This window comes from Bacillus cereus group sp. MYBK245-2 (assembly GCF_051916145.1).
GTDB lineage: Bacteria > Bacillota > Bacilli > Bacillales > Bacillaceae_G > Bacillus_A > Bacillus_A pacificus.
In genome coordinates, this window is sequence record NZ_JBQAGB010000027.1 from 1 (window position 1) to 45,405 (window position 45,405).

The window sequence follows — 45,405 nt, forward strand, 5'->3', positions numbered from 1 at the left end:
ATGATGGCAGAGAGGTCACACCCGTTCCCATACCGAACACGGAAGTTAAGCTCTCTAGCGCCGATGGTAGTTGGGACCTTGTCCCTGTGAGAGTAGGACGTCGCCAAGCAAAAACCTAAGTCGTTTCGACTTAGGTTTTTTTGTGTTTATTTTTATATATCAAATGTCATAATCCGTAAATTTAGTAATCTTAATGAGAGAAAAGAATGAAAATGAGGCTATTGAGGGTAATAGTAATGATTTTTTGCTTTTCAGGCTTTCTAAGTGCTCCCAAACAATCCTTATGATAGGAACTGTTATTTCTTTATACAAACCGTTTTGTGTATGGTAGATCTCTAGAAATATATATTCTAATTGCTTATCCTTCTTGCATATAGTTACAATTATTCTTTTGAATATAACTAAAACACGAACGTTATTGATGAGTAATAAAAAAACATTCGATTATTTGTTGACATTGTTTATGAAATATTGTTAATATAGCCATAGAAAGAATAATATATAAGACCTCATATAATCGCGGGGATATGGCCTGCAAGTCTCTACCTAACGACCGTTATTCGTTAGACTATGAGGGAAAGTCACTCGGTATTTTTCTATTCACAAGGGATACGTATGCCTGAGTAGAGCGCTTTCTCTCATAGTAAAAGAGAAACTGTTCTATTTCAGGCTTTTTTTATTTGAATCGGGGGGATTCTAATATGAAATCACTAGTTGGAGTCATAATGGGAAGCACGTCAGACTGGGAAACAATGAAATATGCTTGTGACATTTTAGATGAATTAAATATACCGTATGAGAAAAAAGTTGTATCCGCTCATCGGACTCCGGATTATATGTTTGAATATGCAGAGACGGCTCGTGAACGTGGATTGAAAGTTATTATTGCTGGAGCTGGTGGAGCAGCACATTTACCAGGAATGGTTGCAGCGAAGACAAATCTTCCTGTAATCGGAGTTCCAGTTCAATCAAAAGCGTTAAACGGCTTAGATTCATTATTATCCATCGTCCAAATGCCAGGAGGGGTTCCAGTTGCAACTGTTGCAATTGGTAAGGCTGGTTCAACAAATGCTGGTTTACTTGCTGCACAAATACTTGGATCATTCCATGATGACATATATGATGCATTAGAATTGAGAAGAGAAGCAATTGAAAAAGATGTGCGCGAAGGTAGTGAGCTAGTATGACGAGAATCATTTTACCTGGAAAAACAATCGGTATTATTGGAGGCGGCCAGCTAGGAAGAATGATGGCATTGGCGGCTAAGGAGATGGGATATAAAATTGCTGTTTTAGATCCTACAAAAAACTCACCATGTGCACAAGTTGCTGATATTGAAATTGTTGCATCATATGACGATTTAAAAGCAATTCAGCATTTAGCAGAGATCAGTGATGTTGTTACATATGAATTTGAGAATATTGATTATAGATGTTTACAATGGCTTGAAAAACATGCTTACTTACCGCAAGGCAGTCAGTTGTTAAGTAAAACGCAAAATCGTTTTACAGAAAAGAATGCGATTGAGAAAGCAGGATTACCAGTAGCAACGTATAGATTAGTTCAAAATCAAGGTCAGCTTACTGAAGCAATCGCTGAGTTATCATATCCTTCTGTCTTAAAAACGACGACAGGTGGATATGATGGGAAAGGGCAAGTTGTTTTAAGAAGTGAGGATGACGTTGATACAGCGCGAGAGCTTGCGAATGCAGCAGAGTGTATTTTAGAGAAATGGGTGCCTTTTGAAAAAGAAGTATCAGTTATTGTCATTCGTAGTGTAAGTGGTGAAACGAAAGTATTTCCGGTAGCGGAAAATATTCATGTAAATAACATTTTGCATGAATCCATCGTTCCAGCTCGCATTACAGAAGAACTTTCTCAAAAAGCTATTGCTTATGCAAAAGTGCTTGCGGATGAACTAGAACTTGTGGGAACACTAGCGGTAGAGATGTTTGCTACAGCTGATGGTGAGATTTACATTAATGAATTAGCACCAAGACCTCACAATTCAGGACACTATACACAGGATGCATGTGAAACGAGTCAATTCGGCCAACATATTCGAGCAATCTGTAATTTACCTCTTGGAGAAACAAATTTGTTAAAACCAGTTGTCATGGTAAACATTTTAGGCGAACATATAGAAGGGGTCCTAAGACAAGTGAATAGATTAACCGGGTGCTATTTACACTTGTATGGAAAAGAAGAAGCAAAAGCGCAGCGAAAAATGGGGCATGTTAATATTTTAAATGATAATATTGAAGTCGCTCTAGAAAAAGCGAAGAGTTTGCATATTTGGGACCATCAAGAACAACTGTTGGAGGGAAAAAGATGATTAGTCGTTATACACGCCCAGAAATGGGTGCAATTTGGACGGAAGAGAACAAATTTAAAGCGTGGTTAGAAGTTGAGATTTTAGCTTGTGAAGCATGGGCTGAGCTTGGCGATATTCCGAAAGAAGATGTTAAAAAAATTCGTGAGCATGCATCATTTGATATTGATCGTATTTATGAAATTGAAAAAGAGACACGTCATGACGTAGTTGCATTCACTCGTGCTGTATCAGAAACACCAGCATTAGGCGAGGAACGTAAATGGATTCATTACGGTTTAACATCTACAGACGTAGTAGATACAGCGTTATCTTACATTTTAAAACAAGCGAATGAAATCATATTAAAAGACTTAGAAAACTTTGTAAGTATTTTAGCTAACAAAGCGAAAGAGCATAAATACACGATCATGATGGGAAGAACACACGGTGTTCATGCAGAACCAACAACATTCGGTTTAAAACTTGGTCTTTGGTATGAAGAAATGAAACGTAACGTAGAGCGTTTCAAACAAGCTGCTAATACAGTTCGTGTTGGTAAATTATCTGGTGCGGTTGGTACATATGCAAATATCAATCCATTCGTAGAAAAGTATGTTTGTGAAAACTTAGGATTAGAAGCAGCACCAATTTCAACACAAACATTGCAACGTGATCGCCATGCACATTACATGTCAACACTTGCATTAATCGCAACGTCTATCGAAAAGATGGCAGTTGAGATTCGTGGTTTACAAAAGAGTGAAACACGTGAAGTTGAAGAAGCTTTCGCAAAAGGTCAAAAGGGTTCTTCTGCAATGCCGCATAAGCGTAATCCAATTGGATCTGAAAATATGACTGGTTTAGCTCGTGTTATCCGCGGTTATATGATGACAGCTTATGAGAATGTTCCATTATGGCATGAGCGTGATATTTCTCACTCTTCAGCAGAACGCGTAATTTTACCAGATGCTACAATCGCGTTAAATTACATGCTAAACCGCTTTGGTAATATTGTTAAAAACTTAACTGTATACCCAGAGAATATGAAACGTAATATGACAAGAACATACGGCTTAATTTATTCTCAGCGCGTAATGCTTACATTAATCGATAAAGGTATGGTACGTGAGGAAGCTTACGATATCGTACAACCTAAAGCGATGGAAGCTTGGGAAACACAAGTACAATTTAAAGAGCTTGTAGAAGCTGATGAGCGTATTACGAGCAAGTTAACACAAGAAGAAATTAATGAATGCTTCAACTATGAGCATCATATGCAACACGTTGATACAATCTTTGAACGCCTTGGATTAAACGAAGCGTAAAATTTCATATGGCACAGAATAGAGTCATTCTGTGCCATTCTTTATAAAAACATTATTCACATTTTTCAAACTACAGGGGGCTTGCGAAATGCAAAAGCTAGAATTGCTGTATGAAGGTAAGGCAAAAAGAATTTATCGTACAGAATCAGCAGATATGGTTTGGGTAGAGTACAAAGATAGTGCGACTGCTTTCAATGGGGAGAAAAAAGAGACGATTACAGGAAAAGGTCGTTTGAACAATGAGATTACAACTTTATTGTTCAGAAAGTTACAAGAAGTAGGAATTAAAACACACTTTGTTGAGAAGCTATCTGAAACAGAACAACTTGTTAAAAAAGTGAGTATTATTCCTTTAGAAGTTGTCACAAGAAATGTAATTGCAGGAAGTCTTTCAAAACGATTAGGAATGGAAGAGGGAACTGTACTTGCAGAACCAATCGTAGAATTTTACTTCAAAGATGATGATTTAGGAGATCCGCTTGTAACGGAAGATCATATTCGTGTATTAAACGTTGCATCGCCAGAGCAAGTAAGCGTATTACGAGATATGGCTCTACAAATCAATCAAGTGTTGATTGATCATTTCGCAAGCTGTCGTGTAAGATTAGTAGATTTCAAATTAGAGTTTGGTGTAACGGATGAAGGAGAAATCATTTTAGCAGATGAAATTTCACCAGATACTTGCCGTTTATGGGATGAAACGAGCAATGAGAAGTTTGATAAAGACGTATTCCGTCGTGATCTTGGAAATTTAACAGATGCTTATGAAGAGATTTTAAAACGTTTAGGGGGAATTTCACATGTATAAAGTTAAGGTATATGTAACATTAAGAGAAAGCGTATTAGATCCACAAGGAACAGCAGTAAAAGGAGCACTTCATAGCCTTTCATTCACAGAAGTACAGGATGTTCGAATTGGAAAGTACATGGAACTAACAATTGATAAATCGGTAACCGACTTAGATAGCAAGGTAAAGGAAATGTGTGAAAAACTATTAGCAAACGTTGTAATGGAAGACTTCCGTTATGAAGTTGAGGAGGTTGTCGCACAGTGAAATTTGCCGTAATAGTATTTCCAGGTTCGAACTGTGATGTTGATATGTTCCATGCAATTAAAGATGAGCTTGGCGAAGAAGTAGATTACGTTTGGCACGATACAGAGAATTTAGATGAATATGATGCAATTCTACTACCAGGTGGTTTCTCTTACGGTGACTACTTACGCTGCGGTGCTATTTCTCGCTTTGCGAATGCAATGAAAGCAGTACAGAAAGCAGCTGAGCAAGGAAAGCCAATTTTAGGTGTATGTAATGGATTCCAGATTCTTGTTGAATCAGGATTATTACCAGGAGCATTAATGAGAAATGAAAACTTAAAATTTATGTGTCGAACAGTTCAGTTACGTGTTGAAAATAATGAAACAATGTTTACATCACAATATGAAAAAGATGAAGTAATCAATATTCCAATTGCACATGGTGAGGGGAATTACTATTGTGATGAAGAGACTCTTAAACAATTAGAAGAGAATAATCAAATCGCATTCCGTTACGTAGAAAACCCGAACGGAAGCGTTTCAGATATTGCTGGTATTGTAAACGAAAAAGGAAATGTACTGGGTATGATGCCACACCCAGAGCGTGCTGTAGATGAATTACTTGGCGGTGCTGAAGGGTTAAAAGTCTTTCAATCTATCTTAAAACAGTGGAGGGAAACATATGTCGTTAATGCTTGAACCAAATCCAACACAAATTAAAGAAGAGCGCATATATGCGGAAATGGGGCTAACAGACGAAGAGTTCGCCATGGTTGAAAAGATTTTAGGCCGTCTGCCAAATTATACAGAAACAGGATTATTCTCTGTTATGTGGTCTGAACATTGTAGTTATAAAAATTCAAAACCAGTACTTCGAAAATTCCCAACAACAGGTGAGCGCGTCTTGCAAGGGCCTGGGGAAGGTGCTGGAATTGTAGACATCGGTGATAATCAAGCGGTTGTATTTAAAATGGAAAGTCATAACCACCCTTCTGCTATTGAACCATATCAAGGAGCGGCAACAGGTGTTGGTGGTATTATTCGTGACGTATTCTCTATGGGAGCACGTCCAGTAGCTCTATTAAACTCACTTCGATTTGGAGAATTACAATCACCACGTGTGAAATACTTATTCGAAGAAGTAGTAGCAGGAATTGCAGGATACGGTAACTGTATCGGTATTCCGACTGTTGGCGGCGAAGTACAGTTTGATCCATGTTATGAAGGAAATCCACTTGTAAATGCAATGTGCGTAGGCTTAATTAACCACGAAGACATTAAAAAAGGGCAAGCGCACGGTGCTGGAAACACAGTAATGTACGTAGGAGCATCAACTGGTCGTGATGGTATCCACGGTGCTACATTCGCATCTGAAGAGTTATCTGAAAGCTCAGAAGCGAAGCGTCCAGCAGTTCAAGTAGGAGATCCATTTATGGAGAAACTTCTTATTGAAGCTTGTTTAGAACTTATTCAATCGGATGCACTTGTTGGAATTCAAGATATGGGTGCAGCTGGTTTAACATCATCTTCTGCAGAAATGGCAAGTAAAGCAGGCATGGGTATTGAAATGTACTTAGATGATGTACCACAGCGTGAAACAGGAATGACACCATATGAAATGATGCTATCTGAATCACAAGAGCGTATGTTAATTGTTGTGAAAAAAGGTAGAGAGCAAGAAATAGTAGACTTATTTGAGAAGTATGGTCTTGCAGCCGTTACGATGGGGAAAGTAACGGAAGACAAAATGCTTCGTTTATTCCATAAAGGTGAAATGGTAGCTGAAGTACCAGCGGATGCTCTTGCAGAAGAAGCGCCAATTTATCATAAACCATCACAAGAAGCAGCATATTTTGCTGAATTCCAGCAGATGAAAATGGAAACACCAAAAGTAGAAAATTATAAAGAAACGTTATTCGCTCTATTACAACAACCGACGATTGCAAGTAAAGAGTGGGTTTATGATCAATATGATTATCAAGTTCGCACAAGCACAGTTGTTACACCGGGTTCAGATGCAGCAGTTGTACGTGTACGCGGTACAGAAAAAGGATTAGCAATGACGACAGATTGTAACTCTCGCTACATTTATTTAGATCCAGAAATGGGCGGTAAAATTGCAGTAGCAGAGGCAGCACGTAATATCGTATGTTCTGGAGGAGAGCCACTTGCAATTACAGATTGCTTAAACTTCGGTAATCCAGAGAAACCAGAAATCTTCTGGCAAATTGAGAAATCAGTAGATGGTATGAGTGAAGCTTGTCGCACATTACAAACACCAGTTATAGGCGGAAACGTATCAATGTATAACGAACGTAGTGGTGAAGCGGTATATCCAACACCGACAGTTGGGATGGTCGGACTAGTACATGACTTAAAACATGTAACAACACAAGAATTTAAGCAAGCTGGCGATTTAGTTTATATTATCGGAGAGACGAAGGCTGAGTTTGGTGGAAGTGAATTACAGAAAATGCTTCACGGCAAAATTTTCGGCCAATCACCAAGTATCGATCTAGACGTAGAATTAAAACGTCAAAAACAAGTATTAGCAGCAATTCAAGCTGGCCTTATTCAATCTGCACATGACGTTGCTGAAGGTGGTTTAGCAGTTGCAATTTCAGAAAGTGCAATTGGTGCTAACGGCTTAGGTGCTACTGTGAAATTAGACGGGGAAGCAACAGCGGCATTATTTGCGGAATCGCAATCTCGCTTTGTGATAACTGTAAAACGTGAAAATAAAGAAGCGTTTGAGAAAGCGGTAGAAGCAATTCAAGTTGGAGAAGTAACAAATACAAATGAAGTGACAATTCATAATGAAGAAAATGAAGTATTACTTACAGCAAATGTAGATGAAATGAGAAAGGCTTGGAAAGGGGCAATCCCATGCTTGCTGAAATAAAGGGGTTAAACGAAGAATGTGGCGTTTTCGGAATTTGGGGGCATGAAAATGCGGCACAAGTTTCATACTACGGATTGCACAGTTTACAGCACCGTGGGCAAGAAGGCGCAGGCATTGTCGTAAATAATGGAGAAAAAATCGTCGGTCACAAGGGGTTAGGTTTAATATCGGAAGTGTTTTCAAGAGGAGAGCTAGAAGGATTGAACGGGAAATCAGCAATCGGACACGTACGATACGCGACGGCTGGTGGAAGTGAAGTGGCTAACGTTCAACCATTACTATTCCGTTTTTCTGATCATAGTATGGCATTAGCTCATAACGGGAATTTAATTAATGCAAAAATGCTTCGCCGCGAATTAGAGGCAGAGGGAAGTATTTTTCAAACAAGTTCAGATACAGAAGTACTTTTACACCTTATTAAACGTAGTACGAAAGATTCGTTAATTGAAAGTGTAAAAGAAGCTCTAAATAAAGTGAAAGGTGCGTTTGCATATCTTTTACTAACTGGAAATGAAATGATCGTTGCGCTAGATCCAAATGGATTCCGTCCCCTTTCAATTGGAAAGATGGGAGATGCTTACGTTGTAGCATCAGAAACATGTGCTTTTGATGTAGTAGGTGCAACATACATTCGTGATGTAGAACCGGGTGAATTACTTATCATTAATGATGATGGAATTCACGTAGATCGTTTTACAAATGATGTAGAACATGCAATTTGCAGTATGGAATACATTTACTTCGCACGCCCAGATTCAAATATCGCTGGTGTTAATGTCCATGCAGCACGTAAAAACATGGGGAAACGTTTGGCGGCAGAAGCTCCTATTGAAGCTGATGTTGTTACTGGTGTACCAGACTCTAGCATTTCAGCAGCAATTGGTTATGCGGAGGCGACAGGTATTCCATATGAGTTAGGATTAATTAAAAATCGTTACGTTGGACGTACGTTTATTCAACCTTCTCAGGAACTGCGAGAGCAAGGGGTTAAGATGAAGCTTTCAGCAGTAAGAGGTGTAGTTGAAGGAAAACGAGTTGTTATGATTGATGATTCTATCGTACGAGGAACAACGAGTAAACGAATTGTTCGTATGCTTCGCGAGGCTGGAGCGACAGAAGTTCACGTAAGAATAGCTTCACCACCTTTGAAATATCCATGTTTCTATGGCATTGATATTCAAACGAGAAAAGAATTAATTGCAGCAAATCATACGGTAGAAGAAATTCGTGAAATGATCGGTGCAGACTCATTAACATTTTTAAGTGAAGATGGATTAGTAGATGCAATTGGACGTCCATATGAAGGGAAATACGGTGGCCTATGTATGGCGTACTTCAATGGAGATTATCCAACAGCTCTTTATGATTATGAGCAAGAGCTTTTAGAAAGTATGAAATAAGAAGAAAAAAGCTTCTACTTCTTTTTGATGTAGAAGCTAGCTTCTTTCTTAAAACGGCCCGCACAGGATAGGGAGAAATTAAAAGACGAGGTGTAGATAACGATGGCGAATGCATATAAGCAAGCAGGAGTAGATATTGAAGCTGGATATGAAGCGGTATCTCGCATGAAAAAACACGTACAAACAACAATGAGAAAAGAAGTACTAGGCGGTTTAGGCGGTTTTGGAGGTATGTTTGACCTATCAAAATTTGCATTAGAAGAACCTGTATTAGTATCTGGAACAGATGGCGTGGGAACGAAATTGATGCTCGCTTTTATGGCAGATAAACATGACACAATTGGTATTGATGCGGTAGCAATGTGTGTAAATGATATTGTTGTCCAAGGAGCAGAGCCGCTTTTCTTCCTTGATTATATTGCTTGTGGTAAAGCTGAACCTAGTAAAATTGAAAACATCGTCAAAGGTATATCAGAGGGCTGTCGCCAAGCAGGTTGTGCTTTAATTGGTGGAGAAACAGCTGAAATGCCAGGAATGTATTCTACAGAAGAATACGATTTAGCTGGTTTTACAGTTGGGATCGTTGATAAAAAGAAAATTGTAACAGGTGAAAAAATTGAAGCTGGTCACGTATTAATTGGCTTAGCATCTAGCGGTATTCATAGTAACGGTTATTCTTTAGTACGAAAAGTATTACTAGAAGATGGAGAACTATCTTTAGATCGCATTTACGGACGCTTAGAGCTACCTCTTGGTGAAGAATTATTAAAACCAACGAAAATTTATGTCAAACCTATTTTAGAACTATTGAAGAAATATGAAGTATACGGTATGGCACATATTACAGGTGGCGGATTCATTGAAAATATTCCACGTATGTTACCAGAAGGAATCGGTGCAGAAATTGAATTAGGATCTTGGGAAATTCAGCCGATCTTTAGTTTACTTCAAGAAGTTGGCAAGTTGGAAGAGAAAGAAATGTTCAATATTTTTAACATGGGTATTGGTATGGTAGTAGCGGTGAAGGAAGAAGATGCAAAAGATGTTGTTCGTCTTCTTGAAGAGCAAGGAGAAACTGCTCGTATTATTGGACGCACTGTACAAGGAGCTGGCGTTACTTTTAATGGAGGCACAGCGCTATGAGTAGATTAGCAGTTTTTGCTTCTGGAAGCGGATCTAACTTTCAATCTCTCGTTAATGCAGTAGAAGAAAAAAGATTGGATGCAGAAATTAGTTTATTAGTATGTGATAAACCAGAAGCACGCGCTGTTGGGCGAGCACATTATCATCATATCCCGTGTTTCGCTTTTTCAGCTAAAGCATATGAGTCAAAAGAAGCGTTTGAAAAAGAGATATTAAAGAAGCTAGAAGAGTATGAAATTGATTATGTTATTTTAGCTGGATATATGCGTTTAATTGGACCAACTTTACTAGAAGCTTACGGCGGAAGGATTATTAATATTCATCCATCACTATTACCGAGTTTTCCAGGGAAAGATGCTGTTGGTCAAGCGTTAGAAGCAGGTGTGAAAGTAACTGGAGTAACGATTCATTATGTCGACGCAGGTATGGATACAGGGCCAATTATTGCACAAGAAGCAGTAGTTGTTTCTGAAGGGGATACGAGAGAAAGCTTACAAAAGAAAATTCAACAAGTTGAACATAAATTATACGTAAATACAGTGAATCAAATTGTTCAATCTACGAAAGAACCAACTGTTAACTAACATACAACCAGGGGTGAAGGGTAAATGAAAAAGCGTGCATTAGTAAGTGTTTCAGATAAAACAGGAGTAGTAGAATTTGTTAAAGGTTTACTAGAACAAGGGATCGAAGTTATATCAACAGGCGGTACAAAAAAATTACTAGAAGAAAACGGCTTACAAGTAATCGGTATTTCTGAAGTAACTGGTTTCCCAGAAATTATGGATGGTCGTGTGAAAACATTACATCCAAATATTCATGGTGGTCTATTAGCAGTTCGCGATAATGAAACGCATGTAGCACAAATGAATGAGTTAGGTATAGAGCCAATTGATTTTGTTGTCGTTAACTTATACCCATTCAAAGAAACAATCGCTAAGCCTGATGTAACATTTGCTGATGCAATTGAAAATATTGATATTGGTGGCCCAACAATGATTCGCTCTGCTGCGAAAAATCACAAATTTGTATCGGTAATTGTAGATCCAGTAGATTACGATGTTGTATTAGCAGAACTGAAAGAGAACGGTGAAGTAAAAGAAGAAACGAAACGTAAATTAGCAGCGAAAGTATTCCGCCATACAGCAGCATATGATGCGTTAATCTCTAACTACTTAACAGAGCAAATGGGTGAAGAAAGCCCAGAAACATTAACTGTGACATTTGAGAAAAAGCAAGACTTACGTTATGGCGAGAACCCACATCAAAAGGCAACTTTCTATAAAGCGCCATTCGCAGCAACTTCTTCTGTTGCATACGCAGAACAATTACACGGTAAAGAATTATCATATAACAATATTAATGATGCAGACGCAGCACTTAGCATCGTAAAAGAATTTACAGAACCAGCAGTAGTAGCAGTAAAACATATGAATCCATGTGGTGTTGGAGTAGGAACTGATATTCATGAAGCATACACACGTGCTTATGAAGCGGATCCAGTATCAATCTTTGGAGGGATTATTGCAGCGAATCGTGAGATTGACAAATCTACAGCTGAAAAGTTACATGAAATTTTCTTAGAAATTATTATTGCACCTTCTTTCTCAAAAGAAGCTTTAGAAGTGTTGCAAAGTAAGAAAAACTTACGTTTATTAACTGTAAATATTGAAAAATCGACAAGTGCGAGCAAAAAACTAACTTCTGTACAAGGTGGCCTTCTCGTTCAAGAGGAAGATACGTTATCATTAGATGAAAGTACAATTTCAATTCCAACAAAACGTGAACCTTCAGAGCAAGAATGGAAAGATTTAAAACTAGCTTGGAAAGTTGTAAAACATGTGAAGTCAAATGCAATTGTTTTAGCGAAAGATGATATGACAATTGGTATCGGTGCGGGACAGATGAACCGTGTAGGTTCTGCAAAAATCGCAATTACACAAGCTGGTGAAAAAGCACAAGGTAGCGCGCTTGCATCTGATGCTTTCTTCCCAATGCCAGATACATTAGAAGAAGCAGCAAAAGCAGGAATTACAGCAATCATTCAACCAGGCGGATCAATCCGTGATGAAGATTCTATTAAAGTGGCGGATACGTATGGGATTGCGATGGTGTTCACTGGCGTACGTCATTTCAAACACTAATAGAGGATGTTTAAAAAGTCCAGTCAAGATAACCTTTGATTGATATGAAAAAACAAACTAGGAGCATAGCTTCTAGTTTGTACTTATTTAAATATTGGGGGATGAAATATGAACGTTTTGGTAATTGGCCGCGGTGGGCGTGAGCATGCTTTAGCTTGGAAGTTTGCACAATCTACAAAAGTGAAAAAGGTGTATGTAGCACCGGGCAATGAAGGTATGCGCGATATTGCAACACCAGTTGATATTGATGAAAATGATTTTGATGCATTAGTTTTATTTGCTAAAGAGAATAGGGTTGAATTAACTTTCGTTGGACCAGAAATTCCGCTTATGAATGGAATTGTTGATCGTTTTACAGAAGAGGGACTTCGCGTATTTGGTCCGAATAAAGCGGCTGCTGTTATTGAAGGTAGTAAAGCTTTTACGAAAGAATTGATGAAAAAATATAATATTCCAACTGCGGCATATGAAACTTTTACAGATTATGAAGAAGCAGTACAGTACATTCAAAAAGTTGGTGCACCAATTGTTATTAAGGCAGATGGATTAGCTGCTGGTAAAGGTGTAACAGTAGCGATGACGCTTGAAGAAGCATTACAGGCTGTGAAAGAAATGCTACAAGATGTAAAGTTCGGTGAAGCGAGTAAGAAGGTCGTTATTGAAGAGTTTTTAGATGGACAAGAATTTTCATTAATGGCATTTGTAAATGGAACAACTGTGCATCCGATGGTAATTGCTCAAGATCATAAACGAGCTTTTGATGGAGATAAAGGTCCAAATACAGGTGGAATGGGTGCATATTCTCCAGTACCACAAATTTCGGAATCAGCAGTTCAAGAGGCGATAAAAAACGTATTGCATCCAACTGCTAAAGCGATGATTGCAGAAAATCGATCGTTTACAGGTATTTTATATGCGGGACTTATTTTAACAAATGATGGTCCAAAGGTAATTGAGTTTAATGCTCGCTTTGGTGATCCTGAAACGGAAGTTGTATTACCACGCCTAGAAAATGATTTAGTTGATGTATGTAACGCTGTATTAGATGAGAGTGAACTAACGTTACAATGGTCAGAAGAAGCAGTTATTGGCGTTGTACTTGCTTCGAAAGGATATCCAGAAGTATATAAAAAAGGTGATATTATTAACGGGTTAGATGCATTGCAAGATGTAATTGTGTTTCATTCAGGTACAGCGATGAAACATGGTGATTTTGTAACAAACGGTGGTCGTGTACTATTTGTTGCTTGTAAGGCGAATAGTTTACAAGAAGCGAAAGATAAGGTGTATAAAGAAATTGGTAAAATTGAGAGTGATGCTCTATTTTACCGAAGTGATATAGGATATCGTGCAATTGGGCATGAGATGATGAGAAGCTAATATGTAAAAAATCTCGCTGAGAAATCAGCGAGATTTTTTATGCATCTTTATCTTTTTTCAATTTCCCTTTTTGCTTTGCCATTTCTCGAAGTAAATACTCGATGTGTGCATTGACGCTACGAAACTCATCATTCGCCCATTTTTCGATGACTGCGTGTAATTCAGGATCAATACGTAATGGAAAGCTTTTCTTTTTAGCCATAGTGATTTACAGCCTTTTAGTATAGGCTTCCTGTATTAATAACTGGTTGCGCACCTTTATCTGAAACGATGGCAACTAATAAGTTGTTCACCATATTCGCTTTACGCTCGTCATCTAATTCAAGTACGCCTTCTTCATCTAACATATGGATTGAATCTTTTGCCATCTTCACAGCACCTTCAACAATCTCTTTTCTAGCAGCTAATACTGCTTTTGCTTGTTGGCGTTGTAGCATTGCATGGGCAATTTCTGTTGCATAAGCTAAATGTGTTAAACGAGTTTCTAACACTTCTACGCCAGCAATTTCAAGGCGTGCTTCTAATTCACGTTTTAATTCTTCAGAGATTTCTTCAGTATTTCCACGTAACGTAATGCAAGTTTCATCTTGGAAATTATCATAAGGATATTTCGTTGCAACGTGGCGGATTGCCGTTTCGCTTTGAATTTCTACAAATCGATCATAATGTTCAACGCCGAACATCGCTTTTGCAGAATCAACAACTTTATAGACGATAACAGCTGCAATTTCAATTGGATTTCCGTCAACATCATTTACTTTTAATTTCTTACTATTAAAGTTCTCAACACGTAATGATACAGTTTGACGGAACGCGAACGGAATCGTTAAAAATAAACCGTTTTGACGAATTGTTCCTAAATAATTACCGAAAAACGTAATGACTTTTGCTTGATTTGGTTGAACAATACCAATACCTGTAGCAAGAACTGCAGCTAAAATAATAGTTAATGCTGCTCCTATGAAAATTTCTTGCATGAGGAAAAATACACCGATAGCGGCTAAAATCAAAATTCCAATAATCCCAAGAAAACCATTAACATAAAACACTTGTTTTTCTTTCATATGATCGCCTCCTGATATAAAAATGATATCACTTTTATATCATTTTAAGCAAGAGGTGTACACCTAATTTTCTGAATTTTATTGATTATGTATATTTTAATGTCTGAAATAAGAATGTATGTTCTATTTTTGTGGTAAAATAAAGAAGACTTAACCGCCCACTGCAGCAGCTAAGTCCCTTTGAGAGCATCTTGCATCGTGACAAATGATTCAAAGCGGTTTTGCCAGGATTATATCTTCAATCGCTGACTCAATCTCTTTGTCAGAAGCGTCATAACTTCCATTTGACTGTGGTTTGTCGTGCTTGGAAGTTTGATTCGCTTCTTCTTTAGTATGTCCCTTCTCAGCAAAATTCATGCTAGGCATTTTAAATGCCCCCATGTTCATGTATTTTCCGAATTTCCACATTTCAACAATAGGGCAGAAACGAACAATTCCCTCTGCAACTTTCATTGCACCAATCCATAGCAAAATGTTAGACCAAGTGCACCAAGGTTTGCGCACGAGTTTCGTTGCACTACAACCGAAGAGGACGAGTCCGAGTGTAATTCGAATTAGGGCATTTATTGTACCGATATTTTGCTTCATTAGAAAAACACTCCTTTTATGAAAGTTGAAATAGATAATACTATTTCTTTTATTAGTATCCCTTTTGATTTTTCGGATATGTAATCCAACATTTGACGTGGAAAAAGATGTTGGATTGTGCGTGTGTGTAAGTAGCTTTTTTTGTTATAATGAAAGAATGCATAAAAGGAAGTTCAAAATTAAATCCTCTCGTTTAAAAAATGTGGAAGAGGGGATTCCAAACTTAATTCTCCGCTTTAAACAAATATTTAAGGTGAACTTAAAAAATCCTAATGAAAATAAACTGTTATTTTAAACAGAAATATATACAACTTGAGAAAAGAAAGGGTGTTTTCATGTACGATATTTCCGGATGGAAACATGTATTTAAGCTTGATCCGAATAAGGAATTAAGTGACGAACATTTAGAAATGATTTGTGAGTCTGGAACAGATGCTGTTATTGTAGGCGGAAGTGATGGGGTGACAATTGATAATGTACTACACATGCTAGTTAGCATTCGTAGATATGCAGTTCCTTGTGTGTTAGAGGTTTCTGATGTGGAAGCAATTACACCAGGATTCGATTTTTATTATATCCCAAGCGTTTTAAATAGCCGAAAGGTGGAATGGGTAACAGGCGTTCATCATGAAGCTTTGAAAGAATTTGGGGATATTATGGATTGGGACGAAATTTTTATGGAAGGATATTGTGTTTTAAATCCTGAAGCGAAAGTAGCCCAGCTTACAGATGCAAAGTGTGATGTAACAGAAGATGATGTGATTGCATACGCGCGTTTAGCAGACAAGCTATTACGTTTACCGATATTTTATTTAGAATATAGCGGTACGTATGGAGATGTTGAACTTGTTAAAAATGTAAAAGCACAATTGAAACAAGCTAAGTTATATTATGGCGGTGGTATTTCTAATGCTGAACAGGCGAAGGAAATGGCGCAGCATGCTGATACAGTAGTTGTTGGAAATATTATTTATGATGATATAAAAGCAGCGTTAAAAACGGTTAAAGCAGTAAAAGGAGAGTAGGTGCAGGCGTATATGAGTATGACAGATAGATTATTAAATGGTTTAAATCCGCAGCAACAAAAAGCAGTACAAACAACGAACGGACCACTTCTATTAATGGCAGGCGCAGGTAGTGGTAAAACACGTGTGTTAACACATCGTATTGCGTATTTACTTGGTGAAAAAGGAGTAGCGCCATGGAATGTACTAGCTATTACCTTTACAAATAAAGCGGCTCGTGAAATGCGCGAGCGTATTGATACACTTGTCGGACCAGAAGCTGAAGATATTTGGATTTCTACGTTCCACTCTATGTGTGTACGTATTTTACGACGTGATATCGATCGCATTGGTATTAATCGTAACTTTACAATTTTAGATTCAGGTGATCAGTTAACTGTAGTTAAAAAAATTATGAAAGAGCGCAATATTGATCCGAAGAAATTTGAGCCGCGCTCTATTTTAGCTGGTATTAGTAATGCGAAAAATGAATTGTTATCTGCGGATAAATATGCGAAGAAAATTACAATTGCTGATCCATATGAAAAATTAACGAGCGATGTATATACAGAATATCAAAAACGTCTTTTGAAAAATAACTCACTAGACTTTGATGATTTAATTATGACGACGATTCAACTATTTGAACGTGTTCCAGAAGTACTAGAGTTTTATCAGCGTAAATTTCAGTATATTCACGTGGATGAGTATCAAGATACGAACAAAGCGCAATACCTTCTTGTTAAACATTTGGCAGCACGTTTTAAAAATTTATGTGTTGTAGGTGACTCAGATCAGTCAATTTATCGCTGGCGTGGTGCGGACATTTCTAACATTTTGTCATTCGAAAAAGACTATGAGAATGCGCAAGTTATTCTGTTAGAACAAAATTATCGTTCGTCACAAAATATTTTAAATGCAGCGAATGCTGTTATTGAAAGAAATACGAATCGTAAACCGAAGAAATTATGGACAGATAATGAAGTTGGAAGCAAAATCTCTTACTATCGTGCTGCAACGGAAAAGGACGAAGCATACTTTGTTGCGAAAAAAATTCGCGACGATATTCAAATGGGAAAACGAAAATATACTGATTTTGCGGTGTTATATCGTACAAATGCGCAGTCTCGTATGGTCGAGGAGATTTTCCTGAAATCTAATATTCCTTACAAAATTGTCGGCGGTACGAAGTTCTACGACCGTAAAGAGATTAAAGACATTTTGGCGTATTTACGCTTAATTGGGAATCCAGATGATGAGATTAGTTTCGCACGTATTATTAACGTGCCAAAGCGCGGAATTGGTGCGACTTCTATCGATAAAATTATTAATTACGGTGTACAAAATGGAATTTCATTAACAGCTGTATTCGATGAGATTGAGCATGTTGGAGTAAGTGCAAAGGTTACAAAGGCAGTAAAAGAATTCGCAGGTTTATTACACAACTGGGTAAATATGCAAGAGTATTTATCTGTTACAGAATTGGTAGAAGAAGTTATTGAAAAAACCGGCTATCGCGACATGTTGAAAAACGAGCGTACGTTAGAAGCGGAAGGTCGTCTAGAGAACTTAGATGAGTTTTTATCTGTTACGCAAACATTTGAATCTCAAAGCGAAGATAAGAGCCTTGTTGCATTCTTAACAGACTTAGCACTTGTTGCAGATATTGATCGTGTAGATGAAGACCCGACTGCTGGTGAGGAAGTTATTTTAATGACGATGCACTCAGCGAAAGGATTAGAATTCCCAGTTGTCTTTATTGTTGGTTTAGAGGAAGGAATATTCCCGCATACTCGTTCCCTAATGGAAGAAGATGAAATGCAAGAAGAGCGTCGTCTTGCTTATGTAGGTATTACTCGTGCAGAAGAAGAGTTGTATTTATCAAATGCACAAATGCGTACTTTATTTGGTAGAACAAGTATGAATGCCGCATCCCGATTCATTACAGAAATCCCGACAGAACTAGTAGAATCATTAAATGAAACAGCGCCGAAGCGTGAAACTTCGTTTGGTGCAAAAGGAAGAACGGCAAGTAGCAGTAAAATGACAACTACAACACGTTCTCGCTCAGCTTTCGCGCGTCCTGCAGCTAAGACGACAGGCGGCGAACAAATCGGCTGGGCAGTAGGCGATAAAGCTTCCCACCAAAAATGGGGAATCGGTACAGTCGTAAGTGTAAAAGGTGAAGGTGATGCAAAAGAATTAGATATTGCGTTCCCAAGCCCAATTGGTGTTAAACGTTTGTTAGCAAAATTTGCACCTGTGACGAAACAATAGGAAAGGAATGAGGATATGTCAAAAGAGATAGCAAAAAAACGTATAGAAGAACTACGTGATTTGTTAAATACATTTAACTATCAATATCACGTATTAGACAATCCTTCTGTTTCTGATGCGGAGTATGACCGTAATATGCAGGAGCTTATAAAATTAGAAGCAGAGAACCCAGAGTTTATGAGTGAAGATTCTCCCTCCGTTCGCGTTGGGGGAACGGTTCTTGATATATTTGAAAAAGTAACACACAAGTCACCGATGTTAAGTTTAGGAAATGCATTTAACGAAGGAGATTTACGTGATTTTGACCGACGAGTACGTCAAGGAATTGATGATGCGAATGTAAGATATATATGCGAATTAAAAATTGACGGACTTGCTGTTTCACTTCATTATGAAAAAGGACGCTTCATTCAAGGGGCAACACGTGGTGATGGTGTAACAGGTGAAGATATTACTCAAAATTTAAAAACGATTAAAGCAATCCCGCTTCGTTTAAATGAAGAAGTAACGTTAGAAGCACGAGGCGAAGCTTATATGCCGAAGCGTTCATTCGTTAAGTTAAATGAAGAAAAAGAGCAAAATGGTGAAGATGTATTTGCAAATCCGCGTAATGCGGCAGCAGGTTCAATCCGCCAACTTGATCCGAAAATTGCAGCGAAGCGTAACTTATCTATGTTTGTATACGGTCTTGCGAATGTAGAAGAAAAAACAATCCTATCACATAGTGAATCGCTTGATTTCTTAGGTGAACTTGGATTCAAAACAAATCCAAATCGACGCACATGTGAAACAATTGAAGAAGTTATAGCTTATGTAGAAGAATGGCAAGAAAAACGTCCGCATCTTGATTATGAGATTGATGGGATCGTTATAAAAGTAGATGATGTTGCTCTTCAAGAAAGTCTAGGCACTACAGCAAAGAGTCCAAGATGGGCAATTGCTTATAAATTCCCAGCTGAAGAAGTTGTAACAAGATTAACAGGGATTGAATTAAGTGTTGGTCGTACAGGGGTTGTAACACCGACTGCAGAGCTAGAGCCAGTGCGAGTGGCTGGTACGATCGTTCGTCGTGCTTCTTTACATAACGAAGATTTAATTCGTGAAAAAGATATTCGAATTGGTGACTACGTTGTTGTGAAGAAGGCTGGAGATATTATTCCTGAAGTTGTGAATGTTATTTTCGATAAGCGTACTGGTGAGGAAGAAGAATATCATATGCCAACGCATTGCCCAGCATGTGAGAGTGAACTAGTTCGTTTAGAAGAAGAGGTAGCACTTCGTTGTATAAATCCAACTTGTCCTGCTCAAATTCGAGAAGGGTTAATCCATTTCGTTTCAAGAAATGCAATGAATATTGATGGACTTGGAGAACGTGTCATTACACAACTCTTTGAGGCAGATTATATTCGTACATTTGCTGATTTATATTCGTTGACGAAAGAGCAATTATTACAGCTAGAACGATTTGGAGAAAAATCAGCAACGAATTTAGTACAAGCAATTGAGAATTCTAAAGAAAACTCATTAGAGCGATTATTATTCGGTCTAGGTATTCGCCATGTCGGAGCGAAAGCAGCACGTACATTTGCAGAGCATTTCGAAACGATGGATGCGCTTGTGAAGGCAACGGAAGAAGAACTAAAAGCAATTAATGAAATTGGTGAAAAAATGGCTCAATCCGTAGTAACGTATTTCGATAATGAAGACGTATTAGAGTTATTACAACAATTTAAAGAATACGGCGTGAACATGACATATAAAGGCATGAAAATTGCTGATTTACAAAACGTTGAGTCGTACTTCGCAGGAAAAACTGTCGTTTTAACAGGGAAATTAGAAGTTATGGGACGTAGTGAAGCGAAGAAGAAAATTGAGGCATTAGGTGGAAAAGTAACAGGAAGTGTTAGTAAAAGTACGGATTTAGTTGTTGCAGGTGAAGCGGCAGGTTCGAAATTAGCACAAGCGGAGAAACATAATGTTGAGGTTTGGAATGAAGAGAGGTTCTTACAAGAGCTAAATAAGTAAGAGGTGCAAACTTACCATGAAAAAAATAGCATTAGCGGTATTAAGCCTTGGCCTACTTGTAAGTGGGTGTAGTGCAGGTGCCGACAAAGATGAAAAAGTGGTTGAGAAATCGGAGAAAGCAAAAGAGCAAGCAATCGTCCCGAATTACTCTATTTCGGATGAATATTATAAGACGACTATTCCATTTGAGGGAGGAAACGCACGTGGCTTAGTTGTGCAAGGAGTAAGTAATCGTCTTGATATAGATGAATTTGAAACAGGATTAATGCGTATTGCGAAAGAATCATTTAGTACGAAAGATAATGTTTTAAAAGGCGGAAAGGCCCTAGATACTCAGCATATACAGATGCTTGTTAAAAGAAAACGTACAGATGCAGAACAAAAGAAACTAGAAGATACACTAAAAAAAGATGCGGTTAAATTCCCGAACATAGGGTTGAATCCTGCATTAGGTACAGGATCCGAATCATTAGAAGTGAAAAATAAAAAAAATCCAATATATATTTCAAATATTTTAGAGCATGATTATTATGTGAACAAAGGCGAAAAAAATGAGCGTAGCGGCATTGTAGTTGGATTAGCGATGAATTCGGTTCATTATTATGAGGAAGAGCATGGTTATCCGCGTGAGGCTGCAATTTCGAATGAAAAGATGTTAGCGGAAGGGAAAAAAATGGTGCCAGAAATCTTGAAAGTTATGCATCAACAAGATCCTGAGACAAAAAACCTTCCGATAACATTTGCGATTTATCGTCAGGCTCCAAAGTCTTCGCTTGTGCCAGGTAACTTTGTTTCTTATGCGAATGTTGAAAAAGGCAGTGAAACAGTTGAGGATTGGAAACAAATTAATGAGAAATATTATTTGTTCCCATCTGAACAAGCGAAAACAGATAATAAACGTGAAGATCTGGCGAGAGTATCAAACTTCAAGGCAAAATTAAGTGATTATTTCCAAGGCGACTATACAGCTGTTATCGGTACTGGTATGTATAGAGACGATGAATTAAGAGAAATAAAGCTCGATATTCCTGTCCAGTTTAATGGGAAAGCAGAAATAATTGGCTTTACACAATATGTAGCCGGGCTTGTTATGGAATACTTCCCGAATTATATGAAAGTACAAGTAACGATTAAATCTGTAGAGCGTCCAGAAGCGATTATTATACGTGAAGCGAAGCAAGATGAACCGTATGTGAAAATTTTAGATTAAATACAAGGGCTGTTCCTTTATGGAACGGCTTTTTTTCTTGGGTAATTTTGTTATAATTTAAAATGTTGTAAATAATGGGGTAAGGGGTAAAGCGCATGGACGAATTAAGTTTTCAAGTCATTATTTTATTAATTGCATTCGGTTTTTTAGCAGCTTTTATTGATTCAGTTGTTGGTGGTGGAGGATTAATTTCGCTTCCGGCACTTATGTTTGTTGGTTTACCACCAGCTTCGGCAATTGCAACGAATAAATTAGCTGCAACGATGGGGACGTTTACGAGTGCGATTTACTTTATTCGATCGGGAAAGGTTGATTTTAAAATTGTAGGAAAGTTAATCCCGTTAACTATTATAGGGGCAGTCGCAGGTGCTTTAGTAGTAAAGTTTATTCCGCCGGATATTTTACGTCCGTTAGTGCTTGTGATGTTGGTGTTTATTGCCATTTATATTATTGCGAAAAAGGATTGGGGAAGTGTATCTACCTATAAGAAGATGACGAAAAGAAAAACATTAATATTTTTCTTTGTTATTTTAATGATAGGGTTTTACGATGGGTTTTTTGGACCAGGGACAGGATCCTTCTTAATTTTTGCATTTTTATTAATTGGTTTGGATTTTATTCAAGCAGCAGCATCTGGAAAACTTTTGAACTTTGTTAGTAATATCGTATCGTTAATCACTTTTTTATTTTTAGACGTAATTCATTTTGAATACGGTATTATTATGGGATTATCGATGATTTTGGGCGCTTATTTTGGATCGAAATTTGCAGTTCAAAAAGGTGTTGGATATGTAAGAACTTTATTCTTGTTAGTAACTATTTTATTGATTAGCAAAAACGTTTTGGAATATACTCATATTTTGTAGAGTTATACATTTGTATAACTCTATTTTTTTATTATATTTTAAAAATTAATTAATTTTTAAAATATAAGTCTAGGAATATTTGAATAAATCTAAATTATCGTGTAGAATAATGTTGTAAAATGTAAACGTTTTTCTAAGGGGAGGCTAAAAATAATGGTAGTAGCATACAAACATGAGCCATTTACAGATTTTTCAGTAGAGGCTAACAAATTAGCGTTTGAAGAAGGTTTAAAGAAAGTAGAATCTTATCTTGGACAAGACTATCCATTAATTATTGGGGGAGAAAAAATCACTACAGAAGACAAAATTGTTTCTGTAAACCCTGCAAATAAAGAGGAACTTGTTGGTCGCGTTTCAAAAGCAAGCCGTGAGTTAGCTGAAAAAGCAATGCAAGTAGCGGATGAAACATTCCAAACTTGGAGAAAGTCAAAACCAGAAATGCGTGCAGACATTTTATTCCGTGCTGCAGCGATCGTTCGTCGTAGAAAACATGAATTCTCTGCTATTCTTGTAAAAGAAGCAGGTAAACCATGGAATGAGGCAGATGCTGATACAGCAGAAGCAATCGACTTTATGGAATATTATGGTCGTCAAATGTTGAAATTAAAAGACGGAATTCCAGTAGAAAGCCGTCCAATTGAATATAATCGTTTCTCTTACATTCCATTAGGAGTAGGTGTTATCATTTCTCCTTGGAACTTCCCATTCGCAATTATGGCAGGTATGACAACAGCTGCTTTAGTTTCTGGTAATACAGTATTACTAAAACCAGCTAGTACAACTCCTGTAGTAGCAGCGAAATTCATGGAAGTATTAGAAGAAGCTGGCTTACCAGCTGGCGTAGTAAACTTCGTACCAGGTAGTGGTTCTGAAGTTGGTGATTACTTAGTAGATCACCCTCGTACACGTTTCATTAGCTTCACTGGATCTCGTGATGTAGGTATCCGTATTTATGAGCGTGCAGCGAAAGTAAACCCAGGCCAAATTTGGTTAAAACGCGTTATCGCTGAAATGGGTGGTAAAGATACAATCGTTGTTGATAAAGAAGCAGATCTTGAATTAGCAGCTAAATCTATCGTTGCATCAGCATTCGGATTCTCAGGACAAAAATGTTCTGCATGTTCTCGTGCAGTAATCCACGAAGATGTATACGATCACGTATTAAATCGTGCTGTTGAATTAACGAAAGAATTAACAGTTGCTAACCCAGCTGTATTAGGTACAAACATGGGTCCTGTTAATGACCAAGCTGCATTCGATAAAGTAATGAGCTATGTTGCAATTGGTAAAGAAGAAGGTAGAATCTTAGCAGGTGGCGAAGGAGACGATTCTAAAGGCTGGTTCATCCAACCAACAATCGTTGCTGACGTTGCAGAAGATGCTCGCCTAATGAAAGAAGAAATCTTCGGACCAGTAGTAGCATTCTGTAAAGCAAAAGACTTTGACCATGCACTTGCGATTGCAAACAATACAGAATACGGTTTAACAGGAGCAGTTATCTCTAACAACCGTGATCATATTGAAAAAGCGCGTGAAGACTTCCACGTAGGTAACTTATACTTCAACCGTGGATGTACTGGTGCAATCGTAGGATACCAACCATTTGGTGGCTTTAACATGTCTGGTACAGATTCTAAAGCTGGTGGCCCTGACTACTTAGCACTTCACATGCAAGCAAAAACTACTTCTGAAACTTTATAAGAAATAGTAGAAGAGATCTTCGCAGTCTGCGAAGATCTCTTTTTTCTGCTTATATGTGGATTAAGATACATATAAGCAGAAAAAATAATATAAGGTTTACTTCAGTAAAATAAGGTATATTATATTGGTTGAATAAATTCTCTTTCAAGAAAAGAAAAGTAGGTGAACAAAATGGGAAAATATCAATTGGATTATAAAGGTCAGGTAGCTGTCGCAAAGTTTCATGAAAAACAGACGCCTGTCAAATTTGATAAAAAGCAGCAAATTGAAAAATTGCATGCGGAGTATTTGAAAAAGAAACAAAAACAAACAGATAAATAGTAGGAGAAACTAGTTAATTTGAATAAAAAACACTTACCATATATTACTATCTGGTAAGTGGAACTAGCTAAACCCTATTCATATCAGGATAAACATGTAAATAGAAACAAAACAATGAGAAAAGTTGACTTATTAGTCACATTTTTTTGTATTCATTTTAAGGATTTCCTGTATAATACAATTTGAAAGAAAATCTATGGTTTGACAAGAAACACTCTTTTCGGTTTTGCTCACTGAAGAGAGTGTTTTTTTGTAGCTAAAAACTCCTCTGTACTCATTACATTTGCATAGACACCATTTAAACTAGCTAAAATTGTGTTATGAATATAAACGGCTGGTATAGTAGCATTCTTAAAAGAAAGGTCTTTTGTAGCACAAGCATCATGTATAACAGTACATTGCAAGCCGAAATCAAAGGCAGCCCTTACAGTAGCATCAATACACATATGAGTCATCATCCCGCATATGACAACGTGTTCAATAGCTAAACGTTGTAATTGCTTTAGAAGATCAGTTTCGCGAAAACTATTTGGATAATGCTTGAGTATAACCGTTTCTTCTCTAAGTGGGCGTACACTTTCATGAATATGTACACCTTCTGTATTGGGGAGGAAAAAAGTAGCGTCCTCTTTTATTGCTACATGTTGGATATGAAAAATAGGTTCGTTTTTCTTTCTAAAGAGCTGTAGTAGCCGACGGGCATATGCGCTTGCTTCGACTGGATTACGTAATTCCATTTTGCCGTGTGGAAAATAATCATTTTGAATATCAATGAGTAAAAGAGCTGTTTTCATATATTTATCTTCCTCCGATTTCATATTCAAATAATGGTATTCAATTAGTAGAGAAGATTATCCTTTTAAAAAATATGCAAGAGGAGAATTTTACATAACTTTAAAGATTACTATTTTTTCTTGAATTTTTCATCTGAAAATTTTAATAAAGAAATAATTAATATTTTTCTAAAAAATGTATTGACTCTTATTATTCTGAGTTCTATAATGAGAATTAATTAAACGACAATTAAATCGATACATTCTTATCCAGAGAGGTGGAGGGACTGGCCCTACGATACCTCAGCAACGGGTTTTTTTAATACCGTGCTAACTCCAGCAAGCCTATGAAAGGCTTGGAAGATGAGAAGATGTGAACGAGTACATATAAGTGCTCTCCTTCTTATCTTTATGGTTGATAAGAAGGAGAGCACTTTTTATTTTACCTCGAGAGCTCTGCTTCAAGTTTTCACAGCATATAGGAGGGGAAAAAATGATTTCTTTTAACAATGTAAGTAAAGTATATGAAACAGGTGGGCAATCTGTTCATGCGGTGGAGGATGTAACATTATCAGTTGAGAAAGGCGAAATTTTTGGCATTATCGGTTTTAGTGGCGCTGGAAAGAGTACGTTATTACGCCTAGTAAACATGTTAGAGAGACCAACGGCAGGAACGATTTCAATAGATGATAAAGAGATTACATCATTATCGACGAAAGAATTACGGAAGCTAAGACAAAGAATCGGGATGATTTTTCAAAGTTTTAATTTATTTAATTCAAGAACAGTATTTGGGAATATTGCTTATCCATTAAAGTTAGCGAAAGTACCAAAGAATGAGATAAAAGAAAGAGTAAATGAATTGCTGAAGTTTGTAGGGTTAGAAGATAAAGCAAACAATTACCCAGAGCAGCTATCAGGTGGACAAAAGCAGCGTGTTGGTATTGCTAGAGCGCTCGCAACATCACCAGATATTCTTATATGTGACGAAGCAACATCAGCTTTAGATCCAGAAACAACGACAGAAATTTTGAACTTATTAAAGAAAGTAAATCGAGAATACAACTTAACAATTCTTCTTATTACACATGAAATGCATGTTGTGAAAGAAATTTGTCACCGTGTAGCTGTAATGGAGAAAGGAAAAGTTATTGAAGAAGGAAAACTGTTTGATGTTTTCACACAACCAAAAACAAAGACGACTCAAAACTTTGTACGTTCTGTTATTAATGATCATTTACCGGAAAGTGTTTTAGCAAAAATTCAAAATGGTGGTCAGATTTATCGTCTAACATTTACTGGCGAGGAGACAGGACAGCCAGTACTATCATATATCGCAAAAAACTATAATGTCGATGTAAATGTACTGTACGGAAATATTATTGAACTTCAAAATGTGCTATTTGGAAATCTTCTTGTAGAATTGCAAGGTGAACAGAGGGAAATTCAAAAAGCATTACAACATCTAAGACTGCAAGTGCAGCTGAAGGAGGTAGAAGCTCATGCGAGTTGATTGGAGTATATTTTGGCCGCGCATAGTAGATGCGACGGGGGATACTCTCTTAATGGTAATTGTAACCCTTATATTTGCTACAATTCTTGGTATACCTCTAGGTTTACTTCTATATGTAACGAGAAAAGGAAACTTTTTAGAAAATAAATGGGTCTTTTCTATTCTTAATATTATCATTAATACAATTCGTCCGATTCCATTCATCATCTTCTTAGTAGCTTTAAGCCCGCTAACAAGAAGTGTTATCGGAACGACAATTGGAACGGCGGCAGCAATTTTCCCAATGACGTTAGTTGCATCAATCGGTATTGCTAGAATGGTTGAAACAAATCTTGTTTCTGTTCCGAAAGGGGTAATCGAAGCAGCTCAAGCGATGGGTGCTTCACCAATTAGAATTGTTTTTGAAATCCTTGTACCAGAAGCGTTAGCGCCATTAATTTTAGGTGTTACATTTATGACAGTTGGTTTAATTGAATTTTCTGCAGTGGCTGGGCTTGTCGGTGGTGGCGGTCTTGGTGACTTAGCAATGACATATGGTTATCAACGTTTTGATACATCAGTTATGTTCGTAACGGTCGTTTTACTTATTATTCTCGTACAGTTAGCTCAAAATTTAGGAAACTACTTTGCGAAAGTCTTTTTACGCAGATCATAAAAAGAAAGAGGGGAAAGAAAATGAAGAAAATTTTAGCATTTGCATTATCAGCGATTGTAGGGGTTTCAGCGTTAAGCGGTTGCTCAAGTGGAGACACGGGGGCAGGGGCGAAAGAAAAAGTAGTTCGTGTCGGTGTAACTGGAACGGATGGAGACGCTTGGGAAATTTTGAAGAGGAAAGCTGAAAAAGAAGGAATTAAAGTTAAACTGGTTGAGTTCTCTGATTACACGACGCCAAATAAAGCGTTAGCTGATGGAGATATTGAGCTAAACTCATTCCAGCATATTGCTTTCTTAGAGCAATTTAAAAAGGAGCATAAATTAGATATTACAGCTGTTGGTACAACGCAAATTGCACCAATGGGTTTATACTCTGAAAAACATAAGAAAGCAAATGAAATTCCAGATGGTTCTGAAATTGCGATTCCCAATGATCCAACGAACCAAGCACGTGCATTAAAACTTCTTGATGCAGCTGGGTTATTAAAGCTTAAGAAAGACTTTGGCTTATTTGGAGATCCAAGCGGCATTGCTGAAAATCCGAAGAAATTAAAAATTACACCGGTTATCGCACAGCAAACACCTCGTGTATTAAAAGATGTTGCAGCTTCAGTTATTAATAACGGTGTTGCTGGTCAAGCTGGATTAGATCCAGCTAAGGATCCAATTTTCTTAGAAGATCCAAAGAATGAAAATGCGAAGCCATATATTAATATTTTCGCAGCTCGTACGAAAGATAAAGATGATCCAACACTGAAAAAAGTAATTGAACTATATCATTCAAAAGAAGTAACAGAGGCAATTAAGAAAGAAACAAATGATGGTTCCATTTCAGTAGATCTTTCACTTGATGAGCTTGAAAAGATCGTAAAATAATGATTGGGTTTAATGGACTAACAGAAGGAACCCCTCCGCTGTTAGTTCGTTCAACATATAATCTACTTAACAAACAAAACAAACCCTAATTCTGTACCTTCCAATTCTGTATAACATAGAATCCAATGTTTGTTAAGTAGAGTAATGGACCAGGAGTTTTCCTGGTCTTTTTTTATTACTGAAAGCAACTAGCAAGTAGTAAGGTAATCCAAATTATAATGGGGTAAGAAAATAAGCTGAACACGAGTGTAATTACGAATTGCTTTTTTTGAATTAAGTGTTTTTGGGATGAAAAAAAGAAAATAGAAAAGATAACAATGAAAACAGCTGATATTACGCCCGGATTATAGGAGCGGTAAATAAAAAACAAAATAATATGTTGAACAGAGTTGAAGAAGATAGCTCCTTGTATAAAAATAATCCAGTATATAGAAGACAAGAAGTTTAGTTGATATAGAAAGACGATAAGTAAGACAAAGAGAGTTAATACAGAAATTGCAATGAAAAATTGTTGGCTAGTTATAAAAGTAATTGAAAATTGATTAGCAAGATATTGTGGCATTTGGAAAGATTCTTCAAGGTTATGAATGAGAAATAACAAGGGAATCATCCAAAGCATAATAGTGGAATGTTTTTTAAACAACTTACATCGCTCCAATATAGAGATAGAAAGCCTAAAAAGGCCCTCTATCCAGAGAGATTCATTCGATTATAATATTTTTAAAATTATTTTTATGATGCCCTTGTTCTTTCGGATAAGCAGCTAGCTCCTCTTGCAAAATATTTAGTATTTGCTGAGCTTGTTGCTGGATTGGAGTAGGTAGCTCTTCTAATATATGCATCCCGATTTTTATTTTTGTACGAATTACCTTCCTTATTAATTCCTCATGCATGCACGACACCTCCAAAACGAATGTTTAGTACATCGTCTTCAAATTTTGCTCCTTGAATAGAAAGGTGTGTTAACGTTTTGGGTAATGTGATGTTTCGTTTAACAGAACCAGCACGAATGATAAGCTCGTCACCTTTTTGATTTAATGCAAGTTCACTTTTGTTAGAGAAGGGAATGGACAGAACGAAAATATACTCATCGCCATCTTTTTTTACATATTGAGTGCGACCGTTAAATTTTACTTCAGTAGGACAATAATCTTCTTTAAATAAAGCATCTCCAACGCGTTCTAACATAGGTAAGCCAACAACTTCTTGTTCAAACATTGGAGCTTCGTAAATAGGAAGTGGATCAAAACTATTTTGAATTAATGTTTTATATTTCTTTTGAGTATCTTTCCAAGCTTGAAAATAAGGATCGATGACAGTGTTAGGGATGACGCGGTTAATCATAATCGCATCTACGTTATAATCGTATAAATTTAAATACGTAAAGCTACGCTGAGCCTCTTTAATGACCATTTTTTCGGGATTTACAACGATGCGGATACTTGTTACGTCTCGGTTTGATAAAATATCTCTCATTTCTCCAAGTTGTTCAAGTGTATTTGTTAATTCGTCCATAATATCATCGGTTGGAAGGGGGACACCAAGAAGTGGTTGAGCTACAGGGCGAACAACTTTTAAAACTTTTCTTTTAATAGGGAAGAGTTTTTCCATCCACCAGCCGAGCATGTCTGGAAAACTGAGCATTGCTAATGTTTCTCCTGTTGGAGCACAATCAATGATAATAACGTCATATGTGTTTTGTTTATAATAATCGAGTACGCGAAGTAAACTAATTAAATCTTCCATACCGGGAAACATCGTTAACTCTTCGGTTGTAATATCATCAGCTGCTTTGGAAGTGAAAAGTAGTGTAATATATTTCTGTAACTTTCCCCAGCCCTTTTCCATTTCATAAATTGTATTAATTTCTTGTGCCCATAGGTTTTCACGAATTTCTAATGGTTCAGAAGATAGTTTTATACCAAATGAATCTCCTAAACTATGAGCTGGGTCTGTGCTCATTACTAAAGTTTTTAATCCTTGTTTTGCGCTTTGAAGTGCAGTTGCCGCTGAAATGCTAGTTTTTCCTACGCCGCCTTTACCTGTATACAAAATAATTCTCATCATTCATATCCCCTTTGTTTCGAATATCGAATATTACGAGTGACGAAATAAATAATTGAATAAAAACCCAACTAGGGTTTTATTCAATCGGAATGTTTTTCATTTTAGGTGTAGAAACCTTTTCTTCTGTTTTTTGTTGTGACGTAGCAATGTAATTCATAATCTTTTGGAAGATTTGTAGTAAAAATGCTTTTTCTTCTTCCGATAATGCTTCGGTCACTAGGTTAAAATAATAGGCTGCATTTTGTTTTACTTCTTGAACGAGCATTACGCCGTTTTCTGTTAAACGAATTAATACAATGCGTCGGTCGTTTTCATCACGGTATCTTTCAATATATCCTTTTTTTACAAGGCGATTTACAACACCTGTCGTTGTACTCATCGGTATATCAAGAAGATCAGCGATTTTTGTCATTGTAATATCCGTATTTCGCTCCATCCAAAGTAAACAAAATACTTCAGTTTTAGAAAGTGTTAAATCTAAGCTTACCCATTCTTCAGGATAGAAAAGTTTCTTGGCGTTATCTAGCAGTAAGTCTAAAAAATGTTCGTATTGCAACAATTAATTCCACTCCCGTATATTTCGAGGTTCGTAATATTTATTTTTATTTTATGTGGAATTGAAATAAATGTCAATGTTTTTAACTGTTTTTTCAGATTAGAAAGAAAACTATCTTTAAAATAATATTTTTTTGTGATAGATTTATAAATAGTAAACTAGAATTTACATAAAAATCCATCATGGTAAATATACTTATCTATAATGGATGTACAGCTAACGAGGGGGAGAACGATGAGAAGACGTAATACGCAAGCGTTCACGTTTTTAGCATGGACTTCATTTGTTTGCGCGCTTTCAGGTATGCTAATTGGAATTTATACGCTAGATGAAACGCTTAGTGTAAAAGGATATTATTTACTTGGAACATTATTTTTAACGATGTCTTGTTTTGTATTACAAAAAACAATTCGTGATAATGAAGAAGATAACGAGAGATTTCCGAAAAATAAACCGTTAGATAAAGAGTAAATCGTAAAGAAAGGCGTTTGCCTTTCTTTTTTTATGTAAAAATGCTGTAAGTGCCGTGTGTTGACTTGCTTGAAGTACTGAAAATTTGGTATCATCAATAGTATTGTAGATTGAACGATATATTATGGAGGTGGCCTAGCCGTGTCAAGAATTTCCGTTGAGAATGTAAAGCACGTAGCACATTTAGCACGTCTTGCAATTACTGATCAAGAAGCAGAAAAATTTCAAAAACAACTAGATGCAATTGTTACATTTGCAGAACAGTTAAATGAATTAGATACAACAGATGTAAAACCAACAACTCATGTATTAACTATGAAAAATGTTATGCGTGAAGATGTACCAGAAAAAGGTTTACCAGTTGAAGAAGTATTAAAAAATGCACCGGATCACAAAGATAATCAAATCCGTGTTCCAGCAGTATTAGAATAGAGGAGGGGAATTTCGATGTCATTATTTGATCATTCAGTATCAGAGTTACATAAGAAATTAAACAACAAAGAAATTTCCGTTACGGATTTAGTAGAAGAATCTTACAAACGTATTGCGGATGTTGAAGATAACGTAAAAGCTTTTCTTACATTAGATGAAGAAAACGCACGCGCGAAAGCGAAAGAATTAGATGCGAAAATTGGTGCTGAAGATAATGGTTTATTATTCGGTATGCCAATCGGTGTTAAAGATAACATTGTAACTAACGGTCTTCGTACGACTTGTGCAAGCAAAATGTTAGCAAACTTCGATCCAATTTATGATGCGACAGTTGTGCAAAAGCTAAAAGCTGCTGACACAATTACAATCGGTAAATTAAATATGGACGAGTTCGCAATGGGCTCTTCAAATGAAAACTCAGGTTTCTACGCTACGAAAAATCCGTGGAACTTAGATTACGTTCCAGGCGGATCTAGTGGTGGTTCTGCAGCAGCTGTAGCAGCAGGAGAAGTATTATTCTCTCTAGGTTCTGATACGGGTGGTTCTATCCGTCAACCAGCTGCATATTGCGGCGTTGTAGGTTTAAAACCAACTTACGGACGTGTATCTCGTTACGGATTAGTAGCATTTGCATCTTCACTTGATCAAATCGGACCGATTACACGTACAGTAGAAGACAATGCATACTTATTACAAGCTATTTCAGGTCTTGACCGTATGGATGCAACTTCTGCTAACGTTGAAGTAGGAAACTACTTAGCTGGTTTAACAGGCGACGTTAAAGGTTTACGCATTGCTGTACCGAAAGAATACTTAGGAGAAGGTGTTGGCGAAGAAGCTCGTGAGTCAGTACTAGCTGCTTTAAAAGTATTAGAAGGTATGGGCGCAACTTGGGAGGAAGTATCTCTTCCACACTCTAAATACGCTCTAGCAACGTATTACTTATTATCTTCTTCTGAAGCATCAGCTAACCTTTCACGCTTTGATGGCGTACGTTATGGTGTTCGTTCTGATAATGTGAATAACTTAATGGATCTTTACAAAAACACACGTAGCGAAGGCTTCGGTGATGAAGTAAAACGTCGTATTATGCTTGGTACATTTGCTCTTAGCTCTGGTTACTATGATGCATATTACAAAAAAGCACAACAAGTACGTACATTAATTAAAAACGACTTTGAAAATGTATTTGCTAACTACGATGTTATTATTGGACCAACAACGCCAACTCCGGCATTTAAAGTGGGCGAAAAAGTTGATGATCCAATGACAATGTATGCAAATGACATTTTAACAATCCCAGTAAACTTAGCAGGTGTTCCAGCGATTTCTGTTCCATGTGGATTCGGTGCTAACAACATGCCACTTGGTTTACAAATCATTGGTAAACACTTCGATGAAGCGACAATTTACCGCGTTGCACATGCGTTTGAGCAAGCAACAGACCATCATACAAAAAAAGCAAGTCTGTAAGGAGGCGAGCATAGATGAATTTAGAAACAATTATTGGTTTAGAGGTTCACGTTGAGTTAAAAACAAATTCGAAAATTTTCTCTGCGAGTCCAACAGAATTCGGAGCGGAACCAAATACACAAACAAGTGTAATTGACTTAGGATACCCAGGAGTACTTCCTACTTTAAATAAAGAAGCAGTTAACTTTGCAATGAAAGCTGCAATGGCATTAAACTGTGAAATCGCAACAGAAACGAAGTTTGACCGTAAAAACTATTTCTATCCAGATAATCCGAAAGCTTACCAAATCTCTCAGTTTGATAAGCCAATTGGTGAAAATGGTTGGATTGAAATTGAAGTAGACGGTAAAAAGAAACGTATCGGTATTACACGTCTTCATTTAGAAGAAGATGCTGGTAAATCAACGCATACAGCTGACGGCTCATTAGTAGACTACAACCGTCAAGGTATGCCTTTGATTGAGATCGTATCTGAGCCAGATATGCGTACGCCAGAAGAAGCATATGCATACTTAGAGAAGTTAAAATCAATCATTCAATACACTGGCGTATCTGATTGTAAGATGGAAGAAGGTTCCTTGCGTTGTGATGCGAACATTTCCCTTCGTCCAGTTGGACAAGAGAAGTTCGGTACAAAAGCGGAACTGAAAAACTTAAACTCTTTCACTTACGTACAAAAAGGTCTTGAGTTTGAGCAAGCTCGCCAAGAAAAAGAATTATTATCTGGTGGTATCATCCAACAAGAAACACGTCGTTATGATGAAGCAACGAAGAAAACAATCTTAATGCGTGTGAAAGAAGGATCTGATGATTACCGTTACTTCCCAGAGCCGGACTTAGTTGAACTTTACATCGACGATGAGTGGAAAGAAGCAGTTCGTGCTTCTATTCCAGAACTTCCAGATGCACGTAAAGCTCGCTACGTTGCAGAATTAGGCTTACCGGCTTATGATGCACACGTATTAACATTAACGAAAGAAATGTCTGATTTCTTTGAAGCAACTGTTGCAGATGGTGCTGATGCGAAATTAACATCGAACTGGTTAATGGGTGAAGTGCTTGCGTACTTAAACAAACAACAAAAAGAATTAAAAGACGTTGCATTAACGCCTGCTGGTTTATCTAAAATGGTTCAATTAATTGAAAAAGGTACAATTTCTTCTAAAATTGCGAAGAAAGTATTTAACGAATTAATTGAAAAAGGTGGAGACCCAGAAGAAATCGTTAAAGCGAAAGGCCTTGTTCAAATTTCTGACGAGGGTACACTTCGTAAAGTTGTAACAGAAATTCTTGATAATAATGAGCAATCTATCGAAGACTTTAAAAACGGTAAAGACCGTGCAATTGGCTTCTTAGTTGGTCAAATTATGAAAGCTACAAAAGGACAAGCAAATCCACCGCTTGTTAACAAAATCTTACTTGAAGAGATTAATAAGCGATAATAGTAGTAACTTTTAAAGATTAAGCAGAAAAACACCCGTACATGGGTGTTTTTCTAGGTTAATCAAACGTTTGTTTAAATGAGAGAAAATTATTTAAACAAACGTTTGATTAACTGTCAAAAGTGGAAAAATGTTTGTATAGCAACTATGGTATGATAGTTGCAAAAAGGTGGGAATAATGATAAATCTAGAAATAGAGGTTTTTTCATCTCATGAAATAATAGATAATTATTATTCGTTATATGTAAATTGTTGTGAAGAAATAGATGGACATAAATTTTTTGTCAAATAAAACAAAACCATTGAAATGAATATTTACTTTTGATGGGCTACACGAATCGGGTTCTTACTGCCTGTTTGAGCGAGATAAAAGAAGGATAGGAAGATGAGAGGAGGTAGGCACGGGAATACTGAATAGAAGTTCGGTATGTTCTTTGTCGATACATAAAGAAATTTCCTGTGCTAATAAATGATGAAGCGAGCAAGAATTATTTATAATCCTACTTCTGGGCGTGAGCTATTTAAGAAGAGCTTACCGGAAGTATTACAAAAATTAGAACAAGCTGGATATGAAGCATCTTGTCATGCGACAACGGGTCCTGGAGACGCAACTGTGGCGGCGAGGCAAGCTGTAGAGCGTAAATTTGATGTTGTTATTGCGGCTGGTGGTGACGGCACGTTAAATGAAGTCGTAAACGGTCTAGTTGGTCATGAATTCCGTCCGAAATTTGGAATTATTCCAGTTGGAACAACAAATGACTTTGCACGTGCAATCGGTGTACCTCGTTCTATTGAAGAGGCAGCGGATATTATTTGTGAAGGAAAAACTGTGCCATTAGACCTTGGTAGAGCAAACGATACATATTTTATTAACATTGCTGGTGGCGGTCGTATTACAGAATTAACATATGAAGTACCAAGTAAGCTAAAGACTGTATTAGGACAACTTGCTTATTATTTAAAAGGTATTGAAATGCTACCATCACTACATCCAACATACGTTGAAATTGAGTATGATGGAAAATTACTACAAGAAGAAATTACGATGTTTTTAATTACGAATACTCGTTCAGTGGGCGGCTTTGAAAAGGTAGCACCATATGCATCAATTAACGATGGCTTATTTGATTTATTAGTGTTGAAAAAAGGTTCGATTGCCGACTTAATTAAAGCTGCAACACAAGCGCAGCGTGGTGAACATATTAACAATCCAAAAGTACTATACACACAAGCGAACCGAATTAAAGTGCATTCACCAGATAAACTAATGATTAATTTAGATGGTGAATATGGTGGAGATGCACCGATGGAATTCGAAAATATGTATCATTGTCTGGAACTATTTGTTCCTGAACATCAAGAGGATGCCCTGTAAAGGCATCCTTTTTTATTATATAGAAGAATTGTAAATTTGAAGTTAGTTTGATTTTTATGGTATTTTTACAATTCGTTTATTTTATATCCATACTTTATTGATACACTGGAGGAGATAAGAGATGAGAGGTGGGGTGTTATGGAGAAAGTAAAAGCAATACTATTTGATAAAGATGGGACATTAATGGATTTTCATTCAATTTGGATAAAAGTGGCTGAAGAACTTGTGGCTGAATGTATAAAATTATACCAACTGCCACAGTCAATGCAGCCGACTTTATTAAAAGAGATCGGTGTGGATGGGGTATTTGTTCACCCACGTAGCGCAATAGCGGCAGGAACAAGCCTTGATGTGGCAAAGGGGCTTTGTAAGTATATTACGTCATCTAAGGAAGAGGAAATGCATGAATGGGTAAGTGAAAAACTGTTTGCCCTTATGTACGAGCATCGTTCTTACATGAAAATGACGGCAGATTTACCGAGAATTTTACAAAGCTTAAAGGATAGAGGATTTATTTTAGGTGTTGTTACAGCTGATGATTTCGCACCGACAGAATTATTTTTAAAACAGTATCAATTAGAGACCTTTTTTGATTATGTTGTAGCTTCAGATACATTTGCGGCACAAAAACCCGATAAAAGAATTATAGAATCCTTCTGTGAGAGGTTTCATTTAAAGGCATGTGAAGTAGCGGTCGTTGGGGATACACCGACTGATTTATATTTAGCGAAAAATGGTGATTGCTATGCAATTGGAGTACTATCTGGTACAGGGAATCGTCAAACATTAGAACCACTTGCTGATTTAGTAGTACAATCTGTTGGGGACTTTATTTCTCATTCAGGTGAGTTTGTTTGGGAAAAAGGAAAGTCTAATGTGTAAGAAAAATAAGTCTATAAAGACTCTGAATGAGTCTTTATAGACTTATTTTTTATGGCGAAATAGAAGGTGTGTAGGATGAATACTGAAAAAGAATATTGGCATACATTTTGCAATGAAAAGAGAAAACAATGTAAAGAAAAGGATGGGGTACGTAATGAATACAAAAAAATTTGCTAAAGTAAATGAACAAATTCCTGGACCGAAAGCAGCATCTTTACTAGAACGCCGCCAAAATATAGTACCAAAAGGAGTAAGTAACGGCATCCCAACGTTTGTACAATCTGCAAATGGTGCTCTTGTTACTGATGTTGATGGTAATCAGTACATTGATTTCGCTGGAGCGATAGGAACAATTAACGTAGGACATTGTCACCCAGCTGTTAAAGAAGCGCTCCATAAACAAGTAGATCAATACATTCATACTGGCTTTAATGTCATGATGTATGAGCCATATATTGAATTAGCAGAAAAACTTGCGGCATTAGCGCCGGGAAGTTTTGATAAGCAAGTACTATTTTTAAATAGTGGTGCAGAAGCAGTCGAGAATGCTGTGAAAATCGCTCGTAAATATACAAAAAGACCTGGTATTATCGCATTTTCTAAAGGATTCCATGGGCGTACATTAATGACAATGACAATGACAAGTAAAGTAAAACCATATAAATTTGGATTTGGTCCATTTGCGCCTGAAGTCTATAAAGCGCCATTTCCGTATGAATACCGTCGCCCAGAAGGATTAACGGAAGAGCAGTACGATAACTTTATGATTGAAGAGTTTAAGAATTTCTTCATATCAGAAGTAGCACCAGAAACGATTGCAGCTGTTGTAATGGAACCTGTTCAAGGGGAAGGTGGATTTATCGTCCCAAGTAAGAAGTTTGTGCAAGAAGTACGCAATATTTGTTCAGAACACGGCATCTTATTTGTAGCGGATGAAATTCAAACTGGATTTAGCCGTACAGGAAAATATTTCGCCATTGATCATTATGATGTCGTTCCGGATTTAATTACGGTATCTAAATCATTAGGTGCTGGTGTACCGATTAGTGGTGTTATTGGGCGCAAAGAAATTATGAATGAGTCTGCACCAGGAGAACTTGGTGGAACGTATGCAGGAAGCCCGCTAGGATGTGCGGCAGCATTAGCAGTACTTGATGTAATAGAAAAAGAGAATTTAAATGATAGAGCGATAGAATTAGGAAAGGTCGTAATAAACCGATTCGAAGAGATGAAAAATAAATATAATTGCATCGGTGATGTGCGCGGTTTAGGAGCAATGTGTGCATTTGAGCTCGTTCAAGATCGTAAGACGAAAGCACCTGATAAAACGTTAACAGCTAATTTATGCGCAGAAGCAAATAAACGCGGCTTACTTCTACTATCAGCAGGAACATACGGTAATGTTATTCGTGTGCTAATGCCATTAGTGATTACAGATGAGCAACTTGAAGAAGGATTAACAATCATTGAAGAATCATTGCAAGTCTGTTATGAGAAAGCAAATATTGCTCGTGTTTAAAAGTTAAATAATAAAACAGCAAACATTCTAGCTGACTCTATATAAAATCCAGAAAATTCACTTTATAATAAAGGTAGTGAAGTGAATCGACGGATTGGAAGTTAGGGGTGGCTAGGATGGTTGCAGAAAAGGAACGAGTGTTAATGGATTTACAAGATGTATTTGAATATGCGTTTGACGAAATTTTTGTGACTGACGAAAAGGGAATCGTTGTACGTGTAAATAGTACATGTGAAAGGCACTATCAATTGGCTGCTAAAGAGTTAGTAGGTAAACATGTAAAAGAATTGCAGAAGGATGGTATCTTTTATCCATCGGCAACGTTAGAAGTAATTGAAAAAAAGAGACCGATTGAACTCGTTCAAACGACAAAATCAGGAGAGTATTTACACGTTCGTACAAGGCCTGTTTTTGATGAAGAGGGCAATTTAAGAAGGGTGATCAGTTACTCTCGTGATCTTACAGAACTCTATCAATTACGTCAAAAGGTAGAAGAAATGGATAATCAGTTAAAAACATATAAAAAAGAATTAAGAGAAACATATGAACATGAAGGACTTATTTTTAAAAGTATCGCTATGCAAAAAATAGTCGAGACAATCAAGAAAGTATCCGTGGTAGATAGTACTGTTCTCGTTTTAGGTGAGACAGGAGTAGGAAAGAGTCGATTGGTGCGTCATTTACATGAAGTGAGTAACCGGAAGAATGAAAGTTTCTATGAAATTAACTGTGCGGCATTGCCAACGAATTTAATTGAATCAGAGCTTTTTGGATACTCAGGCGGATCTTTTACAGGTGCGAATCGTGAAGGGAAAAAGGGACTATTAGAATCAGCGCATAAGGGAACTCTTTTCTTAGATGAAATTGGTGAAATGCCGCTTGAAATTCAAGCGAAGCTTTTGCAAGTGTTGCAAGAAAAAACGTTTCGCCCTATAGGCGGAAGAGAATTAAAAAAGGTGGACGTTAGAATTGTAGCGGCAACAAATAGAGATTTAAGTATGATGGTGAAACAAGGAACATTTCGGAAAGATTTATATTATCGTCTGAATGTCATTCCCATTGTAATCCCGCCACTACGGGAAAGAACAGAAGACATTTTGCCACTTATTTATCATTATTTACAACACTTTAACGAGAAATATGGTCGGAATGTAAAATTAGCGCCTAGCACATTGCAAATGTTTGTTGGTTACCCGTGGGAAGGAAATAATAGAGAAATTGAAAATGTGATTGAGCGAATTGTTATAACTGCTGATGATATCGTTACGATAGAGGATTTGCCAATAGCGATGCAAGAATCAACAGTTGAACAGTCTGGTCAAAGTCTCTATAAAATGTTAGAAGAAGTAGAACGGAATATTATTTTGAAAGCATATAAAACATATGGATCGAGTTATAAAGTAGCGGAGTTTTTAAAAATAAGTCAATCTGCTGCCACGAGGAAAATAAAGAAACTTATAGAGGAGGAAGAGAACATTGGATAAAAAAGCGACGTTTGTAAATGTAGAGAAAAAGGCGATGTATATAAATGGTGAGTGGATTACATTGCAAGAACAAATCGAAGTAAATAATCCAGCAACGAAGGAAATATTTGCGACTGTACCAAAGGGTGGGGTAACTGAGGCAAAGCAAGCCGTTGATGCTGCACATAAAGCTTTTAAATCATGGTCTAAGTTAACAGCGGCAGACCGTGCAGTGAAATTAAAAAAATGGTTTACACTTATCGATGAAAATAAAGAAGAGATTGCAGCGATTATGACGAGAGAACAAGGAAAGCCGTTTGCAGAAGCGCTTGGTGAAGTGAATTATGCAAATAGTTTTGTCGAATGGTATGCAGAAGAAGGAAAACGCGTGTATGGTGAAATGATTCCTGCTTCTCATCCAAATAAACGTATTTTAGTTATGAAGCAACCAGTCGGAGTTATGGCAGCTATTACGCCTTGGAACTTCCCTGCTGCTATGATTACGAGAAAGGTAGCTCCGGCGCTTGCAGCAGGCTGTACAGCGGTTGTAAAACCTGCAAGTCAAACGCCGTTAACTGCGTTGAAATTAGCTGAATTAGCTCATGAAGCAGACATTCCAAAAGGCGTAATAAATATTGTAACAGGTAGTGCGAAAGCAATTGCTGATACGTGGATGGAAGATGGGCGTGTTCGAAAAGTGTCCTTTACAGGATCAACGGAAATTGGGAAAGAGTTAATGGCTAGTGCGGCACAAACGATGAAAAAGGTTTCACTTGAGTTAGGCGGTCACGCACCGTTTATTGTTATGAATGATGCAGACTTAGATAAAGCGGTAGAGGCAGTAATCGGTTCGAAATTCCGTAACGCAGGACAAACGTGTATATGTACAAACCGAGTATTTGTTCAGGAAGAAGTTTACGAAGTATTCGCAGAGAAGTTTCAAAAGGCAGTAGGGCAGTTGAAAGTAGGAGACGGTTTCGGTGACGGAACGACTGTAGGACCACTTATTGACGAGAATGCAGTTTCGAAAGTACAGGAACATATTGAAGATGCTATTCAAAAAGGTGGAACAGTTTTATATGGTGGTCAAAAGGTTGCAGAGCTAGACGGACACTTTATGCAACCAACTGTAATTGGATTGGCGAATGATACGATGCTTTGTATGAATGAAGAAACATTTGGACCAGTTGCACCTGTTGCGAAATTTAAAACGGTTGAAGAAGTAATTGAACGTGCAAACAATACGCCATACGGTTTAGCAGCGTACATTTTCACGAAAGATATTAGTCAAGCATTCCAAATTAGCGAAGCGTTAGAGTACGGTATTATCGGTCTAAACGACGGTCTTCCATCAGTTGCACAAGCACCATTCGGTGGATTTAAAGAAAGTGGTATCGGTCGTGAAGGAGGCCATTTCGGCATCGAGGAATATTTAGAAATTAAATATATTTCATTGGGACTATAAGTAGTATACTAGAATCTCTATAAGGTAACAGAGAAGGAGATTCTAGTATGGTATATTGGCTATTATTACTTGTTACAATTATTTTTGAAGTAGCTGGAACAATTGCGATGAAACTATCAAATGGTTTAACAAAGCTTGTTCCGAGTGTACTGATTTTCGTGTTTTATGGAATTTGTTTCAGCGTGTTCGCCATCGTTGTGAAAAAGATCCATTTAAGTATTGCTTATGCTATTTGGTCTGGCGTTGGAACATTGCTTATTACAATCATTAGTGTGTACTTTTTTAAAGAGCATATTAGTTTATTTCAAGCATTTTGTATTCTTTTTATTGTTTTGGGTGTCATTGGGCTTAAGGTTTCATCGGCATCATGAAAGCTATCTTTTGTAGAAGATAGCTTTTTTCTATTTGTGCAGTTAGCAATTAATACGACAAAATATGACAAGAAAGAGTAAAGCGTTTTGTTATGATATATATGAAATTTTGTCTTATGTGGAGGAAAGAGTATGTTAGAAAAGGTAAGTCAAATTGTTTTAATTTTTGGCATAGCTTTTAGTTTAAGTGCTTGCACTGAGACTAAAGATAGTAATGAAAGTAAACAAGAAGATGTTCAAGATAAAGTGTATAAAATAGGGGAGACAGTAGACGTAGATGGTTTGCAAGTAACTATCGATTCAGTTAAATTAGGATATCCGGATTATGATGAGGATAAAAAGAAAGAGGAGATTTTGGGGATTATTTTCAAAGTAGAAAATAATAGTAAAAAGGAAATACCTTTTGCATTTTATGAATTTGAGATTACCGATAAGAAAGGTACAAGATTTAAAGAATATAATAACCCTGATAGCTTTATTAGTAAAAAGTTAGCACCAGAAGAAAAAATTCAAGATATCATGCTATTTGACGTAGCGAAAGAAAATACGTATATCGCTACGTATAGACCAGAGTTTACGCGTGAAAATAGAACAATAAAATTTGAATTGAAACCAAATAAATAAAGAAACACATTGGATTATCCAATGTGTTTCTTTATGGTAATAAATTTAAAACGCCCAGTTACCTTTACGGAAGATAGGCTCATGTCTGCCATCAGCAGTAATACCGTCAATATCAAGCTCAGCTGATCCAATCATGAAATCTTCGTGTGTAATACTAGCGTTTGCGCCATTTTTAGCAAGTTCTTCTTTAGACATCGTTTTTCCGCCAACTAAGTTAAATGCATAAGCATTTCCGATTGCAAGGTGGCAAGATGCGTTTTCATCAAATAGCGTGTTGTAGAATAAAATATTTGTGTTTGAAATTGGTGAATCATGAGGTACTAAAGCTACTTCTCCTAAGAAGTGAGAACCTTCATCTGTTTCTACTAAATGTTTTAAAGCTTCTTCTCCAACTTCAGCTTTATAATCTACGATACGTCCGTTTTCAAATGTTAACGTGAAGTTATCGATAATGTTACCTGCAAATGCTAACAGTTTTGTACTAGATACTTGGCCGTTTACACCTGTTTTAAGTGGCATTGTAAACACTTCTTCAGTTGGAATGTTCGCCATAAATGGTACGTTCTTTTCATTTAAGCTACCAGCACCAGCCCATACATGTTTTTCTGGAAGTTCGATCGTTAAATCTGTTCCAGGACCTGTATAGTGAAGAGCTTTATAATGCTTTTCGTTTAAGTAATCAACTTTTGTATGTAATGTTTTATCGTGTTCTTTCCATGCTTCCACAGGATTTTCTAAATCAGCACGAGTAGCTTTGAAAATAGCATCCCATAGTTTTGCTTCTTGTTCTTCTGGTGCAACGTCAGGGAATACTTTCGCAGCCCATTCTTTCGTAGGAACAGAAATGACACACCAGCTTACTTTATCAGCTTGTACGTAATCACGGTATACTTTCATTGCTTCACCAGCTACTTTATGAGCTGTTGCGATACGCGTTGGTTCTACACCTTTTAATAAATCAGGGTTTTCTGCATAAATAGACATAAATGCAGCGCCTTCTTTTGCTAATTCTTCACGAGCGTGTGCTTTCCAAGATGGGAACTCAGCGAATGCTTCTTCAGGAGCTAGATCAAACTTTAAGCGTGTTAACGTCTCATCATTCCAATCCACATATACGTGTTTTGCACCAGATTTATATGCTTTTTCTGTAACGAGGCGTACAAATTGTACAGCTTCAAGAGGTGCGCTAATTGATAATGTTTGTCCTGGTTGAATATTAACACCAACATTGACTGCAAGGGCAGCATATTTCTCTAACGTTTGTTCAAATGACATATGTATAATCTCCTTTAATTTGAAAGATTTCTTACTATATATAATACAAGAAAATTCAAAAAATATATATAAATATAGCGTAAAAAGAGAGCTCAAAATATATTGAGCCCTCATCGTTATTGAATCGAAGAAGCAAACTGTTCTACGGTCGTCGTATGGTGTATGCGAACACGCTTCATTTTTAACAATTCATCGGGTTCACCTTTTGTAATGAATTTTCCGGGTTTTGTTGTCGTCGCAAATTGATAATATTTCTTCGTTTCTGCAACGACTTTATCATCTACATGACCGAATGGATAAGCAACTGCGATAACGGGCTTACCTGTTATTTTTTCTAACTTTTCTTTTGATCCTTTTAATTCCTCTTCATAGTTTGTAATTTTCGGTAAGTCTGCATGCGTCGCTGTATGAGATTGCACTGAGAAAATGCCGGAATCGACCATTTCTTTTATTTCAGAAGTAGACAGTGATCCTTCTACATCAACGTTATCAACAATCATATATTCTGTTGCTGTTGGTTTAAACGTATCGTCTTTTAGCTTTTGTAAAACATGGAATGCATTCATGTTATTTTTCATACCGTCATCAAATGTAACAAAGATAGGTTTATTTACTTTATTAATATCACCCCAACGTTCAAAAGTTAGTAATGTATAGCCGTTGTCTTTTAAATATTTCATTTGGGCTTCAAAGTTAGCAGGTGATACGAATAAGTCTTTAATGCCTTGTCCGTGATAATCATCGATTGCATGGTACATAAGAACGGGAACTTTTTGTTCGAAAGTAATAGCAGATTTTGTGAGTGGAATGGTTTTCCCATCTTCTTTTATACCTATTGCTTCAATTTGAAATTCACCGCGTTTTCCTTCAAATTCTTTTATATCAAAAGGAAGTGTAAACTGTTTCTCCTTTTCTTTAGAAGAAAAAGATTTAGTGTGTTCCCTTCCATCAGCAGTACGCCAAATTTTATATTGTACTTCAGTTAAAGCATCTTTTATATCTGTCATATGAATAGTAGTGTTTGTAGATTCATGTGTAATTTGGTTATAAGAAATTTTCCCTTGTTCTTTCACGGTCTCTTCTTGTTTCTTAGTTTCTTGAATTTTTTTCTCTTTTTTAGGTTCTTGACTTACATTGTTAGTATTACAACCTGCTAAAATGGCAGATGTACATAAAGCGATTGCAGCATATTTTCTCATAAAATCACCTTCTATTGTGTATTATGTTACATATTTATATTTAAAATCCCCACCGCTGTAAGAGAGGTGGGGACATACCCTTGTTCATCATAGCATTTGAAGAAGATGTATGGAATGAGAAAAGTAACAATAGATAAAAAAACACCTTACTTCAACGAGTAAGGTGTTTTTGTGTCTGAACCTCTTTTTATGTGTCAACACTGATAAAAAAGAGGAAAAGGAGAGATTTCTTATGATGGGTGCTTTAAAAAATCATCGTGACGAGCGTGTATCTG

The 45,405-nt window shown here is 36.9% G+C and carries 43 protein-coding genes, 1 rRNA gene and 2 riboswitches; of the genes, 34 read left to right on the top strand and 10 right to left on the bottom strand.

Translation table 11 applies throughout. The features are described 5' to 3' along the window. The 13 genes from rrf to purD form a co-directional block, all read left to right on the top strand. A 5S ribosomal RNA gene (gene rrf / locus ACTFRN_RS27015) occupies positions 1-109 on the top strand; the annotation flags it as partial. Between the two features lie 380 nt (positions 110-489). After that, positions 490-591, top strand: a riboswitch (purine riboswitch). 110 nt (positions 592-701) lie between these two features. Beyond that, positions 702-1,187 (top strand): 5-(carboxyamino)imidazole ribonucleotide mutase, encoded by a 486-nt coding sequence (purE, locus tag ACTFRN_RS27020; RefSeq protein ID WP_000839371.1) that lies wholly within the window; start codon positions 702-704, stop codon positions 1,185-1,187. Then, positions 1,184-2,335, top strand: a complete 1,152-nt coding sequence (gene purK, locus ACTFRN_RS27025) for a 5-(carboxyamino)imidazole ribonucleotide synthase (protein ID WP_000196798.1) — start codon at positions 1,184-1,186, stop codon at positions 2,333-2,335. The genes purE and purK overlap by 4 nt, the downstream gene beginning before the upstream one ends. After that, complete coding sequence (gene purB / locus ACTFRN_RS27030; protein WP_000625679.1) at positions 2,332-3,639, top strand: adenylosuccinate lyase; 1,308 nt, start codon at positions 2,332-2,334, stop codon at positions 3,637-3,639. The genes purK and purB overlap by 4 nt, the downstream gene beginning before the upstream one ends. An 88-nt stretch (positions 3,640-3,727) precedes the next feature. After that, positions 3,728-4,447 carry a phosphoribosylaminoimidazolesuccinocarboxamide synthase gene (purC, locus tag ACTFRN_RS27035; RefSeq protein ID WP_001170542.1) on the top strand — a complete coding sequence of 240 codons (720 nt, stop codon included), beginning with the start codon at positions 3,728-3,730 and terminating at the stop codon, positions 4,445-4,447. Next, entirely contained in the window at positions 4,440-4,694 is a 255-nt protein-coding gene (gene purS, locus ACTFRN_RS27040) for a phosphoribosylformylglycinamidine synthase subunit PurS (RefSeq protein ID WP_000278826.1), read from the top strand. The genes purC and purS overlap by 8 nt, the downstream gene beginning before the upstream one ends. Next, the gene (gene purQ, locus ACTFRN_RS27045; RefSeq protein ID WP_000666779.1) at positions 4,691-5,374 is read left to right on the top strand and encodes a phosphoribosylformylglycinamidine synthase subunit PurQ; all 684 of its coding nucleotides are present in this window, start codon (positions 4,691-4,693) and stop codon (positions 5,372-5,374) included. Before purS ends, purQ begins: the two co-directional genes overlap by 4 nt. After that, positions 5,358-7,577 carry a phosphoribosylformylglycinamidine synthase II gene (purL, locus tag ACTFRN_RS27050; RefSeq protein ID WP_000055585.1) on the top strand — a complete coding sequence of 740 codons (2,220 nt, stop codon included), beginning with the start codon at positions 5,358-5,360 and terminating at the stop codon, positions 7,575-7,577. The genes purQ and purL overlap by 17 nt, the downstream gene beginning before the upstream one ends. After that, a complete protein-coding gene (purF, locus tag ACTFRN_RS27055) occupies positions 7,562-8,977 on the top strand; it encodes an amidophosphoribosyltransferase (protein WP_000879021.1) in 1,416 nt (471 codons plus the stop codon). Before purL ends, purF begins: the two co-directional genes overlap by 16 nt. A 102-nt stretch (positions 8,978-9,079) precedes the next feature. Then, entirely contained in the window at positions 9,080-10,120 is a 1,041-nt protein-coding gene (gene purM / locus ACTFRN_RS27060; protein WP_001262432.1) for a phosphoribosylformylglycinamidine cyclo-ligase, read from the top strand. Then, complete coding sequence (purN, locus tag ACTFRN_RS27065) at positions 10,117-10,704, top strand: phosphoribosylglycinamide formyltransferase (RefSeq protein ID WP_000088580.1); 588 nt, start codon at positions 10,117-10,119, stop codon at positions 10,702-10,704. The genes purM and purN overlap by 4 nt, the downstream gene beginning before the upstream one ends. A gap of 24 nt (positions 10,705-10,728) precedes the next feature. Further along, on the top strand, positions 10,729-12,264 hold the full coding sequence (purH, locus tag ACTFRN_RS27070; RefSeq protein WP_000745405.1) for a bifunctional phosphoribosylaminoimidazolecarboxamide formyltransferase/IMP cyclohydrolase: 1,536 nt from the start codon (positions 10,729-10,731) through the stop codon (positions 12,262-12,264). A gap of 108 nt (positions 12,265-12,372) precedes the next feature. Further along, positions 12,373-13,644 carry a phosphoribosylamine--glycine ligase gene (gene purD / locus ACTFRN_RS27075; protein ID WP_049111669.1) on the top strand — a complete coding sequence of 424 codons (1,272 nt, stop codon included), beginning with the start codon at positions 12,373-12,375 and terminating at the stop codon, positions 13,642-13,644. Positions 13,645-13,681: 37 nt separating this feature from the next. On the opposite strand, the gene ACTFRN_RS27080 is transcribed toward purD, so the two are convergent. From ACTFRN_RS27080 to ACTFRN_RS27090, 3 genes are all read right to left on the bottom strand, one after another. Next, the gene (locus ACTFRN_RS27080; protein WP_001085171.1) at positions 13,682-13,846 is read right to left on the bottom strand and encodes a toxin-antitoxin system HicB family antitoxin; all 165 of its coding nucleotides are present in this window, start codon (positions 13,844-13,846) and stop codon (positions 13,682-13,684) included. 16 nt (positions 13,847-13,862) lie between these two features. Then, on the bottom strand, positions 13,863-14,708 hold the full coding sequence (locus ACTFRN_RS27085; RefSeq protein WP_000660679.1) for an SPFH domain-containing protein: 846 nt from the start codon (positions 14,706-14,708) through the stop codon (positions 13,863-13,865). 210 nt (positions 14,709-14,918) lie between these two features. After that, positions 14,919-15,296, bottom strand: coding sequence for a YgaP family membrane protein (locus ACTFRN_RS27090; RefSeq protein ID WP_002026867.1), 378 nt, complete (start codon positions 15,294-15,296; stop codon positions 14,919-14,921). Positions 15,297-15,631: 335 nt separating this feature from the next. On the opposite strand from ACTFRN_RS27090, the gene ACTFRN_RS27095 reads away from it, so the two are divergent. The 7 genes from ACTFRN_RS27095 to ACTFRN_RS27125 all read left to right on the top strand — a co-directional run bounded on the left by ACTFRN_RS27095 (position 15,632) and on the right by ACTFRN_RS27125 (position 24,700). Beyond that, positions 15,632-16,321 (top strand): heptaprenylglyceryl phosphate synthase, encoded by a 690-nt coding sequence (locus ACTFRN_RS27095; RefSeq protein ID WP_000272093.1) that lies wholly within the window; start codon positions 15,632-15,634, stop codon positions 16,319-16,321. A gap of 12 nt (positions 16,322-16,333) precedes the next feature. Then, positions 16,334-18,577 (top strand): DNA helicase PcrA, encoded by a 2,244-nt coding sequence (gene pcrA / locus ACTFRN_RS27100; RefSeq protein WP_011039939.1) that lies wholly within the window; start codon positions 16,334-16,336, stop codon positions 18,575-18,577. A gap of 15 nt (positions 18,578-18,592) precedes the next feature. Next, the gene (ligA, locus tag ACTFRN_RS27105; protein WP_000031440.1) at positions 18,593-20,602 is read left to right on the top strand and encodes an NAD-dependent DNA ligase LigA; all 2,010 of its coding nucleotides are present in this window, start codon (positions 18,593-18,595) and stop codon (positions 20,600-20,602) included. Positions 20,603-20,618: 16 nt separating this feature from the next. Beyond that, entirely contained in the window at positions 20,619-21,812 is a 1,194-nt protein-coding gene (locus tag ACTFRN_RS27110) for a CamS family sex pheromone protein (RefSeq protein ID WP_088106363.1), read from the top strand. A 95-nt stretch (positions 21,813-21,907) separates the two neighbouring features. Beyond that, positions 21,908-22,678: a TSUP family transporter gene (locus ACTFRN_RS27115; protein ID WP_000343961.1), complete on the top strand. Its 771-nt coding sequence runs from the start codon at positions 21,908-21,910 to the stop codon at positions 22,676-22,678. A gap of 153 nt (positions 22,679-22,831) precedes the next feature. Next, on the top strand, positions 22,832-24,379 hold the full coding sequence (gene pruA, locus ACTFRN_RS27120; protein ID WP_000259559.1) for an L-glutamate gamma-semialdehyde dehydrogenase: 1,548 nt from the start codon (positions 22,832-22,834) through the stop codon (positions 24,377-24,379). Between the two features lie 171 nt (positions 24,380-24,550). After that, positions 24,551-24,700 (top strand): hypothetical protein, encoded by a 150-nt coding sequence (locus tag ACTFRN_RS27125; RefSeq protein WP_088106362.1) that lies wholly within the window; start codon positions 24,551-24,553, stop codon positions 24,698-24,700. A 230-nt stretch (positions 24,701-24,930) separates the two neighbouring features. On the opposite strand, the gene ACTFRN_RS27130 is transcribed toward ACTFRN_RS27125, so the two are convergent. Next, entirely contained in the window at positions 24,931-25,494 is a 564-nt protein-coding gene (locus ACTFRN_RS27130; RefSeq protein ID WP_000844890.1) for a cysteine hydrolase family protein, read from the bottom strand. Between the two features lie 242 nt (positions 25,495-25,736). Beyond that, a riboswitch (SAM riboswitch) is annotated at positions 25,737-25,843 on the top strand. Between the two features lie 123 nt (positions 25,844-25,966). Between ACTFRN_RS27130 and ACTFRN_RS27135 the strand changes: the two genes are divergently transcribed. The 3 genes from ACTFRN_RS27135 to ACTFRN_RS27145 are packed head-to-tail and all read left to right on the top strand — an operon-like array spanning position 25,967 to position 28,516. Beyond that, on the top strand, positions 25,967-26,986 hold the full coding sequence (locus ACTFRN_RS27135) for a methionine ABC transporter ATP-binding protein (protein WP_000622992.1): 1,020 nt from the start codon (positions 25,967-25,969) through the stop codon (positions 26,984-26,986). Then, positions 26,976-27,641 (top strand): methionine ABC transporter permease, encoded by a 666-nt coding sequence (locus tag ACTFRN_RS27140; protein ID WP_001261879.1) that lies wholly within the window; start codon positions 26,976-26,978, stop codon positions 27,639-27,641. The genes ACTFRN_RS27135 and ACTFRN_RS27140 overlap by 11 nt, the downstream gene beginning before the upstream one ends. Positions 27,642-27,661: 20 nt before the next feature. After that, positions 27,662-28,516, top strand: a complete 855-nt coding sequence (locus ACTFRN_RS27145; protein WP_000721607.1) for a MetQ/NlpA family ABC transporter substrate-binding protein — start codon at positions 27,662-27,664, stop codon at positions 28,514-28,516. Between the two features lie 175 nt (positions 28,517-28,691). On the opposite strand, the gene ACTFRN_RS27150 is transcribed toward ACTFRN_RS27145, so the two are convergent. The 4 genes from ACTFRN_RS27150 to ACTFRN_RS27165 all read right to left on the bottom strand — a co-directional run bounded on the left by ACTFRN_RS27150 (position 28,692) and on the right by ACTFRN_RS27165 (position 31,142). Continuing rightward, positions 28,692-29,159 (bottom strand): HXXEE domain-containing protein, encoded by a 468-nt coding sequence (locus tag ACTFRN_RS27150; protein WP_011039940.1) that lies wholly within the window; start codon positions 29,157-29,159, stop codon positions 28,692-28,694. Between the two features lie 58 nt (positions 29,160-29,217). Continuing rightward, complete coding sequence (locus ACTFRN_RS27155) at positions 29,218-29,409, bottom strand: DUF3926 domain-containing protein (protein WP_000544084.1); 192 nt, start codon at positions 29,407-29,409, stop codon at positions 29,218-29,220. Beyond that, positions 29,402-30,583, bottom strand: a complete 1,182-nt coding sequence (locus ACTFRN_RS27160) for an ArsA family ATPase (protein ID WP_002026876.1) — start codon at positions 30,581-30,583, stop codon at positions 29,402-29,404. The genes ACTFRN_RS27155 and ACTFRN_RS27160 overlap by 8 nt, the downstream gene beginning before the upstream one ends. 76 nt (positions 30,584-30,659) lie before the next feature. Beyond that, positions 30,660-31,142 (bottom strand): MarR family winged helix-turn-helix transcriptional regulator, encoded by a 483-nt coding sequence (locus tag ACTFRN_RS27165; protein ID WP_000942487.1) that lies wholly within the window; start codon positions 31,140-31,142, stop codon positions 30,660-30,662. A gap of 231 nt (positions 31,143-31,373) precedes the next feature. On the opposite strand from ACTFRN_RS27165, the gene ACTFRN_RS27170 reads away from it, so the two are divergent. From ACTFRN_RS27170 to ACTFRN_RS27220, 11 genes are all read left to right on the top strand, one after another. Further along, positions 31,374-31,610 (top strand): YiaA/YiaB family inner membrane protein, encoded by a 237-nt coding sequence (locus ACTFRN_RS27170; RefSeq protein ID WP_001254396.1) that lies wholly within the window; start codon positions 31,374-31,376, stop codon positions 31,608-31,610. A 141-nt stretch (positions 31,611-31,751) separates the two neighbouring features. Then, the gene (gene gatC, locus ACTFRN_RS27175) at positions 31,752-32,042 is read left to right on the top strand and encodes an Asp-tRNA(Asn)/Glu-tRNA(Gln) amidotransferase subunit GatC (protein ID WP_000086999.1); all 291 of its coding nucleotides are present in this window, start codon (positions 31,752-31,754) and stop codon (positions 32,040-32,042) included. A gap of 15 nt (positions 32,043-32,057) precedes the next feature. Then, positions 32,058-33,515 carry an Asp-tRNA(Asn)/Glu-tRNA(Gln) amidotransferase subunit GatA gene (gene gatA, locus ACTFRN_RS27180; protein WP_000051445.1) on the top strand — a complete coding sequence of 486 codons (1,458 nt, stop codon included), beginning with the start codon at positions 32,058-32,060 and terminating at the stop codon, positions 33,513-33,515. Between the two features lie 14 nt (positions 33,516-33,529). Beyond that, positions 33,530-34,957 (top strand): Asp-tRNA(Asn)/Glu-tRNA(Gln) amidotransferase subunit GatB, encoded by a 1,428-nt coding sequence (gene gatB / locus ACTFRN_RS27185; protein WP_001047674.1) that lies wholly within the window; start codon positions 33,530-33,532, stop codon positions 34,955-34,957. A gap of 469 nt (positions 34,958-35,426) precedes the next feature. Further along, on the top strand, positions 35,427-36,332 hold the full coding sequence (locus ACTFRN_RS27190) for a diacylglycerol kinase (RefSeq protein WP_000977677.1): 906 nt from the start codon (positions 35,427-35,429) through the stop codon (positions 36,330-36,332). A gap of 138 nt (positions 36,333-36,470) precedes the next feature. Next, positions 36,471-37,214 carry an HAD family hydrolase gene (locus tag ACTFRN_RS27195; RefSeq protein WP_000416638.1) on the top strand — a complete coding sequence of 248 codons (744 nt, stop codon included), beginning with the start codon at positions 36,471-36,473 and terminating at the stop codon, positions 37,212-37,214. Between the two features lie 154 nt (positions 37,215-37,368). Then, a complete protein-coding gene (gene gabT / locus ACTFRN_RS27200; protein WP_001093016.1) occupies positions 37,369-38,733 on the top strand; it encodes a 4-aminobutyrate--2-oxoglutarate transaminase in 1,365 nt (454 codons plus the stop codon). Between the two features lie 116 nt (positions 38,734-38,849). Then, a complete protein-coding gene (locus ACTFRN_RS27205) occupies positions 38,850-40,217 on the top strand; it encodes a sigma-54 interaction domain-containing protein (protein ID WP_000225163.1) in 1,368 nt (455 codons plus the stop codon). Further along, entirely contained in the window at positions 40,210-41,661 is a 1,452-nt protein-coding gene (gene gabD, locus ACTFRN_RS27210) for an NADP-dependent succinate-semialdehyde dehydrogenase (RefSeq protein WP_074567865.1), read from the top strand. Before ACTFRN_RS27205 ends, gabD begins: the two co-directional genes overlap by 8 nt. Before the next feature lie 47 nt (positions 41,662-41,708). Beyond that, positions 41,709-42,032 carry a DMT family transporter gene (locus ACTFRN_RS27215; protein ID WP_000263262.1) on the top strand — a complete coding sequence of 108 codons (324 nt, stop codon included), beginning with the start codon at positions 41,709-41,711 and terminating at the stop codon, positions 42,030-42,032. Positions 42,033-42,164: 132 nt separating this feature from the next. After that, entirely contained in the window at positions 42,165-42,656 is a 492-nt protein-coding gene (locus tag ACTFRN_RS27220; RefSeq protein WP_000891129.1) for a DUF4352 domain-containing protein, read from the top strand. Between the two features lie 45 nt (positions 42,657-42,701). On the opposite strand, the gene ACTFRN_RS27225 is transcribed toward ACTFRN_RS27220, so the two are convergent. Next, entirely contained in the window at positions 42,702-43,931 is a 1,230-nt protein-coding gene (locus ACTFRN_RS27225; RefSeq protein ID WP_088106361.1) for an aminopeptidase, read from the bottom strand. 116 nt (positions 43,932-44,047) lie between these two features. Continuing rightward, the gene (locus ACTFRN_RS27230; RefSeq protein ID WP_001233717.1) at positions 44,048-45,130 is read right to left on the bottom strand and encodes a polysaccharide deacetylase family protein; all 1,083 of its coding nucleotides are present in this window, start codon (positions 45,128-45,130) and stop codon (positions 44,048-44,050) included. Positions 45,131-45,405: the final 275 nt, after the last annotated feature.

Excerpts from the sequence above, each read along its gene's own strand:
- purE (WP_000839371.1), top strand. The coding sequence starts at position 702 with ATGAAATCACTAGTTGGAGTCATAATGGGAAGCACGTCAGACTGGGAA.
- purK (WP_000196798.1), top strand. The coding sequence starts at position 1,184 with ATGACGAGAATCATTTTACCTGGAAAAACAATCGGTATTATTGGAGGC.
- purB (WP_000625679.1), top strand. The coding sequence starts at position 2,332 with ATGATTAGTCGTTATACACGCCCAGAAATGGGTGCAATTTGGACGGAA.
- purC (WP_001170542.1), top strand. The coding sequence starts at position 3,728 with ATGCAAAAGCTAGAATTGCTGTATGAAGGTAAGGCAAAAAGAATTTAT.
- purS (WP_000278826.1), top strand. The coding sequence starts at position 4,440 with ATGTATAAAGTTAAGGTATATGTAACATTAAGAGAAAGCGTATTAGAT.
- purL (WP_000055585.1), top strand. The coding sequence starts at position 5,358 with ATGTCGTTAATGCTTGAACCAAATCCAACACAAATTAAAGAAGAGCGC.
- purF (WP_000879021.1), top strand. The coding sequence starts at position 7,562 with ATGCTTGCTGAAATAAAGGGGTTAAACGAAGAATGTGGCGTTTTCGGA.
- purM (WP_001262432.1), top strand. The coding sequence starts at position 9,080 with ATGGCGAATGCATATAAGCAAGCAGGAGTAGATATTGAAGCTGGATAT.
- purN (WP_000088580.1), top strand. The coding sequence starts at position 10,117 with ATGAGTAGATTAGCAGTTTTTGCTTCTGGAAGCGGATCTAACTTTCAA.
- purH (WP_000745405.1), top strand. The coding sequence starts at position 10,729 with ATGAAAAAGCGTGCATTAGTAAGTGTTTCAGATAAAACAGGAGTAGTA.
- purD (WP_049111669.1), top strand. The coding sequence starts at position 12,373 with ATGAACGTTTTGGTAATTGGCCGCGGTGGGCGTGAGCATGCTTTAGCT.
- ACTFRN_RS27080 (WP_001085171.1), bottom strand. The coding sequence starts at position 13,846 with ATGGCTAAAAAGAAAAGCTTTCCATTACGTATTGATCCTGAATTACAC.
- ACTFRN_RS27085 (WP_000660679.1), bottom strand. The coding sequence starts at position 14,708 with ATGAAAGAAAAACAAGTGTTTTATGTTAATGGTTTTCTTGGGATTATT.
- ACTFRN_RS27090 (WP_002026867.1), bottom strand. The coding sequence starts at position 15,296 with ATGAAGCAAAATATCGGTACAATAAATGCCCTAATTCGAATTACACTC.
- ACTFRN_RS27095 (WP_000272093.1), top strand. The coding sequence starts at position 15,632 with ATGTACGATATTTCCGGATGGAAACATGTATTTAAGCTTGATCCGAAT.
- pcrA (WP_011039939.1), top strand. The coding sequence starts at position 16,334 with ATGAGTATGACAGATAGATTATTAAATGGTTTAAATCCGCAGCAACAA.
- ligA (WP_000031440.1), top strand. The coding sequence starts at position 18,593 with ATGTCAAAAGAGATAGCAAAAAAACGTATAGAAGAACTACGTGATTTG.
- ACTFRN_RS27110 (WP_088106363.1), top strand. The coding sequence starts at position 20,619 with ATGAAAAAAATAGCATTAGCGGTATTAAGCCTTGGCCTACTTGTAAGT.
- ACTFRN_RS27115 (WP_000343961.1), top strand. The coding sequence starts at position 21,908 with ATGGACGAATTAAGTTTTCAAGTCATTATTTTATTAATTGCATTCGGT.
- pruA (WP_000259559.1), top strand. The coding sequence starts at position 22,832 with ATGGTAGTAGCATACAAACATGAGCCATTTACAGATTTTTCAGTAGAG.
- ACTFRN_RS27125 (WP_088106362.1), top strand. The coding sequence starts at position 24,551 with ATGGGAAAATATCAATTGGATTATAAAGGTCAGGTAGCTGTCGCAAAG.
- ACTFRN_RS27130 (WP_000844890.1), bottom strand. The coding sequence starts at position 25,494 with ATGAAAACAGCTCTTTTACTCATTGATATTCAAAATGATTATTTTCCA.
- ACTFRN_RS27135 (WP_000622992.1), top strand. The coding sequence starts at position 25,967 with ATGATTTCTTTTAACAATGTAAGTAAAGTATATGAAACAGGTGGGCAA.
- ACTFRN_RS27140 (WP_001261879.1), top strand. The coding sequence starts at position 26,976 with ATGCGAGTTGATTGGAGTATATTTTGGCCGCGCATAGTAGATGCGACG.
- ACTFRN_RS27145 (WP_000721607.1), top strand. The coding sequence starts at position 27,662 with ATGAAGAAAATTTTAGCATTTGCATTATCAGCGATTGTAGGGGTTTCA.
- ACTFRN_RS27155 (WP_000544084.1), bottom strand. The coding sequence starts at position 29,409 with ATGCATGAGGAATTAATAAGGAAGGTAATTCGTACAAAAATAAAAATC.
- ACTFRN_RS27160 (WP_002026876.1), bottom strand. The coding sequence starts at position 30,583 with ATGATGAGAATTATTTTGTATACAGGTAAAGGCGGCGTAGGAAAAACT.
- ACTFRN_RS27170 (WP_001254396.1), top strand. The coding sequence starts at position 31,374 with ATGAGAAGACGTAATACGCAAGCGTTCACGTTTTTAGCATGGACTTCA.
- gatA (WP_000051445.1), top strand. The coding sequence starts at position 32,058 with ATGTCATTATTTGATCATTCAGTATCAGAGTTACATAAGAAATTAAAC.
- gatB (WP_001047674.1), top strand. The coding sequence starts at position 33,530 with ATGAATTTAGAAACAATTATTGGTTTAGAGGTTCACGTTGAGTTAAAA.
- ACTFRN_RS27190 (WP_000977677.1), top strand. The coding sequence starts at position 35,427 with ATGATGAAGCGAGCAAGAATTATTTATAATCCTACTTCTGGGCGTGAG.
- ACTFRN_RS27195 (WP_000416638.1), top strand. The coding sequence starts at position 36,471 with ATGGAGAAAGTAAAAGCAATACTATTTGATAAAGATGGGACATTAATG.
- gabT (WP_001093016.1), top strand. The coding sequence starts at position 37,369 with ATGAATACAAAAAAATTTGCTAAAGTAAATGAACAAATTCCTGGACCG.
- ACTFRN_RS27205 (WP_000225163.1), top strand. The coding sequence starts at position 38,850 with ATGGTTGCAGAAAAGGAACGAGTGTTAATGGATTTACAAGATGTATTT.
- ACTFRN_RS27215 (WP_000263262.1), top strand. The coding sequence starts at position 41,709 with ATGGTATATTGGCTATTATTACTTGTTACAATTATTTTTGAAGTAGCT.
- ACTFRN_RS27220 (WP_000891129.1), top strand. The coding sequence starts at position 42,165 with ATGTTAGAAAAGGTAAGTCAAATTGTTTTAATTTTTGGCATAGCTTTT.
- ACTFRN_RS27225 (WP_088106361.1), bottom strand. The coding sequence starts at position 43,931 with ATGTCATTTGAACAAACGTTAGAGAAATATGCTGCCCTTGCAGTCAAT.
- ACTFRN_RS27230 (WP_001233717.1), bottom strand. The coding sequence starts at position 45,130 with ATGAGAAAATATGCTGCAATCGCTTTATGTACATCTGCCATTTTAGCA.